Raw genomic sequence first — 57,671 nt, forward strand, 5'->3', positions numbered from 1 at the left:
GAAGCATACGATATGCTGTTGGCAGAAGGATATGTGAATTCGGTAGTGGGCAGAGGAACGTTTGTTATGGAACAGACCGCAATGCTGCCAGACGAATCTCTAATCGACCAGCAAAACCAAAACTCACCTAATACCAAACAAAAAGCCCCTGCTCTGTCAGCATGGGGACAACGAATAATGCAGATCGAAAGGGAACGAGCCTTATACTCGACTCCTGTGTATGCTACAGATAGAGATGGTGCACACCAGCCTTTGATTTCTTTTCAAGCAGAAGAAGTTATATTGGAGGGTAGCTCACAGATCGCATGGAAAAGTGCATTGGCTGCCGCCGGCAAAGATCTGCAGAAGCCCTCGGATGGCTCGATGCCTGCACCAGTGAACGGTGATAACTGGCTGCGTGAAGCGATTTGCCATCATGTTGGCAGAACACGCGGAATTACTGCCACCCCCGAACAAGTCGTATTATGCAGCGGTTCCATGGAAGTGATCACGTTACTAAGTCAGCTGCTTATTCATGAACAAGATAACATTGTACTGGAAAATCCCTGTTATTCCGGCATCTATCGTGCAGTAACTGCCTCAGGCGGACAGATACACGCTGCTGAACTGGATCAGCATGGAATTATTCCACAGGATTGGGATGCCAAGCTCCTGTTTGTTACGCCTGGACGGCAGTTTCCAACCGGTGCTGTATTGCCATTAACACGCCGTCAACATATTTTGCAATGGGCAGCGTCCAAGGGGGCGTGGATTATTGAGGATGATTATGACAGTGAATTCCGCTGGGCGGGACGCCCTATTGAACCGTTAAAAGCATTAGACCACGCGGATTGTGTCATCTATGTCGGTTCCTTTTCCAAAAGTATGTTCAGCAGCCTTCGACTCGGGTTTGCCATCCTGCCTGTGGAGTTGGCCCAAGCACTGACTGCTGCCAAACGACTATACGATCCCCTGCCGCCTGCCCGCTTGGAACAGCGTGCACTGGCACGTTTTATGATACGCGGAGACTACATTCGTCATTTGCGGCGGATGACTCGAATATACAGATCACGCTACGACGTGTTCCAGCATGAAATACAGCCGTTGAGTGAGCTGTTTCACTGGCATCAGAACGATTGTGGTCTACACGCCTATGCCATCTGGAAGCATGGACCTGCCCCGTATCATCATTTGATGCAGATGGCACGATTTTATGGAGTCACATGGCGTGATGCCGCAGATTACCAACTGACACCAGGACCTCCTTCAGCCTGCTTTAACTTTGCCTACTTAACGGAGCAGCAAATTATCGAAGGTGTTAAGCGTCTGTGCCAGGCCTGGGATCGTATCAAACATGAGTATCACGGAGCAAAGCTGAAGCTTTAAAAGGGTGCTCCATTCGCACTTTATATATAGCAAATTAGACTAACGATAAAGAAGACTTGCCCTTTCCATTCCCTTACTTTTTCATATGATGCTAGTAACTTAAAAGAATTGGAGTGAGAGAAATGGCAGTTAGTCCACTTTGTAAACGGTTTGCCGATATATTAAAAGCAACACCTCAGATCATTAACGGAGTTTGTACTGCATCTGCAGTCAGAAATAACATTAAGCCGATCATTTTGGGGAAAAGGGCCAGATCCTTTCTTGCAATCCCCCAAGCTTTTTCTTTCGAAAGCATTGGCCGCAACGGAAAAGGTTTATGTCTTGGCGAAACTGTGATTCTGACCGCAGAAATTAATCCGTTTATTTCTCGACTTCGTAACCATGATATCAAAGTGACGGCACTGCACAATCACTGGCTATTCGATAACCCTAACCTTTGGTACATCCACTTTGAAAAAGTAGAAAAGCCGCTTGTTTTCGCCACAGAAGTACGTGACGCGCTTAATGTCTTGACAACGAAGCCTGTACGTCCGGTGATTAAAAAGAAATAAGCTATCAATAAATGCAAGAGATCCGCTTAGGCGGATCTTTCTTTGTTATGGCTACCTTTGCCCTGAACCCCTTATTTAATCACTAGCCCCAAAAGGCCCACAAATGATGAAGCCTGATGCGGTGAGATGATGCAGCCATTCAAATCTTCTATCTCCACTTGTATTCCATCAAATTCGCAATCACTGAGATCTACCCCCTTGAGCTTGGACCCCGACAGGATGGCTTGATCCAGATTGCAACGGGCAAAAGAGGTTTTTTGTAGTGTTAAATGATAAAAATCTGCACTTATCAAAGAACAATCCTCAAAACCAACTTGCTTGAAATTCGCAAAACGGAACATCGAATAATCCCCTAAGCAATCCAGAAAACGAACGTTTTGGAATCTGCTTCTCGAAAAATCCGTTCCAAGCAATTTACAATTTCTGAACTCTGCGCGATGGATAAAGGAACCGGAAAAATTAACATTAGACAGATCACATTTATCAAAAATGACGTCTGTCCATTCACTTTCTGGCAATGACGATTCTGTGATAGTTACATTTTTAAAAGTCATCTTCTCTAATGAAACTTTAACTGCTTCGATATTGTCCAACATGATTTCCTCTACTGCCCCCACACTAAGTTCGTCTTTGGATCGTATGGAGCGTATGTCTTCATTTAATACGGGTAAATCCGTAGGAATCTTCGGTGACTCCATTTTATTTTTCATGATACCTCTACCTCCACTATGAATAGACTTCTAGGACATCTATATGAATCTATTTTCTATTAATTCTCACGCATAAGGTAGCAAAAGTATTTTTGACACATATATTAACATGTGAGTACACTCACGAACCTTTGTTAGGAGGTTGATAGCATGGCAGTACAGCTATCTAATCAAATATTCTCCATCTCGATCGGGGATTACGGAGATATCTCTTCCTTACGTCTGACAGGAGACACCTTCAATACGAATTATGTCATGAACGGCTCCAACGCACCTAAGCAAAATACGTCAGATCATCAGTGGCTGGGTGAACTTATGTTCACCTATCGTCTCGGTAACGGGGCCTGGACTCGGGCGTGGACAAGCAATTCTGCAGATGCGCGCCAGATCACCTCTTCTGGTAACAGTGTCCAGGTGTCCTATCAAAATTCCTCAAACCATCAGGGAATACGCAACTTCACTTTACAAGAAACCTATTCCTTGGTTAACGACTATTTACATTGGCAAATGAAAGTAACGAATACCTCTAATCAAACACTGGAAATCGGAGATTGGGGGCTGCCGCTTCCTTTTAACGAATACTGGTCCAGCGGCAATAACGAACAAATCTATGAAACCAGGGTACTCTCTCACTCCTTTGTAGGTCATCACAGCTCCTTTATTACCGCTGGAAGACCTAGCGGCATCGGACCGAATATCCTGCTTCTGCCTGATGCCTCAACGGGTGCTGGTCTCGAATATCAGGATCACTGGAGAGTCGAGGAGCATCCAGGCAGTACATGGGCTATGGAGCAAGGTGGCTGGTCTGAGGGACTGAATGTGTTCTATATCCACTCCAATGTCATCAAAAGCACCAACCGTGGTTATCTCGGGAGCACCAGTCTGTCGCTGGCCCCTGGTGAAAGCAAAACGTATGCCTTTAAATTCTACAAGGTAGCAGACGAGCAGGCTGTAAAGGACAGGCTATACAGCGAGGGACATGTGGATGTGACTGTGGTTCCTGGGATGATTGTCCCGACCAATCTCAAGGCTAAATTCGATCTGCATACCCGTAAATCCATTACCTCTGTCACAGCGCAGTATCCCTCCGAAACGACCATCAACTATTTGGAAAATGCCCCTACAAACCACAAAATATATGAACTTACACTAGGACGATTGGGTCACAACAATATTACGGTGAACTACGGTAACGGCGAAAAAACCGTTCTCCAGTTCTATGCCATTGAGCCGGTTGACACTGCACTTCAGCGTCACTCCACTTTCATGGTCAACAGCACGCAATGGAATGTGCCTGGCGATCTGAGGGACAAGGTGTTTGACGATTGGATGATGCAATATAAGGCCAAACGCAACAGCTTTGCCGGCTACTGGGGCTGGGGCGATGATTGGGGATTAACTCACGGCCAGTTTCTGGCGGAGAAAAATGCCCAGAAGCCCGTGGCCTCTGAGATCAAGGCAGTCGATGATTATCTGGAGGTGGCTATCTGGACGAATCTGATGGAAGGCCATCATACCGATTATCTGGTCCCCGATTTCCTGATGCCGCAGCCTAATACGACACCAACGTACCGGGGCTATGCCTATCCGCACATCTATAATACGTTTTTCAGCATGTATAAACTTGCCAAGCTGTATCCCAACCTGATCAGCTATCGCAATAGCAAAAACACATATTTGCTACGTGCTTACCGTATTTTTAAAGCGTTGTATGAAGGCCCTGTTGCTTATAACTGGAACACAGGACTTATGGGTGAGCTGACCACACCGGATATAATCAAGGCGCTTCAGGAAGAAGGATTGACTACTGAGGCTAACGACCTGATTGCCAAAATGGCTACCAAGTACAACAATTTCAAAAACACCACCTATCCTTATGGCTCTGAGTACAACTATGACAATACAGGCGAAGAGGCCGTATATACACTTGCCAAAATGAACGGCAATACGACGATGATGAGCAAAATCAATGCCAAAACACGCGCCGCACGCGGTCATATGCCTGTCTGGTACTATTACGCCGATCCGGTCACAATCACCGGAGAAAATTGGTGGAACTTCCAGTACACCACCTCGCTGGCGGGCTATGCGATGGACGACTGGACACGTCGTTATTCGTCCAATCCCGAAGTGGACCAGCGTCTATCCTATGCCGCCAAGCTGGCGAACATCGGGGCGATTAATTCGGGACAGATCAGCTCTGATCCTGCCAATATCGGGGCAGTATCGTGGACATATCAGGCAGGCAAGGGCAATTACGGAGCCCTTGGTCTGGACGGCGGCCCTCTGTTTAACGGATGGCGCGGCATGTCCGGGGAAGCTGATCTGGGGCTGTTTGGAGCCATTAAAATCCTAAGCTCGGATGTTGCTGTCGATCCGATATTCGGCTTATTCGGCTATGGCTGTGACGTTACTGAAAGCAATAACAGCTATACGATTACTCCAAAAGACGGCGTATTCCAACGTCTGCATCTGATCACCCAGAAGCTGAGTCTGGAGCTGAACCGGGATCAATATAGCTTGGCCATCGTATCCAAGTCCAAGAACAACATCCGCCTGATGTTGAAAAATACGACACCTGGCACAGCTCATACGACTGCTGTGACGATAACTGGACTCGCGGCAGGTACGTATGACGTATTGGTAGACGGCACAAAAACCGGCTCAGTCACAGCTGTTAACAATGCTGCGACTACTGCCAGACTGAATATCGGTACGGCAGCCAACTACGATATCCGTATTCAGTCCAGTACAGGCAATCCGGCTCCCGCTGGGGACATTATAGCCCATTATGAATTTAACGAAACGGCCGGATCAACCGCAGCCGATTCGTCAGGTTATGGGCAGCAGGCCAGTGTACATGGCGGCTCGTGGGGCGCGGGACGGAATGGCAATGCTCTGCGCCTTAACGGTACAGACGCCTATGCCAGCCTGCCCAGCGGAATAGTTAGCAGCCTCAATGACTTTACCATTGCCGCGTGGGTACAAGTGAACACGCATAACGGCTGGGCTCGTCTGTTTGATTTTGGAGCAGGAACAGATCGGTATATGTTTTTGACCCCGAAGGCCGAAGGGACAGGTATACGTTTTGCCATCACTGTCTTGGGGAACGGAGAGGAACAGCAGCTGAACGCCCCGGAACTGGCGACAGGGGTCTGGAAGCATGTTGCCGTGACTCTGTCAGGCACTACAGGAATTATGTATGTGGACGGTATAGAGGCGACCCGTAACACTGATATGACGCTGAAGCCTTCCAGCCTTGGACTGACAGATTGGAACTACATTGGGAAATCCCAGTTTGATGATCCTTATCTGAATGGTGCGGTAGATGAGCTGATCATTTACAACAGGGCTCTGACCGCTCAGGAAATCAGGGGCTTGGCCTCGGCAAGCAGCACCATTACAGCCCATGATGTGGGAGTCCAAGCATATGCTGAGGGGGCAGATTAAAATACACCTATGCATTCATTTCATGCCATTAACGTTTTAGATTGTGAATAATTGGTATTATGAATGATTTATACCGTGAAACATTTGCGTCGTAAATGATTGTATCGTGAAACATTTGCGTCGTAAATTATTGTATCGTGAATTACTTTTGCTGATGCTTCCCATCGCCTCCGCCCCGGATTTCTTATATTAATTCTGTAATCAGGGGAGAAATCCGGGGAGATGATGCTTCCGAAGCGAGCCTTCCTATGGAAACCTCTTAAAGCGACCATTTTACCGAAACAATCAGCGGCAGCTTTTCCATCAGCAGAGGAATTAGCTCCGTCTAATGCGTGTCGTTCTTGGTCTTAAGCGAACAAGCTCCTCACTGGTGAGTTGTCTAGTATAGGAGCGAGGGGAAGATCCTGTATCTACTCTGAGCACCCTGCCTGCCCCGCTGGGGCGGGCTACTCGTGTGTTGAATACCTGCATGAACCACTGTACCGGAAAGGCTATGGATAAGCGACCATCTGCCGTGCCTGCATAGTTGACCGCGGCTGCATAATTATCGGACTGTCTGAGCCATACAGAGCCGGAATCCCCGGGTAGTGATACAGGAGTCGTACCTCTAATAACCGTCTGATCTTCGAAGGTCAGTAAGCCCAACTCTCCACCATAATTGATTTGCAGGTCCGTATAGACGGACTCTACCGTGCCATTAACCCGCCCGGTTGTACGCCCTACCTTCTTCAATTTTTCTCCTACGCGATAAGCGGTAACATGACCCGGAATGGCTCCCACTGTAGCATAACGCGGATTGAGCAGGTTGTTGCGGGTCGGAAGCGAAAGCGCTGCATCAATCAGGTTCGTTCCGGTGGGATTTAAGCGCACGTAACGATACAGTCGTCCTATACGATTCTGGGCAACCGTCCCCCCATCGGCTCCGCCTGGTTGAATTGTAGCTTCCCGATTGTCTGTATTGGAGGGATTGAGGACATGGTTATTGCTAAAAAGATAACGTGTAGCCGGCTCTCCAGTTGGGGAAACGATGAGTCCGGTTGTACCGGAACCTTCAATCGTCCCGACACTGTAGCCGGCGATGACCGGGCGGATGCGCACTCTGTAGTCCGTGGCATTAGCTCTGATCTTTCCAGTCTTTACAATTCGGATAGGAACGTTCGATTTCTTTCCTAAGGCAGTGGCCGACAAAAGTCCAGTAGAGGCCGACGCTAGACGATCCGTGTACACAATGACAGCGGCTCCCCTTTTGGGATGAGCAGGGTCCCTGTATCCTACGCCAATGCCGTGGACACCAGACATTTTCAAGACACGCTTGGCCATCCGCTTTTTTACTTGAAGCGCGGCCGAGAAGGTAGCCAATATAATCATCTCCTTTTACATTCAGATGAAATATTGTATGGCTAAGGCCGCTCCGCGTTCCATTTGATCTTACGATCACTGTTGCTTCACTTGATCCAAATGGACCGCTGCGCTATCGAACTCCGTATTGAAATGTATATGAAGGTATTACAAAATATGGTATAATCACTCCCGAAATTGACATTCGCTCATTCGATTCTGATGTTCAAGGAGGTACTTCATGTTCTTAACGATATTGACCTACAGCATACAAGCAATTGTAATTTTACTGATTATCTTTACATTGGTGAGAAAAACAGAAAAAAAATAGGCCGTGGATCACTTTCACTGCTTCTATTTCTTCTTGGCCTAGCTTCTTCTTACGAACTCAGCAATTACACGTTTGGGGATCAATTGTTTTCCTTTTTAGGCTTGCCCGCATGGTCTAATCGTGTTGACAATACTGGATTTCACTATAGCCTTCTACTATCCAGCATTTTTTTCATTCCCGGTATAATCATTGGATATAAAAATCCTGAAGATTTTGGAGCTCTTATCGGAAGACGAGTTTCTAGTATTTATCTATTTTTGATCATCATTTCGCTTTTATTTTTTATAATAAGCTGTTTGTCGAAGTGAAAGTTGGATGTGGGTCATTCCAAAATAAAAAGCCTTCCTATAATCAAGGAAGGCTTTTTTAACGATGAGAAGCACAGCTTATCCCTTAACCGCTCCCTCCGCAATGCCTTCCATAATGAATTTCTGAAAGAAGGCATAGATCAGAATGACCGGGATGGAGGTCAGCACGAGCGCGGCTAGAATAAGCGACCAATCCTTGTTGTACTCTCCAAACAGCATATTGGTCGAGAGAATCAGGGTGTAATGGTTCACATCCGTCAACATCAAAAGTGGAAGCAAAAAGTCATTCCAAATCCACAGGAAATCCAAAATAGCAATCGTGACGGTGATCGGCAGCAGCAAAGGAAATATAATGCGAAAGAACGTTTGGAACTCATTGCACCCGTCCATTTGCGCAGATTCTTCCAGCTCACGCGGGATGGATTTGACGAATCCGTGATACAAAAAGATTGCCATGTTTACACCCAAGCCGATATAGATCAAAGCCAAGCCGTACGTACTGCCTTGAACAGACAAATCCTTTGCCATTCGTGTAAGCGGTATCATTATAGAGTGAAACGGCACCAGCATGGAGGCAACAAACAGGAAGAAAATTGCACTGCTCAGTTTTCCACTTGTACGAGACAGCTTGTAGCCTGCCAGTGCCGAACAGAACACGATCCCGCCAATGCCGATAAACGAAATAATCGTGGAATTCAGAGCGCTGTTCAGCAAATGGGTCTGATGAAAAGCCTGACTGTAATTTTCAAAGTGAAGCTTCGTCGGCAACGCCGTAAAGGATGCAAACATCTCACCCTGTGTTTTAAACGAATTAATGACTGCCATGTAGATCGGGAAGAAGGACACGACTGCGCCCACGCACAGCATCAGCGTGATCAGCAAGGAATTGGCTTTTTTCAGCCTCATGCCTCCACCTCCCTCTTCTTCATGACACGCAGTTGGATCAGAGTGAAGATGAGCACAATGGCGAACAAAATAACGGATTTAGCGCTCGCATAACCATAACGGAAGTTGTTGGAGAACGCCTCCTCATAAATGTTCATTGTAATCACCTGTGTGCTGCGTCCCGGTCCCCCGCCAGTCAGCCCATACACGACCTCGTACACCTTGAAGGCACCGTTAAGTGTCAGGAAGAAACAGATCGTAATCGCGTGGGTAATCATCGGCAGCGTCACACTTCGCAATGTCTGAAATGCGTTCGCCCCGTCAATAATAGCAGCCTCCTTCAAGCTCTGCGGTACACCCTGAAGCGCAGCCAGATAGATGATCATCATATATCCCACACCATTCCAGAGCGAGACAATAATGATGGAGAAAAAGGATACTTTCGGATCGCCCAGCCATGATTGACCTAAAAAGGCGATGGCCGTCTTTTCAGCAATCTGCGGCAGCACGGAGGAAAAAACGAATGTCCACATAAATGCGCTAATAATAGTGCTGATCATATTGGGCATAAAAAAGATCGTCCGAAAAAATCCTTTGCTGCGTGTGCGTGACTCAATCAACACTGCCAGTACTAGCGCAAGTACATTTTGTAGCACGATCATGACCAACACGTATTTAAGTGTAAACCAAAGAGAATTGAGAAAATCGGGGTCTTCCTTCAAGGATTCCACGAAATTCCCCAAGCCGATATAGTTGTAATTGGGATTCAATCCATTCCAGTCTGTAAAACTGTAGTACATACCGCTGATCGTTGGAATAAGCAGAAAGATGGCGTAAAAGATTAGTGCCGGAGCAGTAAACGCCAGCAGCATGACGTATTTTTTGTAGATTTTAAAAGGCATGGAGTCTCTCCCTCCCGATGTCATTCTGTAGGTTACCGCTACTTGTTCACTTTGTTATACGATTTCCATGCCTTATCCAGCGCCTTAATGACGTCATCCTGCGAGAGCTGGCCAGCATAATAGGATTGTAGCGATTTGCCTGCCTCATCCTTAACCGCCTGCGGGATTGATGGATCTTGGTACGACTTGCCTGCTTTCACATATTCGGTAGCATCATTAACCCAAGGATAGCTCTTAAACGTATGCACTTTGGAGATGGGGTTAAATTTCAATGCTTCATAGAATGCGCTCGAATCCTTGTCGTCCAACACATAGTTAACAAAATCGAGCGCAACCTCCTTATTCTTGCTGGTAGAGGATACAGCCAGCGAAGTCGAAGTGGACAGATTGATCAGGGTCGCATTAGGATCGTCATTAATCGGCAGAGGTGCTACTCCAAAGTCCATCTTCGGATCAGATTTTAAAATCGTTTCCGCAAACCACGGTCCCTGAATCCACATTGCCGCTTTACCCGAAGCAAATGCCGCCGATCCATCATCCCCGCCAATTTCCAGCGCCTTGTCTGTACCATTGCTGTTCACCAGATCAATAATATCGAACATGCTCTTCATTTCGGAAAAAGAACCTTTGTCCTGATTCATCCGTTCGATAAAATCTTTATTCTGTGTGTTCATCATCGCACCTGCTGTGAGCGGCACGAACAACTGTGGAATCCAGGATTCCTTGTAAGACAACAGGAACGGTTTCACATTATTCGCTTTCAGCTTCTCGACGACAGCCTTCATTTCGGTCAACGTTCCTGGCGGCTTCAAATCCAAATCCTTAAATATCTTTTTGTTGTACAAATAGCCCCAGGAGATCGTTTCCAAAGGAACCGCTACGACTTTGCCGTCTTGGGTTGTCACCGAAGGCTTCACACTATCCATCAATTTACTGACAAATGGCTGACCGGACAAATCCTCCAAGTATCCCGCTTTGTAAAACGGTGGAATTTCATTCACCGCATGCAATGCGAATACATCCGGTGCATCGTTGGAAGCGAGTCTTGTCTTCAGAATTTGTGCGGCATTGTCAGCAGGCGGCATCTCTAGTTGAACGGTGACGTCGATATTTTTATCTTTCTTCTCTTTGGCTACAAACGCATTAATGTATTTATCGTAGTGCTCCTTTAAGCGGGGCTGAGCAATAAACATTTTGAGATTTACAGTTTTGCCGTCTCCACTGGAACCGCTACTGTCACTGCCTGAAGAATTCGCTCCACATCCGGCCAACAACGTGCCAACCAGCATTGTACTCAATACACCTTTCCACATTTTCATGCAAAATGACCTCCCCTAAGTTGAAAATCTCTTTGTATACGCTTTCATTATAGGATGGGAGGTCACTTCTGCCATTGGACACCCTTAACTTATTGGATTGGATTTTTTTAAACTTCCTTTCTCATTTCACCGGGGGCCATGCCAAAATGCTTTTTAAATACCCGATAAAAATAAGACACATCTTCATACCCAGCCATCTCTGCAACGGCTTTAATTGAAATCTGTTTATTGGACAGCCATTCCCGCGCCTTTTCCATTCTCCGTTCTACAATGTAGTCCGTTACATTCTGACCATACTCCTGCTTGAATACCTTGCTCATATATTCCTTGCTCACAAAAAAGTTTTTCGCCAACTGCTCCAGTGTAATCGGCCCAGCAAAGTGACTGTCGATATACCGCCGTACCTCCTCCAAATTCAGCTTATTTTTGTATTTCCGTTGCCGAATCAGCTGATCCAATTCCTGAACATAGCATGACGATACGAATTCCAGCGCATGTTCTACAGAGGATAGGGCAGCCTGCGAAAGCGGAAATCGTTCCTTTGCCGTAGAAGTATCCAGCCCGTTATCCGCTGACAGCTCTTTCAGCAGGGAAAGCAACTCCTGTACCAGCCTGCCCAGCATAGGTTGACTTGGTGCTCCATAACTCTCCAGCTCCTGCACAACCTGCCTGCATGTTAAGTTCACCCCGTCACGATTCAGTTCATTAAAATAAAGACGCAGCAGTTGCTTATACCGGGTTAACTTGTGGAAAAACTCATAATCCAGTTCTGTTACTTCTGGCTGCTGTTCGGCCTCCTTGACCTCCAGATCGTTTTTGCATTTGAGCAGCACCGCATTCAGCTCGACAGGATTGACAGGCTTGAGCAAATAATCAACAGCCTTGTAACGGATCGCATGTTTGGCATATGCGAAATCATCATAACCGCTCACGACAATGATTTTCACATCAGGACATTGGTTATTTAGCGCTTGCAGCAGCTCTACTCCGTCCGCACCCGGCATGTGCATGTCCGTAATCACAATGTGGGGAGCTAACTCCCCGACCAGCCTGAATGCCTCGTCTCCATCCTCAGCCTCACCCACTACTACCATTCCAAGCTTTTCCCATGTGCCAAATGTCTTCAAAATATCGCGGTTCCACGGCTCATCGTCAACGATTAATACCCTGATCATATTTTGCCCTCCTCTGCTGAGACGAATGGAATACGAATAGTGACACATGTACCGACTCCCTGCTCACTATCTATAGTCACTCCATAATGCACTCCAAAATTCATTTGTATGCGTGAAGCCACATTGCTTAATCCGATATGACTGCCCTGCGCCCAAATTGGTTCCTCCGATGCGTTTTCCAGCTTAGCCCGAACTTTCTCCAGCTTGTCCGGGGGCATACCGTTACCATTATCGCTGACCGTAATGCACACTTCTTCCTTCATAATTTCCACGCGGATTGCCATTCGCCACGCCCCTGCCTTGCGATCAAGACCATGCTGAAACGCATTTTCCAACAATGGTTGAAGCGATAGCTTCGGCAAACGAATATCCATCGCCTGCTCTTCTGTCTCCACCTGAAATACCAATCTTTGCGGAAAACGACGCTGCTGGATACGCATATAATGTCCCACATGATCAAGTTCTGCACGCAGAGAGGCCATATCCTGAGGCTCACGTACCACGTAACGGAACATCTCACTCAGCGAACGAATGACTTCATAGGTATCCTCCGGCTTTTGCGAAAACACCATACTTCCGATCATTTGCAGCGTATTTTGCAGAAAATGAGGATGAATCTGCGCCTGGAGCGCTTTCAATTCAGCCGTCTTTTTTTGCAAATTGATACTGTATTCCGTCTGGATATGCTCGCGTATTCGGCCTGCCATCCCATGCAGACTTCTTTCCAGTAACCCAATTTCATCCGGTCGTGTACTTGGCTCTCCAACTGGCCCCTTGATCATATCAAGCTCCTGCACCGAACGCGCCAAATGGACAATCGGGCGTGCAGTCCGCCATGCGATGAAAACGGCAATGCAGATGGAAACCAGGATTGAAATCACGCCTACGACAATACCATACAGCATGGTTGAAAAGGCACTGTGGTTAATGGAGGAAGTCGGTACGATTTTGACCAGTTTCAGTCCAACTACATCCAGATCATTGTAGAACACATAATGTTCGGCAGTTTGAAGCATCCCGTGGCCCGGCTTAACATCACGAAGAGCGGTCAGTACTCCTGGAGGAGGAGGCGACTGACGAGCCTGCGTTGGATACATGACCCTGCCATCCCCATCTGTAATCAATACCTGGTGCTGATCCCCACGTCCCAGCAGACCCAGCGTCTGATCAAATTGTGACCATAGCACCTCCAATGAAATGGCCCCCGTCTGCTTCTGGTCTTCAAAACGCCGAATACTGCGTGTCAGTGTAAAGCGATCAGGATCAGCAGGGCTTGATCGAATCGAATAATCCTTGTTCGCTTGCCACATCTCGGCGTACTGCGAGGGAATACCGCTCACTGTCGTAATTTCATTTTGCATACTATTAAAGGTAAATAGGGTTTGCGATTGCTTCAGATACAGCTGAATACCGATGACATGACTCCCGGCTGAATAATATACATTCGCCAGCGTATTCAACATTTTTCGCTGAGCATTAAATTCGCTTGAAAGATTGTCAGGCTCGCGTTCATTCAAATAATCGCTTAGATCAGGGCTGATCTGAATGCTGTAAATCAGATGATTCAGACGATCTAATTGGTCGCTGATATAAATGCCCGTCCATTTCATATTGGACATGTTCGTCTCGACCACTTCGGTTTCCATAGATGCTCTGCTTTTCTCCGCAGCCAGCACCGTGACAGCAATGACAGGCACAACAGATAGAACAATCATCGTCAAAATCAGCTTGAGCTGAATGCTGCTTCGATACGGGGCCGTCAGCGCCCGGAACCAGCGGACTGCTCGGGTTGGCATAGCGATGCACTCCTCTATTCAGCCATATGCGAAAACGCCCCGCAATTCGCAGGGGCGTTTCACTTGCCGGATACTCCCGGCCGATACTATATAAAATGATTCGTACGTCGGTTTCAGCTCACTATTCATCATTTACGCTTCTTCGATAATTATAACACCCCAAGGCTCCAACTGGAGCAATTGTCCATGGGTAACCGCCTGCTCTCCGATCAGCTCCTTGCCGTCTCCGTGCGGATACACCACCGAGCCTGCTTGTTCGGAATAGTTAAAATAGTACCGGATCGTTCGTCCCAAATCATTCGTACCAGACTTAACAATGATCGGATAAGAAGCTTCCTGATCCAGTCCCCATACGCCTGCCTTTTTGGCTACAGAGCTGAACAATTCGCGGATGACCGCCGAACTGATGATACAGCCGATGTAGGTCGCCGTTCCCTGACCATAGCGATTTTGCGTAATCGCAGCATATTTGCCCCAATGCGGGTGATCGTAATAGGCTAATACTTCGGCAGTCGTCGGCATTATCAGCTCCATCCATGTATCTACCTGATTGTCCTCTTCTGCCACTTTAAAAGGATTATCCTTGAGTGTCACATTTTTCGGCTCCACAAACAAGCTGTAATGAATACCACACGCTTCGCTAATCACGCCCGGCTGCTGCGATGTTCTCACCTGCACATGTTCGTCGGTAAATCCGCTGCGGGACGTGTATACCACATGACCACCTTGTTCGACATATCGGTTCAGCTTTTCCAGCAGTGTATCTGGCGCAGAATACAGACTCGGAACGATCAAGAGATCATAGTCATCAAACGATTCTGTACCCGGATGGACGATATCTGTACCAATATTCAGCTTATACAGCTCGTCATACAGACGGCGTACGATGTCATTGTAATTCAGTGGGCTGTTCATATTAAACTTGAACCAGTTAATGGATGTCAACGCTTCGTTGCTAACCAGGATAGCTGTTTTATTTTTCTTTTTCAGATTGACCAGATGCGTGGACAGTCTTGCAAAGTCCTTCCCTATCGTCTGTGCTTCCTCATACACAGGATTCGGTTCAAAATCATGGCTAAGCAGACCCTTCCAGTAGGTTTCGAAGGAATTATGAATGGAATGCCAGTGCCAGTAAGCTACCATATTGGCCCCGGAAGCCAGATGACTGAACGCTTGCAGACGCAATTGTCCCGGATAAGGAACCCAGTGTGTAAACGCCTGCGCCTCCGTTTCCAGCACTAAGTAATTATTATGTTTTGTCGAACGTGCCACATCACCACCGAAAGAGATTTCAATTCCAGTCAAATCATCTTGTGATGGATGGTAAATATCGACACCCGTCACATCAAACGCTTCAGATGCAGCAAAGTGATCCACGTCCGGCTGAACTCCAAAGGAATGACCTCTCCACTCAAAATCAAAATTTTGCGTAACAAATTGGTCTTCCCGCTTATATTCATTGACAATCGCGACCTGCCAGGCCAGGAAGTCCGTCACCAGCTTGCGCTGGAACTGGGAAAAGGCCGCTCCCAAACTTCCATTAATCGTTCCGACCACCGAAGGGAAGTCCTCCCAGCTATTGATGCGATTGCTCCAGTAATCCAAGCCAAATTTGCGGTTCAGCTCCTCCAGTGATTCAAACCGCTCCCGCAAATACTTCACAAACTGTAATTGCACATTGGGACCACTCGTATTGTAATGCTTTGTCTCGTTATCTGTCTGAAAACCAATAACTGCCGGATGTTGGCTTACCCGTCCAATCAGCTTGCGTATGATTCGCTCAGCATGGAACAGATACACCGGGTTCGTAATGTCCATAATCTGACGAGCCCCGTATTTGCCCGGTCCCTGAGGTGTTGTCGCCAAGACATCGGGGTGCTCCTTCACCAGCCATGTGGGTACGGCATAGGTCGGCGTGCCCACAATGACCTCAATACCCGCCTTATGCATGGCGTCCAGCACCCGATCCACGGAGGTGAAATCAAACACTCCGTTCTGCGGTTCATGCGTACTCCAAGTAGATTCGGCTATCCGCACTACATTGATTCCTGCGTCCTTCATCATTTGGATATCTTGGTCCAAACGGTCATAAGGCATATATTCATCATAATAAGCAACACCGTACAATAGCTTTTTCATCGAGTCGTCCTCCAATAAGTTTAATGCTCCCTGATTACAATATGGTGCCGCTTTCAAAAATACTATATATAAACGATTTTTTATGTAAAAGCATGTATTATAGCAATTGTAAGCGCTCTTTTATTATAGATGAATGTTAGGTACAATGAGATTGTCTAAGCGGTGTAAAATTTGCCCTAATCGAAGGTGATCTGATGATATTAAATTCGGATGTTGATACAGCTCTATTCCATGATTGCCAATGGCTACCCATTATTGACTGGAATGTGAAATTTTTTGGCGCTCATATTCATCGGGTCAAAGCGGATTGGTGCATGCCTGAGGAGTCTCATATTGGTTTTGAAATTGCTCTCATTTTAGAAGGTCGTCAGGAAACGATAATGGAGAATAACGTATACTCGGTGGGAAAGGGTGATATTTTAATGATTCCGCCAGGATTCAAGCATGTAACTCAGTGTGTATCCCCGGATGGAATGTATTATTTTAGCACCCATTTTAATGTTGATGATCCGCTGTTCCGTCAAGAAATGATTAAGAACAATCAGCTCTTTTTCCCGGCAGGCACTGAAACCAATACCAAGCTGCAAAAGGTGGTCCATAGCTGGATTAGCATGGTGCGGGAGAACGGAGAATATACGACAGCGGACCGCTTTCGCATGCAGATTGCTTTGTTCGAGCTATTCGGGATATTCTCGCAAATGATTTCTACGGGATTGGAGCCGAGAATTGCACCTTCATCGGTTCAATATGCCAAGGCCATTATGGAAGCAATTCAATCGAGGTTCAAGCCTTATCGGGAGGATGAATCTGGCGAGCAGACATTCCGGCTTGAAGATGTGGCGGCTTCCCTTGGGATCAGTCCAGGCTATGCGCAGGAAGTGTTCCGCAAGGTCTACGGCTATTCACCACGTCACTATCTATCGGAGACCAAGCTGCATGAGGCTAAGGTGCTGATCCAGCAACCCAATCTACCGCTAAACAAGGTAGCTTCCCTACTGGGATACTCCAGTCTGGCTCATTTCAGCAGACAGTTCAAGCGCTGGACAGGTACCAGCCCGCTAAAATACCGCCAGACGTTAAAACCGATTACGGATGAAATTAAGGATATCTAAACATAATGTCGTAAGCTTTTGATTATTCAAGAGCTTACGACATTATGTTTTTATAGAGAACCATTAAGTGGGGAAAGCATGCATATATGTTTTTTATATGAAAAATTATTAACCATTAACAGACAAACTAATCTGCATATTTGCGAAACATAGAATCATTCAACTTAGGTCCTGTGTAGGGTTGTTCCATTTTTATATAAGTATTAACATTTATTTGAATAAAATATCAAAAAAATATAAGGAGTGAAAAATTTTGAAGAAATTGATCAAATCAACACTTGTTTTGGGTTTAATGCTGAATCTATCAGCGTTGACTGCACAAGCTGCCTCAGATCAAAATGAATTAGAAGGGAATTTCAGACCCCCAGTCGAAAGTAATGTAGGAGATCAGTTGTATATTGATGGTGTTCCATATTACTCTTCTGAGGACATTAAAAAATTCGATAAAGAGCAAAAAGAAGATACCCAAACTCTAAACAAAGAAAACAGTCTAGTTCAACCGATGGGCACAAATAAATGGACATTTGTGAATTCAAGTAATTATTATACAGGTCAAGATTACGACAGATTTAACAACGGCAGTAATCAAAGTGTAAGAATGAATTTAGAAACCGAGTCAAAAATGACTGGCGAAGTAACTGGAACTGTAAAATATGGTTTTGAAGCTATCGCAGAAGCTGAGATGAGCTTGAAAATAGGTCAAGAATACAGAAAGAAAGTATCCATTGATGTGACGATTAAACCTTGGCATACAGCCGAACTAAAAAGTGCTGCAAGAGGTATAAAAAGAAATTATGAGTATACTGATACGGGATGGTTTGGCGATACCAAATATACTGCTTCCAGTTATGACAACAACGGCGGTGTAGAATACTGGCTTTACGATAACCCAAGCTAATTAAAAACGAATCGTTTACATAACCCTCCTCAATATGAGGGGGGTTTACCATTTACAAGAAGAGGTGACTACATATTGAAAATTCGTTTTGTTCTAATCATCATGTTGCTACTAACTAATTCTATAGTTTTATTTGGATGTACAAACAATAATCAAGAAAAGGTTATAAATGAATCGAAGAAAAGTGAAGACACTCAATTAGAGTATATACGACAAATAAGTGTACGAGAGAATAGTTATTTCATTTTCAATTCTCATGATGCTAGTCCTAAAAAAATCAAGATAAGTTTCCCTTATAGAGTAGATAGCTTAAACATTAAAAAGGCTTCTTTATTGTTAAAGAATAAAGTTATTTCAGACAATGTGAAAATTGTTCAGATCCATGAAAATGAATTGACTGTGGATATCAATTTTATTCATGAATTTGATGCTGTCGAAGTTGTTCTCAAAGATGGACAAAATGTACGGTTAAATTCCGGTCAATACTATTTTGAAGGTTTTAAAGAAGATAATCTAAATGAATTTGATAAAGAAATCCTTGAAGTTAATAATTTTCACTTAAAATTCAAAGATGGCCATTTGTTAACAGATATCATACTTCCTAAAGATAGGAATTCCAAAATAGAATATATATTTCCATCCCGAATTAGAAAGTATGCATCTAATATAAAGTTCTCTCATCAGAAGATAGATGATAATTCTGTTAAGTATACATTGGAGGCTGATATTTCTCGAAACATACTTTCGGAGAATAATGTAAAATCAGTCATTTTTGATATTGGAATGATTCAAAATTATAAAAATCATAAATGGTTCCTTATAAAAGGAAAAGTCCCTATAGAAGAGTCGGATTTTGGAAAATAAAAAAATCCCCCCTTCTCCAAAAAAAACAAAAAAGAGCGCGATCTGAAAGTATCAGATTCGCGTCTCTTTATAACCACATTATGGAAGCCTGATATCTCCTATGTGCTGATGTACTATATACATCATCCCCATCAGGAATAAGGCCAATCCCAAGTACCCGATTCCGAATGTCCAGCGTGATGCAGCGGGTACTTCGTAATATTTATCATTTTCAAACGGAATGTAGTCAATCCCACACAGCAATCTGAGCTGATACGCATCCGGGGTCGGTATATGTTCTACACCGTTCAGCCATACATGCTGGACAAGACTCTGCTGGGGCAGCAGAAGCGTATGCTCCACATCCAGACTTTCCATATATACCGTTACATATTGCTGTCCCTCCAGATCCGAGTAGGTATTAAAGGATAGTCTACGCGTATGCTCCGGCCCAGGCAGCGGATATCCTTGCTCATACAAATGCTGAACGTTAACCAGCGGCTTCTGTAATAACGACTGAACCTTGACGTCTTTTTTATTGCGTTTGACATATTTTTTGTATAAATCATAGGCAAATAATGCCCAAATAAAGAAAAATAAAATGGATTTCAAATACACAATCACTACAATCCCACCCAGTAGGCCTACCAGCCATAACCAGCGTGTCACTGCTGTAGAAATCCGTCCTCCATCGAGCGGATGAATCGGCAGTAAATTGATCAAGTTCAGGAAAAAACCGATATATGCTAGTGCATACAAAAGTGGACTGTCTGTTGCATACGCTCCTGCGTATACTGCCATAGCCCCAACTGTCCCCAATAACGGGCCGCCCATGGCTACGTAAGCCTCTGTCTGGGCATCCAAAGGATGGCGTTTCATGGTGATTAACGCACCGAGAAAAGGAATAAATAACGGTGTCGACACCGGAAGCCCCTTGCGTTTGGCAGCCAATACATGCCCCAGCTCATGCACAAATAACAGCAACACGAACCCAACCGCAAATCCCCACGGGTATATGATCGCATACGTGCCAATCGTAAATGCCATAGAGATCAGCGCACCACCAAATTTACTGAATTTTAAAAGGGCAAGTAACGATTTGCCTTTCAGCAGGAGCAATGCTGCTGCACTACCAAGATACCATTTGGATGAGCCGGATTTGGAATCGGTCTTATTGTCTTCTTTTTGCAAACGTATCCGTCTCCTTTCTCTAATACTTCCATTGTATCTTGCAATGTGCAGGTTGTAAAAACTTCTATACCCACAGATAAGCGAACTGGGGAAGCTATGTACATTATTCCGTATATTGTAGACATCTGCCAATGTCGAATGGTATATTGGTGCTGGGTTAGATACCCTATTTTGTAAAAGGAGGTTTGCTCATTCATGTGTACTCACTACATGCGTCTCAGATAAAAGGATAGACTTCTGCATGAAGCTCAACTCGTTTTTCACATGAAGGGTTGAAGCTTGTTTAAGTTGCCTTTTTTAAGACTAAATCTGAACAATGAGGTGTGTTTCATATGACTGAAAAGCGTCCCTTGACTAACTCAAAAGATGTTAGCGATATATTGGCCCTTGCCCAAAGCAACGGGCTTCACATACGATATGAAGGATTGGAGCTCAACGAGTCCGGGCTGGATTTCCGGGCTCTATTCGCCAAAGACGTTCAGGGTACCTCTTGGGTTCTACGTACACCGCGACGAATAGATGTGATCCAATCAGCCGCTTACGAGCACAAAGTGCTTCGGTTGATTCGTGATATGCTTCCTGTAGCGGTACCGGATTGGCAAGTATATAGTCCAGAGTTCATCGCCTATCCTCAGCTGGAGGGCACTCCTGCCGCTACTATTGATATCGAAACAAAAAGCTATGTATGGTTCATCAACCCTGACGCTCTGACAGATAGATTCGTTGCTTCGCTCGCTAAAGCCTTAGCCGCGTTGCACCAGACGGATCACCGACGGGCAACCGATTTCGGTGTCCGCGTAAAGCAACACGACGAAGTTCGGCACTTAATGGGTCAGCGAATGGAAGAAACACAGCGCGTCTTTGGTGTATCCGGGGAGCTGTGGCAACGATGGCAGGCCTGGCTGGCAGATGATAGCTACTGGCCGGCATATTCCGCACTTGTCCACGGCGATCTGCACCCAGGCCATATTCTAGTCTCATCAAATACAGAGGTTACTGGAATGCTGGACTGGACCGAGGCCGAAGTAGCTGATCCAGCGATTGATTTTACGAGTTACTATACTTTGTTCGGAGAAGTAGAGCTTACTCGTTTATTGAAGTTTTACAAGACAGCAGGCGGACGTGTATGGCCGCGTATGAGCGAACACATCATTGAACTGACCGCGGCTTACCCTGTGCTTATCGCCGAATTCGCCCTCAAATCCGGACTAGATGAATATATGGAGATGGCACGTAACGCGCTGGGTGTTCATAAGCAAGAAGAAGGACTGCCCGACATATAATATAGCTGTAGCCACCTGGCAGACTTTGGTTCAATGACGGACCAAGGCCTGCTTTTTTTCTGTCCTCTCTCCTTGTTCGTAAAATTACATCCCGTACTCAAGTGTCTTTCCCCCTGTCTGTTCTGTTATCATGTAGAAAACGGAATAACTCAGGAAAGGATTACGAACCATGAGTTTTGAACTTACCCGGCGAGCGATCAGACAACTATGCAGTCAATCTGCTTACGACGACGGGGATGCCTATTACCGGGCCAAAAAGGTGGCCTTTACACAAATAGATCATAATGAAGGTGTGTATGAAGCTACAGTCAAAGGAAGCGGCTTTTATGCTGTTGCTGCGATGATCCGGCCCAACGGCAGTATCCGCGCGGAATGCACCTGTAGCTCATTTCAGACCACCGGACGTTATTGCAAACATATTGCCGCTGTTCTCCTAAATGCCTATGATATGCGACGTGGGAAAAGTGTGTCCGTACGCTCCTATGTCTCCAGACTTCATCCCGGCATTGCCCCAGATCCAGCGGGAAGCATGGGTGAAGACGGGATGTCTACAGATGCCTCAAATGAACACACTACCAGAACAGCACGATCCTCAGGCATCACACAAGGGGATCTCCAGCTGACCGACAGTATGTTAAAACTATTCGGCCGCAAGAGACCGCTTCGCAGCACACCTGCGCTGCTGGATACTCGCGCGATCTTGGATTTTCAATTTGTCATCCGGCCTTTTGCCTACGGTTACCAAAAATATATGTTTGGATTGGAAATGAAGGCTGGACCCAAACGATTATACATCGTTCAGAAAATCCGTCCGTTTCTGGACAGTATCGACCGTGGGAATAGCTACATGTTCACGAAGAGCTTCTCTTACGAGCCTGAGCTGTACCGCTTCCGAGCTGAACATGATGCGATCCTACAGCAATTATCCCAGGTATGCCATCAGGAGCGCATGATTCGGGAAACCTCTGGCACGTATTCAGCCTCCGGCAGTCATATGAGTGGCGAGCGAATGCTTCTCATCCCGCCTGCCGCTTGGGATAGGCTGTTCCCCTTGCTGACAGCAGCACAGGGCGTCTATTTTGAAATTCACGGTAACATGAGCGAAGGTATTCCTCAGTCCGACCTGATGCTTCCGCTGCAATTTGAATTTGATGAGGCCGAATCCACAAGCGAAGGCTACCAGTTAAGCATTCAAGGATTAGATGACTTGACCATCATGGAGGACTACGGTGTCGTCATTGCCGATGGCAAGCTTGTCACGCAGAAGGATGATTCCTTACGGCGTTTGTCCGAGCTCAAACGGATGGTCGAGGTACATCACAGACGAGCAGTCCAGATCGCACCAGAACAGATGGAAGCTTTTATGGATAAAGTCGTGCCCGGCTTAATGAAGCTCGGACGTGTCCATATGACCCGTTCTGTCTCAGAGCGGGTCGCCCAGCATCCGTTGAAGGCCAAGCTGTATCTGGACCGGGTAAGAGACAAACTGCTGGCAGGATTGGAATTCCAATATGGGGACATCATCATCAACCCATTGGAAACAGATGCACGAACACCAGGTAACGACCGGATTCTGATACGTGATGGTGAACAGGAGCAACGGATTTTGAAACTGATGGAGCATAGCTCCTTCGCCAGAACAGACAGCGGATATTTTATGGAAGATGAAGATGCGGAGTATGACTTTTTGTACCATACGGTTCCACAACTGGAAAAGTTGCTGGACGTCTATGCCACGGGTGCAGTCAAATCGAAAATCAATAATACCCTGCCTGTCCCAAGAATACGGGCGGAGTGGGATGAACGTACGGATTGGCTTGAATTTAAATTTGATATTGAGGGTATACCGGAATCGGAAATTCGCAAGCTGCTCCAATCGTTGGAAGAAAAACAGAAATATCACCGTCTGCCGAATGGTGCCCTGCTGCCACTGGAAACAGAGGAGTACAAGGAATTAATTCGGTTCATGAACGAAACAGGTATCCGCAAAAGCGATCTGGATGCAGCGCAGATTCGAATCCCGGTCACGCAAGGTCTGTATTTAATTGATCCTCACGATCATGTAAAAAGCCTGACCTTGGGTAAAACCTTTCGCCAGCTGCTAGAAAATATACGCAATCCTGACCATCTCGACTTTCCAGTACCCGTCACGCTTGCCCCTATCTTGAGAGATTATCAGGTCTACGGTTTTCAATGGCTTAAGACCTTAGCACATTACCGTTTTGGAGGTATTTTGGCAGATGATATGGGGCTGGGCAAAACGCTGCAAAGCATTGCCTTCCTCGTTTCAGTATTGCCGGAAATTCGCAGTCAGCAGCTTCCAGCCATGATCGTGTCCCCTGCATCACTGGTGTACAATTGGCGGAATGAACTGGAGAAATTCGCCCCGCATATCCGTGTCACTATTGCTGATGGCAGCCCGGAGGAACGGAGTCGAATTATACGGGATGCTGCCAGCTATGACGTTATTATTACTTCCTATCCGCTGCTGCGACGCGATGCGGATGTGTACAGCAAGCCATCGTTTCATACGCTTATTCTGGACGAGGCGCAAGCGTTCAAGAATCATGCTACCCAGACGGCACAGGCCGTTAAGGATGTACAAGCCCGTTACCGCTTTGCCCTGACAGGAACGCCAATCGAGAATACATTGGAAGAACTTTGGTCCATCTTCGACGTTGTATTTCCTGAGCTATTTCCCGGCGGAAAAAGAGCGTTTCACAACCTGCCTCGAAATGTGATTGCCAAGCGGGTTCGTCCGTTCCTGCTGCGCCGTCTGAAGAGCGATGTACTTAAGGAACTGCCGGAGAAAATCGAATCCGTGCAGGTATCACGCCTCCTGCCAGATCAGAAAAAGCTGTACACGGCTTATCTGGCCAAGCTCCAGCATGAAACGTTGAAGCATCTTAACGAAGAAGGATTTCAGAAAAACCGGATCAAAATTCTGGCAGGTCTGACCCGGCTTCGTCAGCTCTGCTGTCATCCGGGCTTATTCATAGAAGGATATACGGGAAGCTCGGCCAAATTTGAACAACTGCTGGAGATTATTACGGAATGTCTCAGCTCCGGGAAGCGGATGCTCATTTTTTCACAGTTCACTACGATGCTTCAAATGGTCGGACGTGAGCTTTCCCGTGAAGGGGTTCCCTACTTTTACCTGGATGGACAGACTCCTGCCCCCGAACGAGTCGAGCTGTGCAGTCGCTTTAACGAAGGAGAACGCGAGCTGTTCCTGATTTCCCTCAAGGCAGGAGGTACGGGTCTGAACCTCACCGGCGCAGATACCGTTATTCTATATGACCTGTGGTGGAATCCCGCTGTAGAGGAGCAGGCTACCAACCGTGCACACCGAATGGGCCAGAAAAAAGTTGTGCAGGTTATTCGGCTCGTCGCCCAAGGTACGGTAGAGGACAAAATGTATGAGCTACAGCAAAAAAAGAAAAACCTGATCGACCAGGTCATTCAACCGGGGCAAGAAAGCCTTTCAGCACTGACCGAGCTGGAAATTCGTGAGCTGCTCATGATCTAACCAGCTCTTCCACGCTTATTTTTACGATACTGACACTTCAGAACCCAAAAGGTCCAATGAGGGTGGAAATCTTCCCGCATTGGACCTTTTAATGTTCCATATGTGATTGTCCTGCTCAAACCGATTCATCCTGTTTGAGCACTCTAGGCTCAATGGGAACCAGATTAGATTCAATCTGGGCGCGCTGAGACTCATACCATTCAGGCAGCATCAGCTTGTGCCCCAACTCATTCAATTCCTCATCCACCGTAAATCCGGGCGGATCGGTTGCGATCTCGAATAATATACCGCCTTGCTCGCGGAAGTATACGGCATTGAAGTATTGGCGATCTACAATGCCACTCGTCCCAAAACCATGCTGACGAACCCATTCGTTCCACGCCTGATGTTCGGTATCGTCCTGCGCGCGCCACGCAATATGGTGAACCGTACCGGCGCCGCCGTTCCCCCACGGTACATCCTTGACTGGAATGTCGATCAGGTTGCCCAAATCCCCAGTCGTCTGATAACGGATATAGCCCGCATCTGCGTCTTCACCGATGGGAGTCATGCCCAGAACATTCTCCAGCACGCCTTGGGTGTGCTTGGAATCCGCACTGTAGAGCACTGCTCCTCCAAAGCCCTTGATCGCTTTATCTGTAGGTACGCCTCCAGCTGTCCACGTGTTCACCGGGCCTTCCTCGCGCTCCACCAATTCCAGATGCAAGCCCTCATTGTCTCGGAACTGGATGAATGACTCGCCAAAGCGAGTAGCCTTCGTGAAGGATACCTTCAAGCTGTGCAGACGGTTTTCCCAGTAATCTAGCGAGCCCAGCGGCACGACATACGTCGTAATCCCGACTTGCCCGCCTCCAATTTTACCCTTGCGTGTACCCGGAGCCGGAAAAAAGGTAATGATCGTTCCCGGGCTGCCTTCTTCATTCCCAAAATACAAGTGATATACTTCTGGAGCGTCAAAGTTAATTGTCTTTTTGATCAATCTCAAACCAAGCACACCTGCATAAAAGTCAACATTGCCCTGCGGATCGCCTGCAAAGGACGTAATATGGTGAATTCCAGCGGTTTTCAAAGACATCTCAGTCACTCCTTAATGAACATGATGATTTACAAATTTCAAAATCCATTGTAGCTAACAAACTGTCCAACTGGCTTGCGATATCCTCTTGCCCGCTGACCTGATTCGTCCTCTTTTCCCAAGGTGATCATCATCACGGGTACAAATTGCTCTGGGATATTCAGTACTTCCTGCACCTTCGCCGGGTCAAAACCGATCATCGGACAAGTATCCCAGCCTTTGTCCTTGGCAATCAACATAAATTGCATAGCCGACAGGCTGGCATTACGAATTGCTTCTTCTCTCTGGAAGACAGGTCCCCGCTCGCGATAGAACTGAGTTACCGATTCTACTGTGCTATCATATTCCTGCTTGCTCAGAACACCCAAATTCAGGAACCCTTCGTTGAGGTCAGCTACCTTGGTATAAGCCTCTGTATCACCTAGCACTATAATGGTGGCCGAAGCAGTTAATATTTTATACTGCTTACTTGCCTCATCATGCAGCCTTTGTTTGATTTCTGCATCCTGCACTACGATATAACGCGCATGCTGTAAATTAAAAGCCGATGGAGCGAACTTCACCAGCTGAAATATCTCTTCCAGTTCTTTTGCATCTATAGTAACATCAGGAATAAATTTAGAAGCCGATCTTCTCTCTTGAATAACATTCACCAGTTCGCTCATATTCAGGTCCACTCCTTGGTATTATTTTCAAATAAATTATCTTTAAATTAAGAATATATCTTTAGTTGTTTTCTGTCAAGTAAAACTGTAAAAGTGTTATGTACGGGCTTACCACCCTTTACAGATCCGTTGACCGTATCCTCATCGTAATCGATTCGCGTTGCGCTTTGGTTAAGCCCTTGAAGACCAGCTCATACGAATGGTCGATCATGCTGTACAAATCCTCCAACGGGAAGCTGTTATCAACCTCTATCGTATTCCAATGCTTTTTGTTCAAATGATAGCCTGGTTTAATGGCCTTGTTCTGCTCACGCAGGTTTTCTGCAATGACCGGATCACATTTCAAGGATACGTGGCTAATGCCATCTTTTTCAGTCAGGAGAGCAAACATCTTGCCCCCTACCTTTAGTACCAGGGGATCAGCACCAAATGGATAATCCTTAACAGCCTCTTTTTGACTCAGACCATACGCTACAATTTGCTCAAACATCAGCCTTCTCTCCTCTGCTCCAAGTTATCGGTCTATAAACCTATTGCGCCCTATTATATCACCTCTATACGCTCCATATACACTAGGTTCGTGCTTTATGGATACCATCACACACACGCTGTTCGGATTGGATTTATATGGGACAGGAACCCTATATTCTGGTATACTTCCCTGAGAGGCTGTATCGATATATTCGAACGGTACTCTGGTAAGATGCATTTTAATAAGTATAAGTGTGAGCCTATGGAGGTGAACTCGTTGGATTTTGCTCTGATCCGAAAGGACCGAGACAAAAGAACGGTCGCAAATTGACTCTTTTTTTTGCCTTTCGGACCTTTTCAGCAACAACGTGCTGAAAGGTTTTTTGTTTTTCAAAAACTAAGTTAGGAAAGGCAGGGACCCTATGATGCGGTTTCTAGTTGTGGGTGCAGGTGCTATTGGAGGCTATTTCGGGGGACGCCTGGTTCAAAAGGGAGAAGATGTAACCTTTCTCGTCCGCCCTTCCAAGAAGCTTCATTTGGCAGAAAACGGTCTTACGATTCAAAGTGTGCACGGAGATTTTCAGACACCGATCCAGGCTATCACCTATGGTGAAGCTACTGAGCCATTTGACTGTATTATTCTCGCGGTCAAAGCGTACCACCTGCCTCCATTGCAACCCGATCTAACGCCTTATATCGGCAAAAATACAATGATTCTTCCGTTACTTAACGGTTATGAACATTTTGGATCTTTACGCGAATATTTCGGGGCTGAAAAAGTGCTGGGTGGGCTTTGTTATATTGAAACGACGTTAAATCACAAAGGCTCTATCGTTCAGACAAGCCCGTTCCACCGCATTGTTTTTGGTGAATGGGATGGAGGAAACTCAGAGCGGGCGCAACTACTATGTAGCCATCTTGATCATGCAGGCTTCACAGTCACACACAGTCATGACATTCAGCGTGAAATTTGGCAGAAGTATATATTTATTGCCAGCATGAGCGGAATCACAACCCTGATGGGTACCTCCGTCGGACCTATACTCGCCACGCCCGAATCGCGTGCAATCTATAAAAAGCTACTGCATGAGATCGTCACAATCGCACGCAATGCAGATATGCCTATTCATTCAGAAATGGAAGCACATACGCTAAAAACGATGGATTCCTTAAAGCCTGAGATGATGTCTTCCATGCAACGTGATATGCAGAAAAATCTACCGGTTGAAGCAAGCCATCTGCATGGTGCACTTCTGGCATTGGCTTCTAGCAGTAATATTTCATATCCGATACTTGAAACGGTGTATGCCCGCTTAAAGGTCTATGAAAGCTTATTGAATTGAATACGAAGTAGGTGGCCATCCGAAAAAGCAGATCCTTCTATAATGAAGGATCTGCTTTGAATTTCCCTATACCTTTCCTCGGCAAGCTTGCCCAAGCCCTTGAAGTAATGCTTCCAGCTCCTGTCTAGTTTCAGCATTTGTAATGATGCCTTCTTGATTCAGCTTCAATGTGATATGCGGAATAATGACCTTTCCATTTTCCACAATCTCTGCATTGATCATTTGCAATGTGAGCAGTAGCGAAGCATGAGCCAGATTGCCGCCCATAGGGGACGGTGAAGCGCTAATGACCGCTGTAGGCTTGTTTACAAATTCACCTGAAGATACGAGCCAGTCCAAGGCATTTTTCAAAGCACCCGGCACACCATTGCCATATTCCGGCGTACAGATCAGCACTCCATCGGCTTGTTTCAATTGCTCCCGTAGCTCTCTTACGGAAGCTGGCCCCTCCTCTACATCCAAGTCAGGATTAAAATGGGGCAGATCCCCCAATCCATTATAAACTATGAATGATATATTTTCAGAAGCCAATCCAATAGTAGCCTTCATAAGCGCGGTGTTGGAAGATTTTTGACGAAGGCTCCCCGATATAGCCAATACCTTAATCTTTTGTTCCATCCTTATCATCTCATTTCTTTTCACTTGATCTAATCTTGATACTCAGTGTACTACAGTCAACGCCAGGAAAATCAAAAAAATGCCTGCGGCTTCGCAGGCATTTGTGATGAAGAATCCATGGTCACTATTGTATTCACATCGTGTAGTGCTATATTAGGTATCCTTCTCTTGCTTGCGTTGTACCCCAATCAGGTCAAGGAAGAAAACAAACAACGGAATACCTACAATCAAGCCCCACACCCCAATTAGATGCTCAGAGAAGATCAATACAACAAAGGTGAAGAAGATCGGTAAATTGGTTTTGGATGACATCAGCTTCGGGTTCAGGAAATAGGCTTCAATCGCATGAATAACTACGATCAGAATAACCAAGTAAATCACATAATTGATTCCTCCGACGCTAAAAGCAATCAGACCGAGCGGGATCAGGGAAATAAATACACCCGCCACTGGCACCAATCCCAATAAGAATATAATGAGCGCGAGGCCGAGCAGATTGGGAAAACCCATAATCCAAAGAGCTGTCGTCGTCAATATACAGTTGATGAGTGAAATCAATAGTTGAGCTTCCAGCACCTTCCCGAATGTACCCAGAAACATGCGTCCAAAATGGCCCACTTCCTTGAAGAACCAACCCAGCTTACTATCCACAAACGTAGCTGTAAAGCGTGTAATATAGGATTTTTCCATCAGGAAGAACAAGCTCAAAATAATCGATACCAGCAGTTGTGTTCCCAGTTGGCTGATTTTCATTACCGCATTCCAGCCAGGCTCAAATAACCGCTGAACATTAAGCGTGTCCATAAATTCAATAATCGTTTCGTTCCATTGGTTACGATCAGGATACATGTAGGCTTGCTGAATCATGAGATACACCTGCTTGACCTGTACACTGATTAGCGGCACCATTCGGTAAACTCCCCACACGATAATCAGAATCAGCAACCCGTATACTAGTAGCAGCACGATCATAGGCGGCACATTGGCGAACCGCTTGATCAGCTTATTCACACCGTTATATATACTGCCAATCAAGATCGTAAGCAACAGTGTTAACAAAATAATATTCATCATGCTTCTTAACATAAAGAGCAGTAAAACGATTATCGCAAGGACAGCTGCCCGCCTGACGCCTGCATGATTCATCCAGTTTCTTACCATTCGTCTTTATTCCCTCTCTCCTACTTGACTGTCACCCTTGCAATCTTCCTCGGCATTAACTTTCTCTCTTTAATAATTTACTGTTAGCAATCAATAGAGAACCCACCATGACTAGGATAGCAATGGACCACCAGAATGTATTTTGAGCATCATCATGGTCCACAATAATGAGCCTGATGACGGCTGTAATCCCAATATAGATGAAATAACGTAATGGAAAATGAAAATTGGTTTTAAAGTACTTAACTATTAATGCAATGAATTCAAAATACAAGAAGAATACAAGCAGTTCTTCCGTGAATTCATAGTAATTTTTGTCGGCTTCTGTATACAAGAACACATATGAAAATATGGACCATGTTTCTTTTAGAAGTAAGAAGCTTAAAATCAGCCCGACTAGAAACAGCGAGATGTTCAAGATTATTTGCAGAAAACCAGGTAACTTTTCAATATACTTCATTAATGCATTCAATACAGATCCCCTCACTGGTTGTACAGGTTCTTTTATTTATATTATCGGTGCAATACATAAAAAATGCTACATTACTTTTGCGGTCACCTTAATGAAAATTTATATTCGCCCCCGCAATGTAACCAATAGAGATAAAGATCAGTGTCCATACCAGAGAACCGGCGCTGGCCACCAGCATATATTTTCGGACAGGCATCGCGCTAATCCCCGACAAATAGCTTGTTGCATGTCTGACTCCTGGAATAAAATAACCGAACAAAATGGTCCACAACCCAAAGCGTGCAAACCATCCTTTTACCCGTGCAAACCGCTTCGGTGTCAGTCCCACCCACTTGCCGTGCTTATCTACCAATGGCTGACCCAGCTTTTTGCCTAACGTGTAACTGATCATCATCCCTGTCATCGCCCCAATGAAACTGACTAATATAGATAGGGAATAATTCAGTACCATGATAGAAGATAGATAGCCGACAAACACCATAATAATTTCATCAGGAACGGGTAGCCCTATAATTCCAAGGGCAAGAAGTGCAAAAATAGCGATATATCCGTATTGTGTAATCATGCTGATGGCCCATTCCATAGGGACGCCACCTCCTGACCGATTATTTTTTGAAGGACGGGAAGGGAATACGGCTAACCATTAGGAATGACAGCACTACCATGAGAGCCAGCAACAACCCCGGCTTCAAATGCTCACTCCATAAAAACATAAAGGACAAAGTCACACCTGCGGCCGTAATGGGCATGCCAACAAAGCCTTTGCTAAAAGCCATCAGGTTGAATCTTGCCAACCTCACCGCACCGCATATCACAAACAACACAGCTACAAGCGGTCCTATCCAATGAGTATCTCCCAGCTTGTATAACAAGATCAAGAAAGCAGGGGCAACCCCAAATGAGACCACATCCGCCAGCGAATCAAGCTGTTTGCCAAAATCACTGGAGCAATGCAGCAGCCTTGCCAGCAAACCGTCTAATACATCCCATAAAGCAGCCACCACCACAAGAATAAAAGCGGTCATGTATTGCTCATGAATCGTGAAATACAGGGATAAGACCCCTGCCCCCAGGTTTGCAATCGTGCATAGTGAGGGCAACCAATTCCATTTCATACTCTTAACTCCTTTGCCGTAGCTTAGCCTCCGAATATAACGACAAAACGGACGCCGTCCTTGGTATTCTCCGCCTTATAGCGGAATTCGTGTAAATCCAGAATTCGTTTAACGATCGATAGCCCGAGTCCTGTCCCACCTGTCTGACGGCTACGGGAGAGCTCGGCCCGGTAAAAACGATTCCATATCAGCTCCAACTGATCGTCTGGGATGGTCTCACCCTTATTTTCAATGGAAAACGTATTGACTTCCCCAGAGCCTTCGATACGAATCGTGATGGAGCTTCCTTCCTCGGCATGCCGTATGGCGTTGACAACAAAGTTGATAATCACCTGTTCCATCCATCCTATATCGGCATGAATCGGCAGCTCATTGGCAGGAATAATAACCACTTCCAGCTTCTTCTCCTTCAACAGATGGAATAGCTTATCCACAACCTCCTCCACCAGCTCACTCAGGATAAAGGTCGCCTTGCGAAGCTTGAGGGTTCCAGACTCCAATTTGGCAAGGTCCAGCATATCCTTGACCAATCGCTCCATTTTGTCCGCTTCCTCTACAATGACCTTCATATAATGATCCTGCTTCCCGGCGCTAACCCCATCTTGTAGTCCTTCTGCGAATCCTTTGATGATACTTAACGGGGTTTTCAGCTCATGAGAAGCATTGGCAAAAAAGTCTTGTTGCACAGCCTCCATCCTCTGCTTCTGTTCCATGTCCTCGACCAATTGCTGATTGGCCTCCTGAAGCTCGCGCAAAGCTGTGTCCAGGTTCTGGGACAGAGTATACATGCTGTAGGACAGGCTACCCAGCTCATCGTTTTGCCGGATTGGCGTATGGGCTGTAAAATCGAGCTTGGCCATCCGCTTGGCGGTATTATTCAAAGTAATGAGCGGACGGGTTACCATTCGGGAATAGAACAGGGACAAAATCAGAATGAGTGCAAAACCGCCGATCCCCAGGTACAGATAAAACCAGCGTAGAGCCTCATTCGTCTCACTGATTTCCTGCAACGATGTCACAGTGAACAAGAGATCGATCTCGCCTGTGCTCTGACGAACAGGATGGACGATAACTGCATTTCGTACCCCTGTCCAAGGTTCTGTCCAATCTTCTTCCAACACTTCAAAATTTTTAAGCCTCTCCAGATGATCCTGGGATAAAGGAAACCATTCCTCCAGCGCACTAAACAGCAGGCCTTGACGCTGGCTCCAGGTTTTCAGATCCGGCAGTACAATCTCTGTCACCGTACCGGACAGCCTTACACTGTCATTTGTGCTTGTCTCTTCCGAGTTTAAACCTATATTTTTGAAACCGAGCTTCTGTATGCCTGTTGGATAAATTAAATTGGCAGAAGAGATTCCGTCAGATCCCAACATCTCACCTTCCACAGTGACCTGATCACCAGGCTGAATCCGGGCAGCTCTCAGCTCATCTCCGTGCTCACTCATAAATAGAGACAGCGATATTTTAACGACTTTACCATCTGCTTTTCTGAGACTGATATGAAACGCATCATCCAGCTTTACTTTGCCGTCCAACGTTACAATCGCCAACTGGTTTTTATTCTGAAGCATGAAGCGGGCCGCCTCACGCGAAACCCTGCCCGATCCCCAAGCCTCCTGGACATAACTTTGACCGAAGCTTTGCAAACGGCTTTCCACACGCCCAATCTTCTGTTTCTGGTAAAAATTTTCAAAAAACAGCAACTGACTTAAAATCACCATACCGTAAAAACACAGGAAAAACACAACTGTCATAATGAACAACTTAAAGGTAACTCCCCGTTTGTTCATTCTTCCTCCTCGAACCTGTAGCCTGTGCCAAAAACCGTGCGAATATGGCGTGATTCACGGCCCAGCTTACTTCTCAGCTTTTTGATATGCGTATCGACAACTCGTGTATCCCCTTCAAAATCGATACCCCACACCCGGTTCAGTATCGCATCCCGTGAAACAACGATGCCTTTATTATGTATAAGCAGCCGCAGCAACTCATACTCCTTGGGCGTCAATTCAACTTCCGCCTGATCCACCTCAAGCCGATGAGCCATCGTGTTGAGCATAGCACTGCCAAAACGCAAAATATGCGACTCCGGCTGCACATGCCCCTCCACCCGTTTCATCAGCGCGTTCGCGCGGGCAATCAGCACCTTGGGACTGAAAGGCTTGGTCACGTAATCATCTGCCCCTAGCTCAAAGCCCAATATTTTATCATCATCACCGGATTTGGCCGTCAGCAAAATAATCGGTACCCCTGAACGGCTGCGTACCTGACGGCATACTTCCCAACCATCCAGCTCAGGCATCATAATATCGAGTATAATTAGTTCCGGTTGCACCGAATCGAACCAGAGGAGTGCATCTTTTCCATTGCCTGCTTCATAGACTTCCCAATTATTTTGTTTAAAATAATCCGCAATCACTTCACGAATACGTATTTCATCCTCCACGAGAAGAACTCTTTTATTCAAATCGACTTCCCTCTTTCGGTCATTCTAGGACAACAGCATATCAAAGAGATGTGTACTTTATGTGTTCTCACTACTTTTTATCTACAGAAACTTCCCATCCGCAAATTTCACCATGGATTAGGGCAAATTTGTCTTCGCTCAGACCATCTCTTCCCCTAAAATCCTACCCTATAATATGTAGAGATACAAAAAGCCTGAACAGGAGGGTAACATATGAGCAATCAAACCATTCAGTGGTTTTCCACTTCCAAAGCTAATGCTTGGCAATCCCAAGCTCATCATTTGACCGAAACCCAAGAGAGTGCCAACCTAACCCTTACGGGAGAAGCATATCAGCTCGTCGAGGGCTTTGGCGGCTGTTTTAATGAATTGAGTTATGTAGCTCTGAATCATTTGGACAGCGAAGAACGAGAGCAGGTGCTTCATGCTCTCTTTCACCCGGAGGGCGAGCACAAATTCACAATCTGCCGACTTCCTATTGGAGCGAGTGATTACGCGCTGGAATGGTACAGCCACAATGAAACGGACGGCGACATGGAGATGAAGCACTTTTCCATTGAGCGCGATCAGCAATATCTCATACCTTTTATTCGGGAAGCGTTACAACTCAATCCAGACTTGAAGCTGTTCGCCTCACCCTGGAGTCCGCCGACATGGATGAAATCACCCAAAGCTTACAATTACGGCACACTGCGCTGGGAAAAGGATATTTTGAAAGCGTATGCATTGTACTTTGTCAAATTTGTTCAGGCATACCGCAAGGCAGGCATTACGATTCACCAGGTTCATGTTCAAAATGAAGTCATTGCCGATCAGAAGTTCCCTTCCTGTGTATGGACCGGAGAACAGCTGCGTGAATTTATCCGCGACTATTTGGGTCCCGCTTTTGAAGAACATGAACTGGATACAGAGATTTGGCTGGGTACCATTAACGCCCCTGATCCGTGGGAGGAATTAATGAAAAAGACGTCGACCGGATTTGATGAGTATGCCCACACCGTGTTGAGTGACCCCGAGGCCTATAAATATATTAAAGGTGTAGGCTATCAGTGGGCAGGCAAAAATGCCATTCAGCGCACCGTAGCCAGCTATCCTGAGCTTCGTTACATGCAAACCGAAAATGAATGCGGAAACGGAGAAAACTCATGGGACTACGCCAAATATGTATATAACCTGTATCAGCACTATTTCACCAATGGTGTGAATGCTTATATTTACTGGAATATGGTTTTGGAACCGAAAGGCAAGAGCACATGGGGCTGGGAGCAAAATTCGATGATCACCGTGGATCCAGTGGATCGAAAACCTATTCTGAACCCAGAATATTACGTTATGAAGCACTTTTCTCATTTTGTTTTACCAGGGGCCAGACGCATTGGAATTCGGGGTTCATGGGCTGGAAATGCAGTTGCTTTTCAAAATACAAACGGACAAAAGGTTCTGGTCATCGCCAACCCGTTTAAGGAATCTCGCGTGCTGGATCTGTCTGTCGGAGAAACAACACACCGTTTGGAGCTGGAGCCGGAGTCCTTTAACACCATCGTTATTCCTGCTTAACCGTTGTAGATTTCTGGAAGCTTCCAAGTCTGGCGCACATCATCAGATTGTGATTTCAGTCGATTCGTATCCCATCGTATGCATAGTTTCCAAAATGGATGTATCTCCTTTTGCGTACTGTAGTTATACATAGTATACTTGGAATAACTACGGACAGGAGGTCGATGAACATCACAACTGTAAAAGACCGGATTGATTTGAAACTGATTAATTGTGATAAAGAATTGACTCTCGCGGTCATCGGTGGCAAATGGAAGCTGATTATTTTGTGGCATCTTGGTATGGAAGGCACCAAGCGGTTCGGTGAATTGAAGAAGCTGATCCCCCACATCACGCAAAAAATGCTGACCAATCAATTACGCGAGCTGGAAGAAGATAAACTCATTCTGCGTACAGTCTATCCTGTCGTCCCTCCACATGTGGAATATTCACTGACCGAGCATGGTGAAAGCCTGATTCCGGTACTTCGAGCGATGTACGATTGGGGATCTAACTATCGCGAGAACGTGATCTGGAAAGAAGAAAAAGAAGAAGTGATTCAGGATGTAACACCCGTGTGATTCAGCTAAACAAGCATTTTGCAAAATACAGATATATATTTCTCGTAAAGACGACCCTGGGGTGACCTGGGGTTGTTTTTTGTAATATAAAGACCATCGTCAATTTCCTGATCCAGAACAGTATCAACATCATTGCTGCGGCTTGCTTACTATGTCGTGTAACGGCGCTCAGGGCCTGGCGGAATATAAGCTGTGACCATCCTCCACCACTGCATAAGCAATCCACTCTCCAGTTTACGTAAAAAAGCCTGAGACTGCTTACCACAGGCTCAGGCTGTACAACTTCCATTAACCATGTTCGATTATGCTTGCAGCTTCCCTGCGCGAATGTCGTCTGTCATTCCAGCGTAAGGCGCTTGGGAGATTAATTTTTCGTTATTTACACCTGCATTTTCGATGAACGTAATATCCGCAAATTCAGGAACCACATACTTCGGATAGGTTTCATACTTTTCACGCGATTCTTCCATCAGCGGAATAAAATCGTTTTGGTAGCGCACCGTGATTTCCGGATGCTCATGAACCCATTTTGGGAAGAAAATAATGCCATGCATCCGTTTTTCCTCAGGCATAAAGTTCAGGGAAACGTCTGTGCCTGTCGGTTCGGTCCACGATACTTTATACACATTCTCTACCAGCTTCACCAGATTGACCTTCTGATCACGTACCCAGCGTCCGCCTACCATCCCACTATGAATGCGATAATCAATCGTATCTTCATTTTTAATATATATTTCGTACTCCCAGCCATTCTCATAGGTGTAAATCATGTGACTGCCGATAAACTTGTCCATCTTGCATCCTTCTTTCCTTATTATGAGTTTATGAATTAAACAAGACACCAAAATAATAAACAATCATTAAAACATGTAAATATAAACATGTTTTATGATACATATAAATTGTAGCGCTGTGATATACTATTGTCAAATACCCATTGCGAGGAGAACAACGTTGAAACGCACATTAAAATATGCCATTTTGGGTCTGGTTCACAAAGAGGAAATGAGCGGCTATGATATTACGAGCCAATTCAAGCAGGAAATCGGACAATTTTGGAGCGCCAAGCACAGTCAGATTTACCCCGAGCTTAAAAGGCTGACCGAAGAGGGACTCATTGAATATCGCACGTCCATTACAGGAGCCAAGCTGGAAAAGAAGCTGTACTGTATAACCCCCAAAGGGACCCAGGAGCTAACTGAATGGCTGCTAAGCCCCAAAGAGTTACCGGAAACAGAAAAGGATGAGTTTATGCTTATGCTGTATTTCTCAGCAGCCATCCCCAAGGAAGAAAGCAAGCGCTTGTTCGAGGACCAGATTGCCAAACGTGAAGAAAAGCTGGAATATCTGTACGAAAGTAAAAAGTCTCTTCAACGGCTGGACGAGAACCTTCAAGTGCCCGGATCTAGTCAATTCGGCCATTATTTAGTGCTGAGCCGTGCCATTAATCGGGAAGAAAGCTATATTACATGGCTGAAAGAAACACTATCCCTATTTAAATAGACTTAAAAAACCTTCAATGCCACCTAGATTCGTGGTATTGAAGGTTTGTCCATAACAGGTGCAAACGAAATTCCTCAGTCTGCCGTCGTAATCGAAGAGCCATAATCTTCAATATGAATATCTGTGCTAAACCTTACGGGAATGGTGCTAAAGGTGGTATCCCAATCCTTTTTGACCTTACGCCAAACTTTAGGATGTTGAATCCTCAAGGCTTCTCCGAAACCTCCAACATCCACCTTCAACTTTTGCATTTTAGCTACCGTTTGTTCAGCCAATGAATTCACTTTCTCCTGAAAAAGACTCTCTTCTTGTCCAAGCACATTGTTGTTGCGCAAATTTTCATTCTTTTTATGCACCTCTGAAACACGTCCTTCGGAGGTCATTTTGACCTGAAAGAAAATGTCATCCCCCTGAACGATGGCCTTGATCTTGCTTTTCACCGCTTTGATCTCATATGCTATGTTTTTACCGGTCTTCGGATCGCTGCTTTTCAGCACGCCTCCCTTCAGATCGCCTTTGATCCACATAAGACCCTCAACCTCTGACTCATTCAGATAACCACCGTATGTTTGCGTCTTTCCCTTAATGATTCCCGCGCCTGCGAGCTTGATTTCATTCTCCGCCGTAATGACATTAGGTAATATAAAGCTTCTTTCGCCCTTCATGGGGCCAATCACTTTAACCAAAGCCATGGGTTTTATCAACCGTGCGTTCCGTTTCCGGTTTTGGAAAATATCCTTTAAAATATAGGCAGGAATCTGACCAGGAATTTTCTCTTGAAGCGCATGACCCGCCTTTTCTGTACTAATCAGTAGCTGTACGCTGGGCCGAATGTCATTATCCCCCAAGAAAAAGTCCAGCAGCTCATACAACGGAATCTTGCGAAGCAGACTGGAGCTGATAATAACGGTTTTCAAATGTTGCCCAATGGGAGGACGATTGGTCCGCAAAGAAATTTCTCTTATCATTTCAAAAACAGAATCTCCTGTTTCCGTAATATTAAAAAATTTTTTGGCTTGTGGAGAGGAGCTGTTGGAGCCGCCGCTTTCCTCTGGAATGACAAATTGAAAGGTTCCTGTAATTAACTCCTTTTTTGGATAATTTCCCCCTTCCTGATTAATTTGTTTTTCTTGCGAGGATTCTTCCGCTATATCCAAAGCAATACCTGTCTCCAGATTTAGATCCTCCACTGGTGAACTGCTCCAGCAACCTGAAAGTGTACAGCACATCAGAAGAGCCATCAATCCGAGTAATCCTGACTGGACACGAACACGATTCATGAGCGTGCCCCCCTCCAGTACGAAATAAGCAACAGTGGCAGTGGAAGTAGCGCGAATAAAGCGAACGCTACATTTCCGATAACCGTTCCAAAAGAAAATAGCTCATTCAAGTTTTTCGGAATTTGGGATAAGAAGTAGATAAACGGAAGCAAAATGAACAACATCTTGGAATAAGAGCTATTCAAAATTTGAGATACTCCGAGCGAAGCACAATAAAAAGCAATACTGAATGTGGCAAAAATCTGCATGATCCAAATGGTCAACAATAAGGATTCGAATCGTTCCAATAACAGATACTCCACCTCAAAGCTGCGGGCCAAATCTAGAAATGGCCAGGTTCTGCTCAAGACTCCTTCCAACGAAAAAGCGCCAATGCACAGGATCAACGTAGCTGTATAAAAAACGACCGCGATCCCAATCGCCAGTCCGATTGCCTTCGTTGCTTTCTCAGGTTTTTCCATCCGACAAAGAATAATCAGTAAGGACTCTGTCCCCGTTAATGTCAGGATTGTAGTCTTGAGCGTTCTAAGCACTGGCATTACCCCCTCCGACAAGACAGGACGCAAGTTATTCAATTCAAAAATATTTAAACTCAGCAAGCAGATCAGCAAAAAGATAGCCGCCGAAACCGGAAATATCAGTTGACATATCTTTCCTAATGAACCCACTCCCCCCATGCATAGGTACAGAGAGAGCCACATAAAAGGTGCTGAAATCGCCCACGCCGGAGTGCCTTCAAGCAGAAAGAACGACGTTACTTCCTCCACAGATCGGATTTCAAATGCGGCTATACAAACAAAATAAATAACAATCAGCATGCCAATCCCTTTGCCAATGAATTTGCCTGTTATTTGCTGAACATACTGGTAAAAGGTGCTTTCTGGAAACCGCGAGCTTAGTTTGACTATAACCCATCCGAAGAGAAAAGAGGCCACCCCTGCTAAAATGACAGATATCCACGCATCCGGTGTTTTTGCAGCTTCAGTTGCTACTCTTGGAAGGGTAAGCAACCCGGCAGCCAGCATAAAGCAAACCACAATTGCCGTTGTCTGTAACGTTGTAATCTTATCCGCTTTTTTCCCACGGGCCATCTTGCTCCCTCCTGTGTTGAGCTCATCCTTGTCGCTTAGGGTCTTTATGCTTCAAAATAATGGGTCTGTTTTTCATAAATTGCAACGGTGCTCGTATGAAGTAATCTTTCCAGTCTTTGAACGAACGGGGGGTCGTTAGACTAAGAAACGGAACTCCAAAGCTGTGTAATTTAACCATATGAATACTCAGCATCAGAAAAAACATGATCACGCCATACAAGCCAAAGATAGACGCCGTGAACATGGCTCCAAAGCGCAGAACACGCATGGAAATGCCAGCGCTGTATACAGGGGCGGAAAAGGAAGAAATCGCCGTGACTGCCACCACAATAACGAGGATCGGGCTTACAATCCCGGCGTCAACAGCGGCTTGTCCAATAATCAAACCTCCGACGATGCCCATCGCTGGTCCAATGGGTTTGGGGAGCCGAAGTCCTGCCTCGCGTAAAATCTCAATCGAGGTTTCCATAATCAGGGCCTCAATCAGCGTCGAAAATGGAACTCCCTGTCTCGCACTGATAATGGAAATGACCAGCTTGGTTGGAATCAATCCGGGATGAAACGAGATGAAGGAGATATAGAGCGCCGGGGCGAATAGTGATATGAAAGTTGCCATAAACCGAAGAAATCGAATCAGCGACCCCGGTAGCCATCGTTCATAGTAATCTTCAGGAGACTGGAGCATCATCCCGTATGTTACGGGCATAAGAAGAGCAAAAGGTGTACCGTCCAGCAGAATCGCGACACGTCCTTCCAGCAATGCAGACATGACCCGATCTGGTCTCTCTGTATTTTGAATTTGCAGAAATGGGCTGAGGAAATTATCCTCAATCAGCTGCTCTACATAGCCCGACTCCAGTACCTCATCCATATCTATTGTTTTGACCCGCCGCTTCACCTCATCTACAAGCTCCGGATCGGCAATGTCTCTGAAATACACTACCATCAGCTGTTTTTCCACTCTTTTGCCGACTTTGAAGGACGACATGGCCAGTTCTGTACTTTCTCCATGCCTGCGCAGCATCGCTGTATTGTCGCTGAGTATTTCCGTAAAACCAACTCTCGGTCCACGCAGCACCGATTCCGATATGGGGTCCTCCACCCCTCGTGTATTTCCTTTGGGTGTCCCCAGTACAAAAGCACCGGGTATGCCCTGAATCATGAGTATGACTGAACCGAACAGCACCTTTTGCAAGGAAAACTGTACCTCTAACGTATACTCTGTCTCCGATACCAGCATGACCTGGTGAACAATCATATCCCGAAGCTCTTTTCCTCGCGGAAGCTCTTCCCTTTCTTGCCCGGAGCTGCCCCAATCCATTAGCGGCTTTAAAATGTTCTGATCCATGCCAACCTTGTCCGTTAATCCATCTACAAAAAAAAGTGTGCCTTCAGCGTTCAGATTCTCCAGAAAAATCGATCGTTCGTTTACGTCTGCCATATCCGTGACTGCTTGTCTGATTTTGGCTACATTGGCTTCATAATCTTCGGTAAAGGTTCCCTTTGCCTTCTCTGCCTCACTGACAGACGGATTATGATCAGCCTGCTCCGAACGATCTTCCTCTTCTAGCAGCTTCAATCGCTCCTTGCGTCTGCTTTCCCGGCCATCCAGCGCTTTAAGTTGTCGTACTGTAAGAAAAATAATCAAAGGGATGATAAATAAAAAGAGGGCTTCCACCCACACATTCCATTTGGGCACATGAGTTCCGATGACCTTCCACACGTTCATTCCTCCTTGAATTCCACCCGATTTGTATATAGATTTACCTGGATTAGAAAAAAGATGCATGAAAGATGGACCAGATGGAATAAATTTCTTTGCTCACAAAAGGAATAAAAAGGTGAATTTGATAGATGAACTGTATTGCAAAAGTGGAAATCCATGATAATATCTATTCATTCTATGACTAATGTCACAAATTTGTTGAATTCGTGGTCCATTATTCGAATCTAAAAGGAGTTGTAGGTATGAAGAATCATTTTTTGAAAAAAACCGCTGTATTGAGTCTGCTGGCGGTCATTTTGTTAGGAGGAACGGCAATCAGTCCCAAACAGGCTCAAGCATCGCCCGAGCCTTATATTGGGGAAATTACGATGTACCCGTATACGTACGCTCCTAAGGGCTGGATAAAATGCGAGGGTCAACTCCTGGATATTTCTCAGAATTCAGTATTATTCAGCCTGCTGGGCACTAATTTTGGCGGTGATGGAGTGCGTACATTTGCATTGCCTGACTTGCGCGGAGCTTCCCCGTTGCCGAATGTAAACTACTACATCGCTACCGAGGGGCCATACCCTTCCCGCCCATAATATGAATACATCAATAAGTGTGCTATTTAATAAAGAAGAGGTGATAGCGTGCTCGAAGGCAATAGCTTCACACGCAATAAGTTAAAACCCTACCGTGTGCTGGTTCCACTCATGCCATTGATCGGTGGTGCGTTCCTGCTCATAGGGACGAATGAAGCCCATGCTGCCGGTTGGGAAAATGTAGTGTTTAACAAACCAACTACATCCAGCGGTTACACCCAGCCCTATGATCCCTCCAGGGCTGTGGATGGGTCAGTCGACCCGACAAGCCGCTGGTATCAGGCGGGTAATGGTGAAAAATGGATCCAGGTAGATCTGAGAGACTGGTATATCGTAGATCGATATGTTGTTACAGGTATGGGTGTCCATTATGGATGGAACGATCAACGTGATCCCTACAGTTTCCGATTGCAGACGAGCAGCAACGGATTTAATTGGGCGACTGTGGATGGCGTGCAAAATAATGTGAGTTCTAATTTTCAAAAGAGCATTACTCCTGTAACAGCCCGATATCTGCGATTATATATTGATCAAGGAAATGCAAGAAACAATCAATGGGCTTCGATCATGGAATTCGCGGCTTATGGGGAACGATTACCCGTACCGCAGGCTCCGGGTCATTTTACAGGTACTAAAAATGGAAATACGGTGGAGTTAAGCTGGGATGCTGTTCCTTATGCAACTTCCTACAAAGTTGTGCGTGATGGTATAACGCTCTATACAGGCAGCCTAACCCAATTCATAGACACTTCAGCATTACCGCCAGGTGAAGCAGTTTACACGGTTCAGGCCGTGAATGCTAAGGGGGAGAGCACCCCCGCAGAGGCCAAAGTGACCATACTTACCGATGCCGAGAAAGTCGCACAAGCCAAAGCCGCCCTTGCTTTAGGCTTCTCTCCTGAAGACACAGTGGATTCAGTATCCCAAAAGCTGACCCTGCCACTCACTGGGTTGAATGATACGACGGTGAGCTGGAGTTCGGATACTCCTGACATTATTACGAACGAAGGAGCTGTAATACGCCCGCGGTACGATCTGGGTGATCAAAAGGTAAAACTGACAGCAACGATTGTAAAAGGAACCGCCTCGGATACCCAAACTTTTGAAGTTACCGTTTCGAAGATGACTGCTCAAGATACATTGAATCAAGCAGCAGATGCCCTATCGCTGGGTGATTTGTCTGCGGTACAAGAAAATGTATCTCTCCCTTTATCCGGTTATGGTGGAGTGCAGATCGAATGGTCCTCGTCCAAACCTCTTGTCATTGCAGCAGATGGAACACTCACCAGACCTTCCTATAGTAGTGGAGATACCGATGTTACCCTAACGGCCACCCTGCAACTTGCAGGCTTAACGAAAACAAAGGATTTTACTGCACACGTACTGCGTCTGCCGATGAGCGACACTGAAGCCGTGGACGCAGCATACAGAGCACTTGAACTACCGCTAACGACAGTAACCGGAGACGTATATTTGGCAAAGGATGCTCTGAATGGTGTTCAGGTGTCATGGTCGTCGAGTCAACCCGAGTTTCTGGATCATACTGGACATGTCACCTTCCCAACCTATGTACAGGGCGATCAGACCGTCATGCTGGAAGCGGTTGTATCAAGAGGTGGGGTTGAGCTTCGAAAAACCTTCAGACTGCTCGTACCCGCATTGCCCGTAAGCGCTGATGAAGCAGTGAATTTGGCGGCAAAAACACTGAATCTGGATTACCCGCAAGGGATTAAGGATTCCATCACCCTGCCTCGTACAGGGGCATTCGCCACCCAGATCGACTGGTCTTCGGATCGACCGAATATCCTCAGTGACAGTGGTCAGGTGAATCGGCCTAAATATACAGATGGTGATATGAATGTACAGTTAATTGCCATTATTTCTAAAGGTACAGCTTCTGTCCAAAGATCATTCACGATTACCGTGCTGAAAGCATTGCCGAACACACCTTATGTACGATTGAACGGCAGTAATCCAATTGTTCTGGAAACTGGCGACAGCTTCACTGATCCGGGAGCCAGTGTACTGGACAGTGTATACGGCAATATTCTGATTCCCGATCTTTCAGGTATCGGCAATGTCGATACGAATGTACCTGGCGTATACGTATTGAACTATACTTATAGCGACAATGGAAGTTGGACCGCAGAGCCGGCAGAACGCCGTATAAACGTGCTGCCCCGTGCTGTTGCAGCCGCAGCAGGCGATGAGGACATTGCCTCTGTGATCGTCACAGGCGCTTTACCGAACGCACGGCTTGAACTGTATAATGCTCAGCAGGAGCTTATAGCGGAAGGAATCGCTTCGAGTGAGGGAAAATATACATTTACACCAGTACCCGAAGGAGCTAGCTACTATGTGCTACAAAACGCAAATGGCATGAAGAGCGCGCCCTCTGGGCTAGTGTATCCACAAGGATTAACCGCGCAGCGTGTCGCGGATTCCATCACAAGCATACCTGCCCCTACAACAAGTGATGCAATGCTTATTCTGCCTGCTGTACCCGATGGCTTCCGTGTGACCATCAGCAGCAGTAGTCAACCAGACATCGTGCGTACAGACGGTACTATTTTTAAAGCAGATACTCCTTCCGTTATAACTATCATGCTGGATGTCATGAAGGTAAGCGATGGTTCTCATGCTTTAACACAAGCCATAGAAGTCATCGTCCCCGCTAAAGTGAGTGTGGATACTGGCAAGTCTAATAGGGATAAAAATGAGAATCAGGATCTGTCTACTGCCGAACAACATTTAGAATTCTCCGAACAAGGAAAAACGGTCTCTCTCTTTGTTCCTTCGTCGGCATTTCTGGATGAACAGACCCAACAGGCACTGCGCGAAGGCAAGGCATACGCTGACATTCGTTTGGAGCAGGAAAAGCAAATGAGTCGTGTTCTCCTGACTCATTCTGTACTGAATAAATGGGAGCAGATTGGAGCTTTGGTGATCTCCCGTTATGGAACACTGATGCTATCCAGTGACACACTAACCAGCATGGCCGCCTCAGGTCAGCAGGACGTTACCATTTCATTTCAGCAGGCAGATCAGCAATTCCGAGATTGGGCTGAGCAACAATCCAACCTGAAGCTGATAGGACCGGCTGTAGAAATTAAAGCTAACGTGACAGGGACTTCGTCCATCGTTCTGCCGCTGGATAGCGAATCTTCAAGTGAATTGCAGAATGTAGAACCCCAATTCTCTATTCTTGTGATGTATGAAAATGGCGAGCGCGAGATTCTAAAGGGCACTGCTGTGATAAATTCACAAGGGATTTTGTCGGGTGTGAGTCTGAATACACCTCGGTTAGGTACCTTCGCTGTTGCCGTCTCTACGGACGCGTCTCAGGTTGATCAGACCGATGTACAACATGACCCAATCCATTCGTCAGATTCGCAAGAGCCAGCTCAAGTGTGGCCGGACCTACAAGATCACTGGGCAGCGAAGTCCCTACAATCTCTTGCAGCCAAAGGCTGGATGCAGGGCTATAAAGATGGCAACATGCGCCCTGAGCGTGCGGTAAGCCGTGCAGAATTTGTAGCCATATTGATCAGGGCTTTAGGAACTACTGGAGACGAAAGCCTGTCTACCTCATTTACAGATATGAAGGGGCACTGGGCTGGATCAGCCGTGGATGCCGCTCACCGTCAGGGATGGATTCAAGGACTAACCGCTCAGACGTTCGGACCTGATGAAAGTCTTACGCGTGAACAGGCGATGGTGATCCTGTCACACGCGATGCAGAATCAGACATCCGTTTCCAGCCCTACTGGACTGCAATCTTACAAAGATGATCAGCAGATTGCTTCCTGGGCTTTTTCAGCATTCGAGAAAGCCATAGGCTCGGGTTGGATTAGCGGGTATCCTGATGGAACACTCAAACCAAAAGCCGCCATCAGCAGAGGCGAGATGGCTGAACTGCTGGTACGAATTTTCAAATAAATCTGTCGAAGACGTATAATCTAATAGACTACACACTAAAGCGCGGTCCCAGGCTATTTGGGGACCGCGCTTTTTGTTATCAATATTTTATTAAGCTTTGCTTGTGTATTCACCCTTTTCGCTTCAATAAATATATTATGAATATCTGTAAAACGGGGCGATTAACCATCTGTCACCTCTACAGTAGGAAGAATGAGGAGGAGATACTTGAGCATGAAACATAAAAGACCGTTCAGGTTCAGTGGTGCTTCAAAAAAAGACGAGGACTGCAAACCACCAAGAGATAATAGAAGTATCGAAGCGCTTCTCAAGCTTATTAATGAATTGACTTCGATCGTCCCACTTGTATTCGCAAACCCTTCTGCGGCTAATGTATCTTTATTGCAACAGATTTTAAGACAATTGCTGTCTCTGGCGAAAAGTTTAAGACTTAGAAGCGGGGCTAAGGCAGATTTACTGGCGGCGTTGGAACTTGCTATTGTAGCATTAGAAGCCACACCTTTCTCTCCGATCAGCGTAGGTACTACATTACAGCAACTGCTGGATGCCCTATTGTCCATCGTTCTACAGGAATCCCTCAATTCAACTCTTAAAGACAGTTTAATCCGTGCAATCAGAACTGCGGGTACGACGGTTAGCAACGCACTAAGTGAACCGTATTTGTCAGGGGAGCCCGGCCCAGAAGGGCCTCCGGGACCTGTGGGGCCTGGTGGTGCGCCTGGTCCAGCAGGTGTGCCGGGCCCACCAGGACCTCCCGGACCTGTGGGGCCTGGCGGTGCGCCTGGTCCAGCAGGTGTACCGGGTCCACCAGGACCTCCCGGACCTGTAGGAGCCGCTGGGCCTATCGGAGCCGTCGGACCTGAAGGGCCTGCTGGGCCTGCCGGGGGTGTAACAGGCGCCACGGGCGCTACGGGCGCTGATGGTTTGGTGGGGCCCGCTGGAGCCACTGGACCGACTGGCGCTGATGGCCTGCCAGGCGCGGTTGGCGCGGCCGGGCCCGCTGGAGCCACTGGACCGACTGGCGCTGATGGCCTGCCGGGCGCGGTTGGTGCGGCCGGGCCCGCTGGAGCCACTGGACCGACTGGCGCTGATGGACTGCCGGGCGCGGTTGGTGCGGCTGGGCCTGCTGGAGCCACTGGACCGACCGGCGCTGATGGACTGCCAGGTGCGGTTGGCGCGGTCGGACCCGCTGGAGCTACGGGCGCTACAGGTGTTGGCGGAGCTACTGGAGCCACTGGGGTTACTGGAGCCACCGGTTCAGGGGCAATTATCCCGTTTGCCTCCGGTGGTCCTGCTATACTGACAACCGTTCTTGGCGGATTGGTAGGAACCACAAGTTTGATTGGTTTCGGAAGCTCAGCTACAGGTATTGGCCTTGTAAATGGGGTTATAGACCTCACAGGCACGCTTGTAGGACCACTCATTAACTTTGCTTTTTCCGTTCCACGGGGGGGTGTAATCACATCCATTACCGGATATTTCAGTACAACTGCTGCTCTAACCCTCTTAGGATCATCCGTTAGCATTACTGCCCAGTTGTTTAGTTCCCCGACACCTAATAACACCTTTATAGCCGTTCCCGGAGCTACCGTTACATTGACTCCCCCACTAACTGACATCGTTGCTTTAGGAACGACTTCTAGTGGTATTGCTACTGGATTGGCTATACCCGTAACCGCGCAAACCCGTCTGCTTATGGTTTTCTCTGCCACTGCGACAGGCGTTTCCCTCGTCAACACCGTGGTGGGTTACGCAAGTGCAGGTGTCACTATTACCTGATCCAAAACAAAAAGGGCCCTGCAGGATTGTTCCTGTCGAGCCCTTTTTATGCTTTCCCTCACATGAATTAAACCGTCTCAAGCGATATTTTCACTACTTCTCCCTCTTCACAGACGGCGAACGTTTTAATTTGTCCGTGGTCAGGCTCTTGAACGAGGCCTGTTTGCAAATCAATTTTCCAGTCATACAAAGGATCATAAATATAATGACCAGATACTATTGCCTCTGTAAGAGGACCCCCCTTAGGGTGAGGATTACTATTTTCAACAGCATACAGCTTATTCTCCGAAGTGCGGAAAACAGCAATTTCAGCACCTTTGACGTAGATAGTGCGTCCTATTCTGAGCGGAAAATCCTTGCTATGACCGACAACAAGCCATTCGGCATTCTTGATCATTTGCTTGCTCACTTCCTTCCTCAGGCATTTTTAGATGCAATTTTACACAATAGACGGAGTGACAGCCTCAAATAGATTCTTGCGTGTATCCTCATCATGGATGATTTTTTTCCATGGGTCTTCGACCTGTTGTAATGCAAATTCAACGCGTTCTACTAAAGCTTGTCGATTAGCTGTATCGTTAACGACAGCCTTCTGAATCTCTTCCAGACCGATCCGTTCCACCCACTCCGAAGTACGTTCCAGGTATTGTCCTGTTTCCCTGTAGAATTGCATTACGGCTCCTACAATATCAATCAGTTCAGCGTCGGTTTTTACTTTACAAAGTGAATCAGCCAACCGTGCTTTAATACCGCCGTTTCCACCGACAAAGATCTCCCAGCCCCCATCATTGCCTACGATTCCGATATCCTTCGTACATGATTCCGCACAGTTGCGTGGACATCCATTAACCGCTAATTTGAATTTTGCCGGGAAATCCAATCGTTCGAATTTCCGTTCCAGTACTTCTCCCATGCCCATCGAGTCCTGTGTACCAAAACGACAAAATTGCGATCCAACACAGGTTTTAACCGTACGAAGTGACTTCGCGTACGCATATCCCGAAGGCATATCAAGTTCTTCCCACACTTTAGGCAGATCCTCTTTACGTACACCAATCAAATCCAGCCGTTGTCCCCCAGTTACTTTTACAACTTTAACGTTGTATTTAAGCGATACATCAGCTATTTTCTTCAAATCTTCTGGAGTCGTTACCCCGCCGTACATTCTTGGCACCACTGTAAACGTTCCATCCTTTTGAATGTTCGCGTGCAATCGCTCATTTACAAATCGGGAATCTCCCTCATTTTCATAGGTATCAGGGTTAATCATACCCAAGTAATAATTCAGCGCCGGACGGCATTTGGAGCATCCTTCATCATTATGCCAACCCAGTACATTCATCACTTCACGCGTAGTTGTGAGCCCTTTGGTTTTGATCGCTTCAACAATCTCGTCCCGGCTCAAGGTTGTGCAGCCACATATTCCTTGCTTGGCTGACGTTTTAAAGCTGTCTCCAAGAACATATTGCAAAATTTGCTCAACAACGGGCTTACATCCTCCGCAAGAACGCGTAGCTCCGGTACATGCCTTAATTTCATCAACGGTGGTTAGTCCATTTTCATTGATTGCTTCCACAATTGCCTTTTTAGTCACACCGTTACAACCGCAGACAATTTCATCGTCCGCCATGGTTTCAACGGATGACGTTTTCGCCCCGTGATTGCCGCATCCAGTACCCATGATCTGTCCATAGATCTCATCTGTCATTTCCGTTTGCTGACGCACATATTTTTGCAGACTAGCAGATTCGCTCACATCGCCAAACAGTACAGTCCCCACAATTTTATTATCACGAAGCAGTACTTTTTTGTATGTGCGCTTCCACTCATCCTTTGCCACAATCACCGTATGTTCAGGCTGAGTTATGAATTCGCCAGCTGAGAAAACATCTACCCCTGAAATTTTAAGCTTGGTGGAAACTACCGATCCTGCATAGCCTTCAGTATCCACGCCTGCCAAATGCTTGGCAATCACACTTCCCTGTTCAAACAGCGGAGCTACCAGACCGTAGCAGATTCCACGGTGCTCAACACATTCCCCTACGGCATATACATCCGGCAAGGATGTTCTCATCAAATCATCGACCACAATCCCGCGGTTCGTTTCCATACCACTTTCCACAGCTACCTGGATATTAGGCTTGATTCCGACGGCCATTACGACCAAATCCGCTTCCAGCTCGCTTCCATCCGAGAAGCGCAGTCCTTGTACCCGATCTTGACCGTACACCTCTGCAGTTTGCATTTGCATAGCAAACTTAATTCCCTGGCGTTCCAGCTCTGCTTTCAACATCGCAGAAGCTTCCCGGTCTAGCTGACGTTCCATCAAATCTTCCATTAAATGAACGACCGTAACATCCATCCCCAGGTTGACCAGGCCTTTAGCTGCTTCCAGCCCCAATAGACCTCCGCCAATGACAGCCGCCTTTTTGTAGGTTTTCGCTGCTTCCAGCATTTCCGAGCAATCGGCGATATCTCGGAAACCAATAACGCCCGGTAATTCTTTACCCGGAATAGGCAGAATAAACGACTGTGAGCCAGTGGCCACCAAAGCCACATCGTAATCAATTACCAGTCCGTCCTCGGTGCGAATCTTCTTGTGCTCACCGTCGATGCTTTTAACCATTTTTCCTGTATATAAAGTAATCCCTTGATCCGCATACCATTGCAAATCGTTCAGTATGATATCATCTATTGTTTTACTACCTTCCAACACATAAGAGAGCATGATCCTGTTATAGTTCGGATGTGGCTCACTTCCCAGGACTGTAATTTCATATTTATCTGTTAATTTTAAAATTTGTTCGACCGTATTGATACCAGCCATCCCGTTCCCTATAACCACAAGCTTCTTTTTACTGTTTATCATATACCGGTTCCTCCATTCATTCGACGCTACTTCCTATCCGACGACATCTCTACGTTTCTAATGAATATTGTTTATGCTTCTATTCTAATACAGCAGATAGGTCTATATGTGATTTCGATCACAATGTAGTTAAAATTATGAATATTTAGGGATTTCCCTATTCTATTTCAAGGGATTAAGGTAAGGACCGGAAATCATAGCAGTGTCATCGAAAGAATCTTTCCAATTCATGCGTAAATACAACCGTTATAAGGAATACTTTATGAACAACTTGTATCTTATGGGAAAACGAATTGAATTGTTTGGAGGTAATCAGCATGTGGTCTAAAATCATTTCTTATCTTCCTAGCTGGAGTACACTCTTTCAAGCTGGCCTCGCGTTGATTATTCCTTTAGGAATTTATTATATAAACACCTCGATTTATTCGTTTGTCGGCAGTAAGGGAGCCAAATCCAAACACTCTTCCAGTCATCCGCTCTCTAATAAACATAACGAAGGGCACATGGATCAGCAGCATGAACCGAGCTCTAAAATTACAGGAAATTATGATTCCGACTTACAGGCAATTCGTGAAGCTATAGGCGAAAATAGTGATGTGCATTTTCGTGAGTTTGTGGTAAAGAAATTTCATGCTCGGTCCGTGTTAGTCTTCATAGAAGGTATGCAGGATGAAAAACTTATGAGCAAGCAGGTATTGGAGGTCTTGATGTTTGAAGGCCAGCAGCAGGGTCAGGATCAGCAGGAACAACCGGAAGGTTTAAGTAACTCTTTTATAAAAGAAAGCCTGATGCCACTTACGCAAATTAGTGAAGTTACCCGTATGGAGGAACTGTACGAGTTCATCCTTTTAGGTCATACCGCCCTATTAATTGAAGGAATGAAGGAAGCGCTACTGGTCGGCCCTCCTAATGGCGCTATTCGCTCCGTCAATGAACCAACCTCTGAAGCATTGCTTCGGGGTCCCAGAATCGGTTTTACGGAAGTATTGAGTGAAAACACTTCGATGCTTCGACGCCAGGGTTTAAATAAAAGTCTGGAAATGAAGAAATTCCAAGTGGGCAGCAGAATCAAAAAAGATCTGGTTATCGCGTATATAAAGGATATTGTGAATCCAGACCTTCTTGAAGAAGTAAGCCGCAGAATATCAAAAATAGACATGGATTTTTTACCTGAATCCGGGTATGTGGAACAACTCATCGAAGACAATTATTTAAGTCCATTCCAACAGGCTCATAATACAGAGCGTCCTGACCGTGTTATTAATGCTTTGTTGGAGGGAAGAATAGCGATCTTACTGGATGGAACTCCTTTTGCACTTATTGTCCCGGTGACCTTCAGTATGCTGCTTCAATCTCCCGAGGACTATTATGAACGATGGATTCCGGGGACACTATTACGTCTGCTACGGTTTAGCGGGGCTTTTATAGCGCTTATGGGGCCTGCTCTGTACATTTCTTTTATATCGTTTCATCCCGGTTTAATTCCGACCAAGCTGGTCATTAGCATTATCGGAACCCGTCAAGGCGTCCCTTTCCCATCCGTTATAGAAGTCATGATTTTGGAAATCTCTATCGAAATTCTACGAGAGGCTGGCATTCGCCTGCCCAAACCCATTGGCCCTGCGATGGGCATTGTGGGAGGCTTGGTCATCGGTGATGCTGCTGTCAATGCGGGCATCGTTAGTCCCTTCCTTGTGATTGTAGTTGCAGTTACTGCCATTTCATCGTTTTCGATACCAACATATAGTGCGGGCATTACCCTGCGCCTTTTGCGTTTTGTCGGAATGTTCTTTGCAGCAATGCTGGGCATGTTTGGAACCATATTGTTCTTTCTTTTAATTTGTATCCATCTGACGAAGTTGAAAAGCTTTGGTGTACCATATGTAACTCCCTTTTCCCCTATGCGTCTAAGCGATTGGAAGGATCTGTACATCCGGGCTCCTATGTCTCTGATGAAACGAAGACCTGTCATGATGAAAACGCAGCAACGCAAACGCAGATCATGATGCCCAAAACGAAGGAGGAGCTACTGTGTTTAGACGCTCTGATGATAAGATCACAACTAAGCAAGGGGCTGTATTCCTGACCAATACCGTATTAGGCGCAGGGATCTTGACACTGCCGAGAGGTGTAACTGAACAAGTACAGACTCCTGATGCATGGCTTTCTGTCCTCATCGGTGGAGCTATTGTTATCTTCGTCGTCTGGATCATGGTGAAATTAAGTCAACAGTTTCCTAGAAACACCATGTATCAATACTCCAAAAGAATTATAGGCACTGTTCCGGGAGGATTCTTAAGCGTGCTATTAATTATATACTTTATAATCATAGCCGGCTTTGAGATCCGTGTGTTAGCCGAAGTAACCATGTTTTTTCTACTTGAAGGTACACCCATCTGGGCGATTGTGATTCCATTCATTTGGGTTGGTAGTTATTTGGTGTTTGGAGGCATTAATTCCATCGCGCGGCTGTACCAAATTGTACTTCCAATCAGTCTCTTCTTTCTGCTTTTCTGTTTTCTCTTTAGCTTAAGAATATTTGAAATTGATCATCTTCGTCCTGTATTGAGTGACGGGATATTACCCGTCATCAAAGGGCTAAAATCGACTATTCTTGTCTTCTCTGGATGTGAAGTCGTCATGACACTGGTCGCTTTTTTGCAGCACCCCGAAAAAGCATTTAAGGCCATGGCAGTGGGCATCAGTATCCCATTAGTTTTGTATTTTTTGACCGTAGTTATGGTGATCGGCGGGCTATCGGTAGATTCTACTGTAACAAGTACTTGGCCTACCATTAATTTGATGCGCAGTTTTGAGATCCCCGGATTTCTTTTTGAACGTCTGGAGTTTCCACTGCTGGTGATCTGGGTGATGCAGATGTTTTGTAATTTCTGTAGTTTTTTCTTCAATGCTTCCTTAGGTGTCTCACAGGTATTTGGTCTTAAATATCGTTATGCGATTTTCGGCTTAATCCCGTTTATCTTTATTTCCACGATGACTCCTGTTCGTATGACTGAAGTGTTTAGCCTTGGCGATGAGATCGGATACATGGGAATCGTATTATTTTTTCTGATCCCGGTACTTCTCTCCATCGTTTTTATGATCAGGAAGAAGGGAATGAAGCAAAATGTGTAGACGATCTTTCCTATCCTTGCTGCTTGCTTTCATTCTGCTGGTGACTCAAGTCGGCTGCTGGAGCAGCAAGGAAGTAGAGGAGCTTAGCATATATACAGGATTGGCTCTCGATAAGGGAGAGCTCAGTCCATTGGAACAGGATCTGGAGAAGAAAGGCAGCCGTTACTTCAAGAAAAATACAATTACGACCAGCGTACAAATCGTCCCCAAAAAATCATCCGGAAGCACAAACCAACAAGGCGGCGACGGTGGACAAGAGCTAAACTATGTAAATATAGCTGGCACCGGTGATTCTTTACTTGAAATCTTCCGACAGCTCTCTCTCCGTTTGGATCGCCCCGTTATTGGTCACCACCTAAAAGTCATCGTGGTTTCCACCGAATTGGCAAAACTTCAAACGATGCAACAATTGATGGATTTTGTGCTACGTGATAATGATATTCGTCCAAGTTGTATGGTTTTCTTAAGTAAGGATCGAGCAGCCAACACCTTAGTTACCAAATATACAGGCGAAATTCCGTCTATTCATATTCTGAATATGCTTCGTAACCATTTTAGAACCAGCAAGGTAATGAGGGGGGTCAATTTGTCTGAATTGGATGGGTTAATGCACTCCAAAAAAAGCTATATACTGCAAAACATTACTGAATCTAAGGGAGAATTAGAATTTTCAGGTGCCGGCATTATTAGAGGGGAAACCGGTCACTGGATTGGTGCTTTGGGACAACAAGATGTGGAGAGTATTGGATGGATTACAGGTGATGTTGAGGGCGGAGCTGTCAAAACGTATGACAAGCGAAATGAAGCCATAACTTATGAAATCAAATCGGTAAAAAGTAAAATAACAACTAAAGTGGGCAAGGACGACGACATCTCCTTTCACGTAAAAATTGAATCCAAAGGGCGTTTAATCGAAAACTGGGATGAGAAGGTAGACCCGACTGAGACGCGGAACATGAAAGAAGCTGAGCAAGAGTTTGAAAAACAAGTGACTAGAAGGATTAAGTCTCTTATGCACAAATTACAATCCGAATATAAAGTCGATGTTGCCGGCTTTGGTGATCACCTGAAAATTGATAAACCACAGGTGTGGAAAAAAGTAAAAGATGATTGGGATTATAAGTTCAGTAAAATCCCTGTAACCTTCGATATTAAGCTAACCATTACGGATTTAGGTTCCTCTGCCGAATAGTTAAAATTTACCTTGGAGTTAACAAAGAACCCCTCTTCTTAGAAGAGGGGTTTTCCACCACAGTGAACTATTCCGATTTAATCTCTCGTCCTTGGATCAATTCTAATGGGTCAGCTTAAAAAATCAGATCTTCTCTCTTCATCGTGGGAACGTCTGGCAAAATCGACGAATTGGAATTTGTCCAGTCGATGCCTTGATTCGGTATACTGGAACAATGTGGTGTCTTCCAGATAAACATAGTTACGTACTACAACCACATGAGTATAGTTCTGGAGGTCCATCAGCTTACGGTCTTCTTCATCTGCATCTTCTACAGAAACGACTTTTTTAGCATAACTGATTGGAAGATGGAGCTCCCCCTCCAGATATTCGTAGATAGATTCACGACTAATTTCCTCGGTAAGCACGGGTACAATGTCTGATCGAAAGTAGTCTTTATCCAGTATGACACATTCACCTTCAATTTCACGCGCACGAATGACTTCCCAGACCAAATACTTGTCTTTGTCAATCTCAAGATGAGTAGCTATGTCATCTGGAACGGGAATCAACTGATTTTTATGAACAATCGTTTGTGATTTACGTCCAATCCGCTCAGACATTTCTTTGAAACTGACCAATCCCCCTATAGGAAAATCCATCCGTCCGATATCCAGAACAAAAGATCCTTTAGCCTTTATTTTATGGATATACCCATTTTGTGCAAGCAAGTGAAGTGCCTTACGCACAGTCTCACGAGAAGTGTTATACTCCCGGGCCAATTCATTTTCAGAGGGCATTTTCGAACCAGGAGCCAATTCGCCTGTCTGGATTCGCCCCGAGTACTCTTGATAAATTTGCAAAAATATATTCTTAGTCAATTTTCATCACCACGTTTATTGTAGCATTCTTTCACTGACCAAGTTACTAAATTAGGCTAGCAGGGATGAATCTGACTTAATTCGTTTTGTCTGATGAAGAATTCAAATGAATTCTCATTAAGACATATTGCAAATCGTTCGCCTCACCTGGCAATTCCTCAATCGATTCAATCATACTCTGCCCTTCGGGAACAATGACCGGTGTAATGATAGGATACCCTGATTTCTGGATCAGCTCACGGTCAAATTCCATCAGTAGCTGTCCTTGCTCCACATTTTGACCTGTTTCCACATGCATGGTGAATCCTTCTCCCTTTAATGACACCGTGTTGATTCCTACATGCACCAGAATCTGCACACCTGTTGGATGCTCCAAAATCAAGGCATGCTTGCTTTTCACCATGATGTGAATGACTTTTCCACTGAAAGGGGCAAGAATCCGACCATCCTTCGGTTCCACTGCAATTCCTTGCCCCATCTGCCGTTCGGCAAAAGCCGGATCAGGAACCTGTTCTAATGGCACAACATGTCCTAGTACCGGAGTCTTTACTTCAAGCACATCCAGTGCAGAATTTTGTTGGTCCGAATTTTTCCGTATGGAGTCATTAGCTGGTGTAGCTGGAGTCTGACGACGCTTATTGAGCAGCTTCCCATACATAAAGGTTAAAGCAAACGGCACAATCAATACGATCGCCATCCCAACGAAGAATACCCCCCAGTTGTTTGGGAAAATAGACAGGAAGCCTGGAATCCCTCCCACACCAATGGAAGAAGCCAACACATGATTTACGGTGAGCAGTATACCTGCGATACCGGAACCGATCATTCCGAATACGAACGGATATTTATACCGAATATTCACCCCGAATATGGCAGGCTCGGTTACACCCAGAAAAGCAGACACGGAAGAGGTAAGAGCCAATCCTTTTCCCTTTTGCTCCTTCAATACCAACATCATTGCCAGTGCCCCGGCCCCCTGAGCGATATTGGACAGGGCCAGCATCGGCCATAGGAACGTTCCACCCTGTGTACCAATTAATTGCACGTCCACCGCCAGGAAAGTATGATGCATTCCCGTGAT

45 protein-coding genes (2 of these 45 running past the window's edge) are annotated in these 57,671 nt (G+C 45.8%); 18 read left to right on the forward strand and 27 right to left on the reverse strand.

Annotation, left to right across the window (positions count from 1 at the left end; translation table 11 throughout):
* Both OIU26_RS21425 and OIU26_RS21430 read left to right on the forward strand, forming a co-directional pair.
* Positions 1 to 1,365: the 3' portion of a PLP-dependent aminotransferase family protein gene (locus OIU26_RS21425; RefSeq protein ID WP_264217948.1), read on the forward strand. The gene continues 174 nt to the left of window position 1, outside the view; only the last 1,365 of its 1,539 coding nucleotides appear in the window; its start codon lies off the left edge, out of view; its stop codon occupies positions 1,363 to 1,365.
* A gap of 122 nt (positions 1,366 to 1,487) precedes the next feature.
* Positions 1,488 to 1,916: a DUF1259 domain-containing protein gene (locus tag OIU26_RS21430; RefSeq protein WP_165082967.1), complete on the forward strand. Its 429-nt coding sequence runs from the start codon at positions 1,488 to 1,490 to the stop codon at positions 1,914 to 1,916.
* Positions 1,917 to 1,987: 71 nt separating this feature from the next.
* On the opposite strand, the gene OIU26_RS21435 is transcribed toward OIU26_RS21430, so the two are convergent.
* On the reverse strand, positions 1,988 to 2,626 hold the full coding sequence (locus OIU26_RS21435; protein WP_264217949.1) for a pentapeptide repeat-containing protein: 639 nt from the start codon (positions 2,624 to 2,626) through the stop codon (positions 1,988 to 1,990).
* 150 nt (positions 2,627 to 2,776) lie between these two features.
* Here OIU26_RS21435 and OIU26_RS21440 point away from each other — a divergent pair, with 150 nt between their 5' ends.
* Complete coding sequence (locus OIU26_RS21440) at positions 2,777 to 6,076, forward strand: DUF5695 domain-containing protein (RefSeq protein ID WP_264217950.1); 3,300 nt, start codon at positions 2,777 to 2,779, stop codon at positions 6,074 to 6,076.
* Between the two features lie 315 nt (positions 6,077 to 6,391).
* On the opposite strand, the gene OIU26_RS21445 is transcribed toward OIU26_RS21440, so the two are convergent.
* The 7 genes from OIU26_RS21445 to OIU26_RS21475 all read right to left on the reverse strand — a co-directional run bounded on the left by OIU26_RS21445 (position 6,392) and on the right by OIU26_RS21475 (position 16,269).
* Positions 6,392 to 7,438, reverse strand: a complete 1,047-nt coding sequence (locus OIU26_RS21445; protein ID WP_013369336.1) for a hypothetical protein — start codon at positions 7,436 to 7,438, stop codon at positions 6,392 to 6,394.
* Between the two features lie 693 nt (positions 7,439 to 8,131).
* Entirely contained in the window at positions 8,132 to 8,959 is an 828-nt protein-coding gene (locus OIU26_RS21450) for a carbohydrate ABC transporter permease (protein WP_064961755.1), read from the reverse strand.
* Positions 8,956 to 9,840, reverse strand: coding sequence for a carbohydrate ABC transporter permease (locus OIU26_RS21455; protein ID WP_165082975.1), 885 nt, complete (start codon positions 9,838 to 9,840; stop codon positions 8,956 to 8,958). The genes OIU26_RS21450 and OIU26_RS21455 overlap by 4 nt, the downstream gene beginning before the upstream one ends.
* A gap of 38 nt (positions 9,841 to 9,878) precedes the next feature.
* Positions 9,879 to 11,159, reverse strand: a complete 1,281-nt coding sequence (locus OIU26_RS21460) for an ABC transporter substrate-binding protein (protein WP_165082977.1) — start codon at positions 11,157 to 11,159, stop codon at positions 9,879 to 9,881.
* Between the two features lie 107 nt (positions 11,160 to 11,266).
* Positions 11,267 to 12,334, reverse strand: a complete 1,068-nt coding sequence (locus OIU26_RS21465) for a response regulator transcription factor (protein WP_165082978.1) — start codon at positions 12,332 to 12,334, stop codon at positions 11,267 to 11,269.
* Positions 12,331 to 14,130, reverse strand: coding sequence for a sensor histidine kinase (locus tag OIU26_RS21470; RefSeq protein WP_264217951.1), 1,800 nt, complete (start codon positions 14,128 to 14,130; stop codon positions 12,331 to 12,333). The genes OIU26_RS21465 and OIU26_RS21470 overlap by 4 nt, the downstream gene beginning before the upstream one ends.
* 132 nt (positions 14,131 to 14,262) lie before the next feature.
* Positions 14,263 to 16,269, reverse strand: coding sequence for a beta-galactosidase (locus tag OIU26_RS21475; RefSeq protein ID WP_264217952.1), 2,007 nt, complete (start codon positions 16,267 to 16,269; stop codon positions 14,263 to 14,265).
* Positions 16,270 to 16,463: 194 nt separating this feature from the next.
* Here OIU26_RS21475 and OIU26_RS21480 point away from each other — a divergent pair, with 194 nt between their 5' ends.
* The 3 genes from OIU26_RS21480 to OIU26_RS21490 all read left to right on the forward strand — a co-directional run bounded on the left by OIU26_RS21480 (position 16,464) and on the right by OIU26_RS21490 (position 19,143).
* Positions 16,464 to 17,381: an AraC family transcriptional regulator gene (locus tag OIU26_RS21480; RefSeq protein ID WP_264217953.1), complete on the forward strand. Its 918-nt coding sequence runs from the start codon at positions 16,464 to 16,466 to the stop codon at positions 17,379 to 17,381.
* Positions 17,382 to 17,634: 253 nt separating this feature from the next.
* Positions 17,635 to 18,279, forward strand: coding sequence for a hypothetical protein (locus OIU26_RS21485; RefSeq protein ID WP_064961750.1), 645 nt, complete (start codon positions 17,635 to 17,637; stop codon positions 18,277 to 18,279).
* Between the two features lie 75 nt (positions 18,280 to 18,354).
* A complete protein-coding gene (locus OIU26_RS21490; protein ID WP_264217954.1) occupies positions 18,355 to 19,143 on the forward strand; it encodes a hypothetical protein in 789 nt (262 codons plus the stop codon).
* 78 nt (positions 19,144 to 19,221) lie between these two features.
* Here OIU26_RS21490 and OIU26_RS21495 read toward each other — a convergent pair whose 3' ends face one another.
* A complete protein-coding gene (locus OIU26_RS21495) occupies positions 19,222 to 20,313 on the reverse strand; it encodes a site-2 protease family protein (RefSeq protein ID WP_264217955.1) in 1,092 nt (363 codons plus the stop codon).
* 332 nt (positions 20,314 to 20,645) lie between these two features.
* Between OIU26_RS21495 and OIU26_RS21500 the strand changes: the two genes are divergently transcribed.
* Together OIU26_RS21500 and OIU26_RS21505 are read left to right on the forward strand one after the other, a co-directional pair.
* Complete coding sequence (locus OIU26_RS21500; protein WP_264217956.1) at positions 20,646 to 21,596, forward strand: macrolide 2'-phosphotransferase; 951 nt, start codon at positions 20,646 to 20,648, stop codon at positions 21,594 to 21,596.
* A gap of 169 nt (positions 21,597 to 21,765) precedes the next feature.
* Positions 21,766 to 25,125, forward strand: a complete 3,360-nt coding sequence (locus OIU26_RS21505; protein ID WP_264217957.1) for an SNF2 helicase associated domain-containing protein — start codon at positions 21,766 to 21,768, stop codon at positions 25,123 to 25,125.
* A 115-nt stretch (positions 25,126 to 25,240) separates the two neighbouring features.
* Here the strand turns inward: OIU26_RS21505 and OIU26_RS21510 are convergent, their stop codons facing one another.
* The 3 genes from OIU26_RS21510 to OIU26_RS21520 all read right to left on the reverse strand — a co-directional run bounded on the left by OIU26_RS21510 (position 25,241) and on the right by OIU26_RS21520 (position 27,355).
* A complete protein-coding gene (locus OIU26_RS21510; RefSeq protein WP_264217958.1) occupies positions 25,241 to 26,200 on the reverse strand; it encodes a ring-cleaving dioxygenase in 960 nt (319 codons plus the stop codon).
* A gap of 38 nt (positions 26,201 to 26,238) precedes the next feature.
* Positions 26,239 to 26,865 (reverse strand): nitroreductase family protein, encoded by a 627-nt coding sequence (locus tag OIU26_RS21515; protein ID WP_025677994.1) that lies wholly within the window; start codon positions 26,863 to 26,865, stop codon positions 26,239 to 26,241.
* 118 nt (positions 26,866 to 26,983) lie between these two features.
* On the reverse strand, positions 26,984 to 27,355 hold the full coding sequence (locus OIU26_RS21520) for an MmcQ/YjbR family DNA-binding protein (protein WP_264217959.1): 372 nt from the start codon (positions 27,353 to 27,355) through the stop codon (positions 26,984 to 26,986).
* A gap of 406 nt (positions 27,356 to 27,761) precedes the next feature.
* Here OIU26_RS21520 and OIU26_RS21525 point away from each other — a divergent pair, with 406 nt between their 5' ends.
* Positions 27,762 to 28,679 carry a ketopantoate reductase family protein gene (locus OIU26_RS21525; protein WP_264217982.1) on the forward strand — a complete coding sequence of 306 codons (918 nt, stop codon included), beginning with the start codon at positions 27,762 to 27,764 and terminating at the stop codon, positions 28,677 to 28,679.
* A gap of 66 nt (positions 28,680 to 28,745) precedes the next feature.
* Here the strand turns inward: OIU26_RS21525 and OIU26_RS21530 are convergent, their stop codons facing one another.
* The 7 genes from OIU26_RS21530 to OIU26_RS21560 all read right to left on the reverse strand — a co-directional run bounded on the left by OIU26_RS21530 (position 28,746) and on the right by OIU26_RS21560 (position 34,515).
* On the reverse strand, positions 28,746 to 29,306 hold the full coding sequence (locus tag OIU26_RS21530) for an NADPH-dependent FMN reductase (RefSeq protein WP_264217960.1): 561 nt from the start codon (positions 29,304 to 29,306) through the stop codon (positions 28,746 to 28,748).
* A gap of 144 nt (positions 29,307 to 29,450) precedes the next feature.
* On the reverse strand, positions 29,451 to 30,458 hold the full coding sequence (locus tag OIU26_RS21535; RefSeq protein ID WP_013369319.1) for an AI-2E family transporter: 1,008 nt from the start codon (positions 30,456 to 30,458) through the stop codon (positions 29,451 to 29,453).
* Positions 30,459 to 30,513: 55 nt separating this feature from the next.
* Complete coding sequence (psiE, locus tag OIU26_RS21540; RefSeq protein ID WP_013369318.1) at positions 30,514 to 30,930, reverse strand: phosphate-starvation-inducible protein PsiE; 417 nt, start codon at positions 30,928 to 30,930, stop codon at positions 30,514 to 30,516.
* 88 nt (positions 30,931 to 31,018) lie between these two features.
* Positions 31,019 to 31,513: a DedA family protein gene (locus OIU26_RS21545; RefSeq protein WP_013369317.1), complete on the reverse strand. Its 495-nt coding sequence runs from the start codon at positions 31,511 to 31,513 to the stop codon at positions 31,019 to 31,021.
* A 22-nt stretch (positions 31,514 to 31,535) separates the two neighbouring features.
* Positions 31,536 to 32,045, reverse strand: coding sequence for a CDP-diacylglycerol--serine O-phosphatidyltransferase (gene pssA, locus OIU26_RS21550; protein ID WP_264217961.1), 510 nt, complete (start codon positions 32,043 to 32,045; stop codon positions 31,536 to 31,538).
* 23 nt (positions 32,046 to 32,068) lie between these two features.
* Positions 32,069 to 33,838 carry a sensor histidine kinase gene (locus tag OIU26_RS21555; protein WP_090737000.1) on the reverse strand — a complete coding sequence of 590 codons (1,770 nt, stop codon included), beginning with the start codon at positions 33,836 to 33,838 and terminating at the stop codon, positions 32,069 to 32,071.
* Complete coding sequence (locus tag OIU26_RS21560) at positions 33,835 to 34,515, reverse strand: response regulator transcription factor (protein WP_040102177.1); 681 nt, start codon at positions 34,513 to 34,515, stop codon at positions 33,835 to 33,837. Before OIU26_RS21560 ends, OIU26_RS21555 begins: the two co-directional genes overlap by 4 nt.
* A gap of 213 nt (positions 34,516 to 34,728) precedes the next feature.
* On the opposite strand from OIU26_RS21560, the gene OIU26_RS21565 reads away from it, so the two are divergent.
* Both OIU26_RS21565 and OIU26_RS21570 read left to right on the forward strand, forming a co-directional pair.
* A complete protein-coding gene (locus OIU26_RS21565) occupies positions 34,729 to 36,072 on the forward strand; it encodes a glycoside hydrolase family 30 protein (RefSeq protein WP_264217962.1) in 1,344 nt (447 codons plus the stop codon).
* Between the two features lie 164 nt (positions 36,073 to 36,236).
* Positions 36,237 to 36,632, forward strand: a complete 396-nt coding sequence (locus tag OIU26_RS21570) for a winged helix-turn-helix transcriptional regulator (RefSeq protein ID WP_013369312.1) — start codon at positions 36,237 to 36,239, stop codon at positions 36,630 to 36,632.
* A 302-nt stretch (positions 36,633 to 36,934) separates the two neighbouring features.
* On the opposite strand, the gene OIU26_RS21575 is transcribed toward OIU26_RS21570, so the two are convergent.
* A complete protein-coding gene (locus OIU26_RS21575; protein ID WP_014279672.1) occupies positions 36,935 to 37,426 on the reverse strand; it encodes a phenolic acid decarboxylase in 492 nt (163 codons plus the stop codon).
* 160 nt (positions 37,427 to 37,586) lie between these two features.
* Between OIU26_RS21575 and OIU26_RS21580 the strand changes: the two genes are divergently transcribed.
* Positions 37,587 to 38,135, forward strand: coding sequence for a PadR family transcriptional regulator (locus OIU26_RS21580; RefSeq protein WP_013369310.1), 549 nt, complete (start codon positions 37,587 to 37,589; stop codon positions 38,133 to 38,135).
* Between the two features lie 74 nt (positions 38,136 to 38,209).
* On the opposite strand, the gene OIU26_RS21585 is transcribed toward OIU26_RS21580, so the two are convergent.
* Genes OIU26_RS21585 through OIU26_RS21595 form a run of 3 tightly spaced genes read right to left on the reverse strand, consistent with a single transcriptional unit; the run spans position 38,210 to position 42,229 of the window.
* Complete coding sequence (locus tag OIU26_RS21585; protein WP_264217963.1) at positions 38,210 to 39,415, reverse strand: Ger(x)C family spore germination protein; 1,206 nt, start codon at positions 39,413 to 39,415, stop codon at positions 38,210 to 38,212.
* Positions 39,412 to 40,506 carry a spore germination protein gene (locus tag OIU26_RS21590; protein WP_264217964.1) on the reverse strand — a complete coding sequence of 365 codons (1,095 nt, stop codon included), beginning with the start codon at positions 40,504 to 40,506 and terminating at the stop codon, positions 39,412 to 39,414. Before OIU26_RS21590 ends, OIU26_RS21585 begins: the two co-directional genes overlap by 4 nt.
* A 22-nt stretch (positions 40,507 to 40,528) precedes the next feature.
* Complete coding sequence (locus tag OIU26_RS21595) at positions 40,529 to 42,229, reverse strand: spore germination protein (protein ID WP_264217965.1); 1,701 nt, start codon at positions 42,227 to 42,229, stop codon at positions 40,529 to 40,531.
* Positions 42,230 to 42,474: 245 nt separating this feature from the next.
* On the opposite strand from OIU26_RS21595, the gene OIU26_RS21600 reads away from it, so the two are divergent.
* From OIU26_RS21600 to OIU26_RS21610, 3 genes are all read left to right on the forward strand, one after another.
* Positions 42,475 to 42,816, forward strand: coding sequence for a phage tail protein (locus OIU26_RS21600; RefSeq protein WP_013369306.1), 342 nt, complete (start codon positions 42,475 to 42,477; stop codon positions 42,814 to 42,816).
* 48 nt (positions 42,817 to 42,864) lie between these two features.
* Complete coding sequence (locus tag OIU26_RS21605) at positions 42,865 to 46,755, forward strand: immunoglobulin-like domain-containing protein (protein WP_264217966.1); 3,891 nt, start codon at positions 42,865 to 42,867, stop codon at positions 46,753 to 46,755.
* A gap of 213 nt (positions 46,756 to 46,968) precedes the next feature.
* A complete protein-coding gene (locus OIU26_RS21610) occupies positions 46,969 to 48,534 on the forward strand; it encodes an exosporium glycoprotein BclB-related protein (protein WP_264217967.1) in 1,566 nt (521 codons plus the stop codon).
* A gap of 67 nt (positions 48,535 to 48,601) precedes the next feature.
* On the opposite strand, the gene nirD is transcribed toward OIU26_RS21610, so the two are convergent.
* Both nirD and nirB read right to left on the reverse strand, forming a co-directional pair.
* On the reverse strand, positions 48,602 to 48,931 hold the full coding sequence (gene nirD / locus OIU26_RS21615; protein WP_264217968.1) for a nitrite reductase small subunit NirD: 330 nt from the start codon (positions 48,929 to 48,931) through the stop codon (positions 48,602 to 48,604).
* A 42-nt stretch (positions 48,932 to 48,973) separates the two neighbouring features.
* Positions 48,974 to 51,403: a nitrite reductase large subunit NirB gene (gene nirB, locus OIU26_RS21620; RefSeq protein WP_264217969.1), complete on the reverse strand. Its 2,430-nt coding sequence runs from the start codon at positions 51,401 to 51,403 to the stop codon at positions 48,974 to 48,976.
* 317 nt (positions 51,404 to 51,720) lie between these two features.
* On the opposite strand from nirB, the gene OIU26_RS21625 reads away from it, so the two are divergent.
* From OIU26_RS21625 to OIU26_RS21635, 3 genes are read left to right on the forward strand one after another with little or no spacing between them, the layout of a single operon-like run.
* A complete protein-coding gene (locus OIU26_RS21625; RefSeq protein ID WP_165083007.1) occupies positions 51,721 to 53,409 on the forward strand; it encodes a spore germination protein in 1,689 nt (562 codons plus the stop codon).
* Between the two features lie 25 nt (positions 53,410 to 53,434).
* Positions 53,435 to 54,538, forward strand: coding sequence for a GerAB/ArcD/ProY family transporter (locus OIU26_RS21630; RefSeq protein ID WP_165083009.1), 1,104 nt, complete (start codon positions 53,435 to 53,437; stop codon positions 54,536 to 54,538).
* Complete coding sequence (locus OIU26_RS21635) at positions 54,531 to 55,730, forward strand: Ger(x)C family spore germination protein (protein ID WP_264217970.1); 1,200 nt, start codon at positions 54,531 to 54,533, stop codon at positions 55,728 to 55,730. The genes OIU26_RS21630 and OIU26_RS21635 overlap by 8 nt, the downstream gene beginning before the upstream one ends.
* 110 nt (positions 55,731 to 55,840) lie before the next feature.
* Here OIU26_RS21635 and treR read toward each other — a convergent pair whose 3' ends face one another.
* Both treR and treP read right to left on the reverse strand, forming a co-directional pair.
* Entirely contained in the window at positions 55,841 to 56,590 is a 750-nt protein-coding gene (gene treR / locus OIU26_RS21640) for a trehalose operon repressor (protein ID WP_264217971.1), read from the reverse strand.
* 76 nt (positions 56,591 to 56,666) lie between these two features.
* A protein-coding gene (gene treP / locus OIU26_RS21645) for a PTS system trehalose-specific EIIBC component (protein ID WP_090737020.1) crosses the window boundary here: on the reverse strand, positions 56,667 to 57,671 show its 3' portion. Its footprint extends 960 nt past the window's final position; the window shows 1,005 of its 1,965 coding nt (coding positions 961–1,965); its start codon lies off the right edge, out of view — the gene reads right to left on this strand; its stop codon occupies positions 56,667 to 56,669.

Source organism: Paenibacillus sp. BT-177, assembly GCF_025846815.2.
GTDB classification, from domain to species: domain Bacteria; phylum Bacillota; class Bacilli; order Paenibacillales; family Paenibacillaceae; genus Paenibacillus; species Paenibacillus polymyxa_C.

Excerpts from the sequence above, each read along its gene's own strand:
- OIU26_RS21565 (WP_264217962.1), top strand. The coding sequence starts at position 34,729 with ATGAGCAATCAAACCATTCAGTGGTTTTCCACTTCCAAAGCTAATGCT.
- nirB (WP_264217969.1), bottom strand. The coding sequence starts at position 51,403 with ATGATAAACAGTAAAAAGAAGCTTGTGGTTATAGGGAACGGGATGGCT.
- nirD (WP_264217968.1), bottom strand. The coding sequence starts at position 48,931 with ATGATCAAGAATGCCGAATGGCTTGTTGTCGGTCATAGCAAGGATTTT.
- OIU26_RS21525 (WP_264217982.1), top strand. The coding sequence starts at position 27,762 with ATGCGGTTTCTAGTTGTGGGTGCAGGTGCTATTGGAGGCTATTTCGGG.
- OIU26_RS21460 (WP_165082977.1), bottom strand. The coding sequence starts at position 11,159 with ATGAAAATGTGGAAAGGTGTATTGAGTACAATGCTGGTTGGCACGTTG.
- pssA (WP_264217961.1), bottom strand. The coding sequence starts at position 32,045 with ATGAAATGGAATTGGTTGCCCTCACTATGCACGATTGCAAACCTGGGG.
- OIU26_RS21635 (WP_264217970.1), top strand. The coding sequence starts at position 54,531 with ATGTGTAGACGATCTTTCCTATCCTTGCTGCTTGCTTTCATTCTGCTG.
- OIU26_RS21470 (WP_264217951.1), bottom strand. The coding sequence starts at position 14,130 with ATGCCAACCCGAGCAGTCCGCTGGTTCCGGGCGCTGACGGCCCCGTAT.
- OIU26_RS21590 (WP_264217964.1), bottom strand. The coding sequence starts at position 40,506 with ATGGCCCGTGGGAAAAAAGCGGATAAGATTACAACGTTACAGACAACG.
- OIU26_RS21440 (WP_264217950.1), top strand. The coding sequence starts at position 2,777 with ATGGCAGTACAGCTATCTAATCAAATATTCTCCATCTCGATCGGGGAT.
- OIU26_RS21600 (WP_013369306.1), top strand. The coding sequence starts at position 42,475 with ATGAAGAATCATTTTTTGAAAAAAACCGCTGTATTGAGTCTGCTGGCG.
- OIU26_RS21545 (WP_013369317.1), bottom strand. The coding sequence starts at position 31,513 with ATGGAATGGGCCATCAGCATGATTACACAATACGGATATATCGCTATT.
- OIU26_RS21510 (WP_264217958.1), bottom strand. The coding sequence starts at position 26,200 with ATGTCTTTGAAAACCGCTGGAATTCACCATATTACGTCCTTTGCAGGC.
- OIU26_RS21520 (WP_264217959.1), bottom strand. The coding sequence starts at position 27,355 with ATGTTTGAGCAAATTGTAGCGTATGGTCTGAGTCAAAAAGAGGCTGTT.
- OIU26_RS21435 (WP_264217949.1), bottom strand. The coding sequence starts at position 2,626 with ATGAAAAATAAAATGGAGTCACCGAAGATTCCTACGGATTTACCCGTA.
- OIU26_RS21500 (WP_264217956.1), top strand. The coding sequence starts at position 20,646 with ATGACTGAAAAGCGTCCCTTGACTAACTCAAAAGATGTTAGCGATATA.
- OIU26_RS21480 (WP_264217953.1), top strand. The coding sequence starts at position 16,464 with ATGATATTAAATTCGGATGTTGATACAGCTCTATTCCATGATTGCCAA.
- OIU26_RS21585 (WP_264217963.1), bottom strand. The coding sequence starts at position 39,415 with ATGAATCGTGTTCGTGTCCAGTCAGGATTACTCGGATTGATGGCTCTT.
- OIU26_RS21450 (WP_064961755.1), bottom strand. The coding sequence starts at position 8,959 with ATGAGGCTGAAAAAAGCCAATTCCTTGCTGATCACGCTGATGCTGTGC.
- OIU26_RS21610 (WP_264217967.1), top strand. The coding sequence starts at position 46,969 with ATGAAACATAAAAGACCGTTCAGGTTCAGTGGTGCTTCAAAAAAAGAC.
- OIU26_RS21455 (WP_165082975.1), bottom strand. The coding sequence starts at position 9,840 with ATGCCTTTTAAAATCTACAAAAAATACGTCATGCTGCTGGCGTTTACT.
- OIU26_RS21555 (WP_090737000.1), bottom strand. The coding sequence starts at position 33,838 with ATGAACAAACGGGGAGTTACCTTTAAGTTGTTCATTATGACAGTTGTG.
- OIU26_RS21475 (WP_264217952.1), bottom strand. The coding sequence starts at position 16,269 with ATGAAAAAGCTATTGTACGGTGTTGCTTATTATGATGAATATATGCCT.
- OIU26_RS21535 (WP_013369319.1), bottom strand. The coding sequence starts at position 30,458 with ATGGTAAGAAACTGGATGAATCATGCAGGCGTCAGGCGGGCAGCTGTC.
- OIU26_RS21530 (WP_264217960.1), bottom strand. The coding sequence starts at position 29,306 with ATGATAAGGATGGAACAAAAGATTAAGGTATTGGCTATATCGGGGAGC.
- OIU26_RS21515 (WP_025677994.1), bottom strand. The coding sequence starts at position 26,865 with ATGAGCGAACTGGTGAATGTTATTCAAGAGAGAAGATCGGCTTCTAAA.
- OIU26_RS21625 (WP_165083007.1), top strand. The coding sequence starts at position 51,721 with ATGTGGTCTAAAATCATTTCTTATCTTCCTAGCTGGAGTACACTCTTT.
- OIU26_RS21575 (WP_014279672.1), bottom strand. The coding sequence starts at position 37,426 with ATGGACAAGTTTATCGGCAGTCACATGATTTACACCTATGAGAATGGC.
- OIU26_RS21465 (WP_165082978.1), bottom strand. The coding sequence starts at position 12,334 with ATGATCAGGGTATTAATCGTTGACGATGAGCCGTGGAACCGCGATATT.
- OIU26_RS21430 (WP_165082967.1), top strand. The coding sequence starts at position 1,488 with ATGGCAGTTAGTCCACTTTGTAAACGGTTTGCCGATATATTAAAAGCA.
- OIU26_RS21505 (WP_264217957.1), top strand. The coding sequence starts at position 21,766 with ATGAGTTTTGAACTTACCCGGCGAGCGATCAGACAACTATGCAGTCAA.
- OIU26_RS21570 (WP_013369312.1), top strand. The coding sequence starts at position 36,237 with ATGAACATCACAACTGTAAAAGACCGGATTGATTTGAAACTGATTAAT.